46 protein-coding genes, 1 other RNA gene, 5 pseudogenes and 1 other annotated feature (1 of these 53 running past the window's edge) are annotated in these 50,809 nt (G+C 40.5%); of the genes and pseudogenes, 16 read left to right on the top strand and 36 right to left on the bottom strand.

The annotated features are described in order from the left end of the window. Nucleotides 1-183, top strand: a pseudogene (locus HX743_RS02675) (IS5/IS1182 family transposase); the annotation flags it as partial. A 36-nt stretch (nucleotides 184-219) separates the two neighbouring features. On the opposite strand, the gene HX743_RS02670 reads toward HX743_RS02675, so the two are convergent. After that, nucleotides 220-465, bottom strand: coding sequence for a hypothetical protein (locus HX743_RS02670; protein WP_004976684.1), 246 nt, complete (start codon nucleotides 463-465; stop codon nucleotides 220-222). A 285-nt stretch (nucleotides 466-750) separates the two neighbouring features. On the opposite strand from HX743_RS02670, the gene HX743_RS02665 reads away from it, so the two are divergent. The 4 genes from HX743_RS02665 (at nucleotide 751) to HX743_RS02650 (ending at nucleotide 3,820) form a co-directional block, all read left to right on the top strand. Beyond that, nucleotides 751-1,425, top strand: coding sequence for an HAD-IA family hydrolase (locus tag HX743_RS02665; RefSeq protein ID WP_178318431.1), 675 nt, complete (start codon nucleotides 751-753; stop codon nucleotides 1,423-1,425). Beyond that, the gene (locus HX743_RS02660) at nucleotides 1,418-1,858 is read left to right on the top strand and encodes an RNA-binding S4 domain-containing protein (protein ID WP_004976690.1); all 441 of its coding nucleotides are present in this window, start codon (nucleotides 1,418-1,420) and stop codon (nucleotides 1,856-1,858) included. The genes HX743_RS02665 and HX743_RS02660 overlap by 8 nt, the downstream gene beginning before the upstream one ends. 144 nt (nucleotides 1,859-2,002) lie before the next feature. Beyond that, complete coding sequence (gene recA / locus HX743_RS02655) at nucleotides 2,003-3,049, top strand: recombinase RecA (RefSeq protein WP_004976691.1); 1,047 nt, start codon at nucleotides 2,003-2,005, stop codon at nucleotides 3,047-3,049. An 81-nt stretch (nucleotides 3,050-3,130) separates the two neighbouring features. Next, complete coding sequence (locus tag HX743_RS02650) at nucleotides 3,131-3,820, top strand: regulatory protein RecX (RefSeq protein WP_004976693.1); 690 nt, start codon at nucleotides 3,131-3,133, stop codon at nucleotides 3,818-3,820. Between the two features lie 66 nt (nucleotides 3,821-3,886). Here the strand turns inward: HX743_RS02650 and ffs are convergent. Further along, nucleotides 3,887-3,983: signal recognition particle sRNA small type (gene ffs, locus HX743_RS02645), an RNA gene on the bottom strand. Nucleotides 3,984-4,324: 341 nt separating this feature from the next. On the opposite strand from ffs, the pseudogene HX743_RS02640 reads away from it, so the two are divergent. Continuing rightward, nucleotides 4,325-5,171: pseudogene (locus HX743_RS02640) on the top strand (YbgF trimerization domain-containing protein). Nucleotides 5,172-5,242: 71 nt separating this feature from the next. Here HX743_RS02640 and lpxA read toward each other — a convergent pair. The 12 genes from lpxA to rimO all read right to left on the bottom strand — a co-directional run bounded on the left by lpxA (nucleotide 5,243) and on the right by rimO (nucleotide 17,579). Further along, on the bottom strand, nucleotides 5,243-6,031 hold the full coding sequence (lpxA, locus tag HX743_RS02635; protein WP_019836491.1) for an acyl-ACP--UDP-N-acetylglucosamine O-acyltransferase: 789 nt from the start codon (nucleotides 6,029-6,031) through the stop codon (nucleotides 5,243-5,245). Then, entirely contained in the window at nucleotides 6,028-6,516 is a 489-nt protein-coding gene (fabZ, locus tag HX743_RS02630) for a 3-hydroxyacyl-ACP dehydratase FabZ (RefSeq protein ID WP_004976697.1), read from the bottom strand. Before fabZ ends, lpxA begins: the two co-directional genes overlap by 4 nt. 2 nt (nucleotides 6,517-6,518) lie before the next feature. Next, a complete protein-coding gene (lpxD, locus tag HX743_RS02625; RefSeq protein ID WP_178318430.1) occupies nucleotides 6,519-7,589 on the bottom strand; it encodes a UDP-3-O-(3-hydroxymyristoyl)glucosamine N-acyltransferase in 1,071 nt (356 codons plus the stop codon). A gap of 3 nt (nucleotides 7,590-7,592) precedes the next feature. After that, nucleotides 7,593-8,093 (bottom strand): OmpH family outer membrane protein, encoded by a 501-nt coding sequence (locus tag HX743_RS02620; RefSeq protein WP_178318429.1) that lies wholly within the window; start codon nucleotides 8,091-8,093, stop codon nucleotides 7,593-7,595. A 41-nt stretch (nucleotides 8,094-8,134) separates the two neighbouring features. Then, nucleotides 8,135-10,597 carry an outer membrane protein assembly factor BamA gene (gene bamA / locus HX743_RS02615; RefSeq protein ID WP_178318428.1) on the bottom strand — a complete coding sequence of 821 codons (2,463 nt, stop codon included), beginning with the start codon at nucleotides 10,595-10,597 and terminating at the stop codon, nucleotides 8,135-8,137. A gap of 42 nt (nucleotides 10,598-10,639) precedes the next feature. Next, nucleotides 10,640-11,995, bottom strand: coding sequence for an RIP metalloprotease RseP (rseP, locus tag HX743_RS02610; protein WP_178318427.1), 1,356 nt, complete (start codon nucleotides 11,993-11,995; stop codon nucleotides 10,640-10,642). A gap of 3 nt (nucleotides 11,996-11,998) precedes the next feature. Next, nucleotides 11,999-13,195 carry a 1-deoxy-D-xylulose-5-phosphate reductoisomerase gene (gene ispC / locus HX743_RS02605; protein ID WP_178318426.1) on the bottom strand — a complete coding sequence of 399 codons (1,197 nt, stop codon included), beginning with the start codon at nucleotides 13,193-13,195 and terminating at the stop codon, nucleotides 11,999-12,001. After that, nucleotides 13,196-14,020 (bottom strand): CDP-archaeol synthase, encoded by an 825-nt coding sequence (locus HX743_RS02600; protein ID WP_136143951.1) that lies wholly within the window; start codon nucleotides 14,018-14,020, stop codon nucleotides 13,196-13,198. Between the two features lie 3 nt (nucleotides 14,021-14,023). Then, nucleotides 14,024-14,776, bottom strand: a complete 753-nt coding sequence (gene uppS / locus HX743_RS02595; protein ID WP_178318425.1) for a polyprenyl diphosphate synthase — start codon at nucleotides 14,774-14,776, stop codon at nucleotides 14,024-14,026. A gap of 3 nt (nucleotides 14,777-14,779) precedes the next feature. After that, nucleotides 14,780-15,334 (bottom strand): ribosome recycling factor, encoded by a 555-nt coding sequence (gene frr, locus HX743_RS02590; RefSeq protein ID WP_004976711.1) that lies wholly within the window; start codon nucleotides 15,332-15,334, stop codon nucleotides 14,780-14,782. A gap of 88 nt (nucleotides 15,335-15,422) precedes the next feature. Further along, a complete protein-coding gene (gene pyrH, locus HX743_RS02585) occupies nucleotides 15,423-16,151 on the bottom strand; it encodes a UMP kinase (protein WP_004976712.1) in 729 nt (242 codons plus the stop codon). Between the two features lie 84 nt (nucleotides 16,152-16,235). Next, on the bottom strand, nucleotides 16,236-17,579 hold the full coding sequence (gene rimO, locus HX743_RS02580; protein ID WP_096901422.1) for a 30S ribosomal protein S12 methylthiotransferase RimO: 1,344 nt from the start codon (nucleotides 17,577-17,579) through the stop codon (nucleotides 16,236-16,238). Nucleotides 17,580-17,929: 350 nt separating this feature from the next. Here rimO and glnL point away from each other — a divergent pair, with 350 nt between their 5' ends. Together glnL and glnG are read left to right on the top strand one after the other, a co-directional pair. Then, complete coding sequence (gene glnL, locus HX743_RS02575; RefSeq protein ID WP_004976718.1) at nucleotides 17,930-19,039, top strand: nitrogen regulation protein NR(II); 1,110 nt, start codon at nucleotides 17,930-17,932, stop codon at nucleotides 19,037-19,039. Then, the gene (glnG, locus tag HX743_RS02570; RefSeq protein ID WP_096901419.1) at nucleotides 19,026-20,504 is read left to right on the top strand and encodes a nitrogen regulation protein NR(I); all 1,479 of its coding nucleotides are present in this window, start codon (nucleotides 19,026-19,028) and stop codon (nucleotides 20,502-20,504) included. The genes glnL and glnG overlap by 14 nt, the downstream gene beginning before the upstream one ends. Nucleotides 20,505-20,598: 94 nt before the next feature. Here the strand turns inward: glnG and HX743_RS02565 are convergent, their stop codons facing one another. Next, nucleotides 20,599-20,928, bottom strand: coding sequence for a hypothetical protein (locus HX743_RS02565; RefSeq protein WP_004976724.1), 330 nt, complete (start codon nucleotides 20,926-20,928; stop codon nucleotides 20,599-20,601). A gap of 120 nt (nucleotides 20,929-21,048) precedes the next feature. Between HX743_RS02565 and HX743_RS02560 the strand changes: the two genes are divergently transcribed. Both HX743_RS02560 and HX743_RS02555 read left to right on the top strand, forming a co-directional pair. Further along, complete coding sequence (locus HX743_RS02560; RefSeq protein WP_004976725.1) at nucleotides 21,049-21,477, top strand: HD domain-containing protein; 429 nt, start codon at nucleotides 21,049-21,051, stop codon at nucleotides 21,475-21,477. 74 nt (nucleotides 21,478-21,551) lie between these two features. Continuing rightward, nucleotides 21,552-22,451 (top strand): LysR substrate-binding domain-containing protein, encoded by a 900-nt coding sequence (locus HX743_RS02555; RefSeq protein WP_004976726.1) that lies wholly within the window; start codon nucleotides 21,552-21,554, stop codon nucleotides 22,449-22,451. Between the two features lie 223 nt (nucleotides 22,452-22,674). Here the strand turns inward: HX743_RS02555 and map are convergent, their stop codons facing one another. The 3 genes from map to HX743_RS02540 all read right to left on the bottom strand — a co-directional run bounded on the left by map (nucleotide 22,675) and on the right by HX743_RS02540 (nucleotide 25,416). Further along, the gene (gene map, locus HX743_RS02550) at nucleotides 22,675-23,469 is read right to left on the bottom strand and encodes a type I methionyl aminopeptidase (RefSeq protein WP_178318424.1); all 795 of its coding nucleotides are present in this window, start codon (nucleotides 23,467-23,469) and stop codon (nucleotides 22,675-22,677) included. Nucleotides 23,470-23,647: 178 nt separating this feature from the next. Continuing rightward, complete coding sequence (locus HX743_RS02545; protein ID WP_178318423.1) at nucleotides 23,648-24,805, bottom strand: RNA-guided endonuclease TnpB family protein; 1,158 nt, start codon at nucleotides 24,803-24,805, stop codon at nucleotides 23,648-23,650. Beyond that, on the bottom strand, nucleotides 24,802-25,416 hold the full coding sequence (locus HX743_RS02540) for an IS607 family transposase (protein ID WP_004976741.1): 615 nt from the start codon (nucleotides 25,414-25,416) through the stop codon (nucleotides 24,802-24,804). The genes HX743_RS02545 and HX743_RS02540 overlap by 4 nt, the downstream gene beginning before the upstream one ends. Nucleotides 25,417-25,782: 366 nt before the next feature. On the opposite strand from HX743_RS02540, the gene brnQ reads away from it, so the two are divergent. After that, nucleotides 25,783-27,075, top strand: a complete 1,293-nt coding sequence (gene brnQ, locus HX743_RS02535; protein WP_178318422.1) for a branched-chain amino acid transport system II carrier protein — start codon at nucleotides 25,783-25,785, stop codon at nucleotides 27,073-27,075. Nucleotides 27,076-27,643: 568 nt separating this feature from the next. Continuing rightward, entirely contained in the window at nucleotides 27,644-27,880 is a 237-nt protein-coding gene (locus HX743_RS02530) for a hypothetical protein (RefSeq protein WP_070154559.1), read from the top strand. Between the two features lie 168 nt (nucleotides 27,881-28,048). Here the strand turns inward: HX743_RS02530 and HX743_RS02525 are convergent, their stop codons facing one another. Continuing rightward, nucleotides 28,049-28,501, bottom strand: a complete 453-nt coding sequence (locus tag HX743_RS02525) for a hypothetical protein (protein WP_019836508.1) — start codon at nucleotides 28,499-28,501, stop codon at nucleotides 28,049-28,051. A 142-nt stretch (nucleotides 28,502-28,643) separates the two neighbouring features. Between HX743_RS02525 and HX743_RS02520 the strand changes: the two genes are divergently transcribed. Next, the gene (locus HX743_RS02520) at nucleotides 28,644-29,504 is read left to right on the top strand and encodes an alpha/beta fold hydrolase (protein WP_178318421.1); all 861 of its coding nucleotides are present in this window, start codon (nucleotides 28,644-28,646) and stop codon (nucleotides 29,502-29,504) included. A 274-nt stretch (nucleotides 29,505-29,778) separates the two neighbouring features. On the opposite strand, the gene HX743_RS02515 is transcribed toward HX743_RS02520, so the two are convergent. Beyond that, nucleotides 29,779-31,302, bottom strand: a complete 1,524-nt coding sequence (locus HX743_RS02515; protein WP_178318420.1) for a TerC family protein — start codon at nucleotides 31,300-31,302, stop codon at nucleotides 29,779-29,781. Between the two features lie 778 nt (nucleotides 31,303-32,080). On the opposite strand from HX743_RS02515, the gene HX743_RS02510 reads away from it, so the two are divergent. After that, the gene (locus HX743_RS02510; protein ID WP_004976754.1) at nucleotides 32,081-32,545 is read left to right on the top strand and encodes a MarR family winged helix-turn-helix transcriptional regulator; all 465 of its coding nucleotides are present in this window, start codon (nucleotides 32,081-32,083) and stop codon (nucleotides 32,543-32,545) included. Nucleotides 32,546-32,599: 54 nt separating this feature from the next. On the opposite strand, the gene HX743_RS02505 is transcribed toward HX743_RS02510, so the two are convergent. The 7 genes and pseudogenes from HX743_RS02505 to HX743_RS02475 all read right to left on the bottom strand — a co-directional run bounded on the left by HX743_RS02505 (nucleotide 32,600) and on the right by HX743_RS02475 (nucleotide 41,136). Continuing rightward, nucleotides 32,600-33,277 carry an SOS response-associated peptidase family protein gene (locus tag HX743_RS02505; protein ID WP_096901413.1) on the bottom strand — a complete coding sequence of 226 codons (678 nt, stop codon included), beginning with the start codon at nucleotides 33,275-33,277 and terminating at the stop codon, nucleotides 32,600-32,602. Nucleotides 33,278-33,392: 115 nt separating this feature from the next. Further along, a pseudogene (locus tag HX743_RS02500) lies at nucleotides 33,393-34,385 on the bottom strand (aldehyde dehydrogenase family protein); the annotation flags it as partial. A 38-nt stretch (nucleotides 34,386-34,423) separates the two neighbouring features. Then, nucleotides 34,424-35,657, bottom strand: a pseudogene (locus HX743_RS02495) (IS3 family transposase). Beyond that, nucleotides 35,266-35,382: a sequence feature (AL1L pseudoknot), on the bottom strand. It overlaps the preceding pseudogene by 117 nt. A gap of 51 nt (nucleotides 35,658-35,708) precedes the next feature. Continuing rightward, a pseudogene (locus HX743_RS02490) lies at nucleotides 35,709-36,161 on the bottom strand (aldehyde dehydrogenase family protein); the annotation flags it as partial. A gap of 199 nt (nucleotides 36,162-36,360) precedes the next feature. Further along, nucleotides 36,361-38,526, bottom strand: coding sequence for a malate synthase G (locus HX743_RS02485; protein ID WP_096901411.1), 2,166 nt, complete (start codon nucleotides 38,524-38,526; stop codon nucleotides 36,361-36,363). Between the two features lie 358 nt (nucleotides 38,527-38,884). Next, nucleotides 38,885-40,039, bottom strand: a complete 1,155-nt coding sequence (gene zapE / locus HX743_RS02480) for a cell division protein ZapE (protein WP_004976758.1) — start codon at nucleotides 40,037-40,039, stop codon at nucleotides 38,885-38,887. 89 nt (nucleotides 40,040-40,128) lie between these two features. Further along, complete coding sequence (locus HX743_RS02475; protein WP_178318419.1) at nucleotides 40,129-41,136, bottom strand: AraC family transcriptional regulator; 1,008 nt, start codon at nucleotides 41,134-41,136, stop codon at nucleotides 40,129-40,131. Between the two features lie 169 nt (nucleotides 41,137-41,305). On the opposite strand from HX743_RS02475, the gene HX743_RS02470 reads away from it, so the two are divergent. Both HX743_RS02470 and HX743_RS02465 read left to right on the top strand, forming a co-directional pair. After that, on the top strand, nucleotides 41,306-42,784 hold the full coding sequence (locus tag HX743_RS02470) for an NAD(P)/FAD-dependent oxidoreductase (RefSeq protein ID WP_178318418.1): 1,479 nt from the start codon (nucleotides 41,306-41,308) through the stop codon (nucleotides 42,782-42,784). A gap of 67 nt (nucleotides 42,785-42,851) precedes the next feature. Beyond that, nucleotides 42,852-43,757 carry a lysine exporter LysO family protein gene (locus HX743_RS02465; RefSeq protein WP_096901408.1) on the top strand — a complete coding sequence of 302 codons (906 nt, stop codon included), beginning with the start codon at nucleotides 42,852-42,854 and terminating at the stop codon, nucleotides 43,755-43,757. A 121-nt stretch (nucleotides 43,758-43,878) separates the two neighbouring features. On the opposite strand, the gene pyrF is transcribed toward HX743_RS02465, so the two are convergent. The 9 genes from pyrF to ung all read right to left on the bottom strand — a co-directional run. Beyond that, nucleotides 43,879-44,559: an orotidine-5'-phosphate decarboxylase gene (gene pyrF / locus HX743_RS02460; RefSeq protein ID WP_178318417.1), complete on the bottom strand. Its 681-nt coding sequence runs from the start codon at nucleotides 44,557-44,559 to the stop codon at nucleotides 43,879-43,881. A gap of 182 nt (nucleotides 44,560-44,741) precedes the next feature. After that, nucleotides 44,742-45,107: a lipopolysaccharide assembly protein LapA domain-containing protein gene (locus HX743_RS02455; protein ID WP_004976771.1), complete on the bottom strand. Its 366-nt coding sequence runs from the start codon at nucleotides 45,105-45,107 to the stop codon at nucleotides 44,742-44,744. 17 nt (nucleotides 45,108-45,124) lie between these two features. Further along, nucleotides 45,125-45,430: an integration host factor subunit beta gene (locus HX743_RS02450; RefSeq protein WP_004976773.1), complete on the bottom strand. Its 306-nt coding sequence runs from the start codon at nucleotides 45,428-45,430 to the stop codon at nucleotides 45,125-45,127. A gap of 159 nt (nucleotides 45,431-45,589) precedes the next feature. Beyond that, nucleotides 45,590-47,266, bottom strand: a complete 1,677-nt coding sequence (gene rpsA, locus HX743_RS02445; protein WP_004976774.1) for a 30S ribosomal protein S1 — start codon at nucleotides 47,264-47,266, stop codon at nucleotides 45,590-45,592. A gap of 119 nt (nucleotides 47,267-47,385) precedes the next feature. Beyond that, nucleotides 47,386-48,078, bottom strand: coding sequence for a (d)CMP kinase (gene cmk, locus HX743_RS02440; RefSeq protein ID WP_154320795.1), 693 nt, complete (start codon nucleotides 48,076-48,078; stop codon nucleotides 47,386-47,388). Nucleotides 48,079-48,094: 16 nt separating this feature from the next. Next, nucleotides 48,095-48,526, bottom strand: coding sequence for an SRPBCC family protein (locus tag HX743_RS02435; RefSeq protein WP_019836521.1), 432 nt, complete (start codon nucleotides 48,524-48,526; stop codon nucleotides 48,095-48,097). A 101-nt stretch (nucleotides 48,527-48,627) separates the two neighbouring features. Next, nucleotides 48,628-49,119: a tRNA adenosine(34) deaminase TadA gene (tadA, locus tag HX743_RS02430; protein ID WP_178318416.1), complete on the bottom strand. Its 492-nt coding sequence runs from the start codon at nucleotides 49,117-49,119 to the stop codon at nucleotides 48,628-48,630. A gap of 27 nt (nucleotides 49,120-49,146) precedes the next feature. Then, nucleotides 49,147-50,268, bottom strand: a complete 1,122-nt coding sequence (locus tag HX743_RS02425) for an enoyl-CoA hydratase/isomerase family protein (RefSeq protein ID WP_004976784.1) — start codon at nucleotides 50,266-50,268, stop codon at nucleotides 49,147-49,149. Continuing rightward, nucleotides 50,265-50,809 carry the 3' portion of a uracil-DNA glycosylase gene (ung, locus tag HX743_RS02420; protein WP_004976786.1) on the bottom strand. Its footprint extends 169 nt past the window's final position, so only the last 545 of its 714 coding nucleotides appear in the window; its start codon lies beyond the right edge, outside the window; it ends in the stop codon at nucleotides 50,265-50,267. The genes HX743_RS02425 and ung overlap by 4 nt, the downstream gene beginning before the upstream one ends.

The following is a 50,809-nucleotide window of genomic DNA, read 5'->3' as shown; positions in this document are numbered from 1 at the left end:
ACAAATAGCCAATCGAACAATGACCATATGGACTGGTATTTATATAAAATCAGGCATTTAGTTGAAAATATGTTTTGTAGATTAAAGCAATTTAGAGGAATAGCTACTCGATATGACAAGCTCAAAATAAATTATCAAAGTTCTGTTGCCTTAGCCTGTATATTTTTATGGCTACCGTTATAGGGTTAATTATGAACAGTAAGTGTCAACAGACCCTAATCAATCCTTTTCTAGAAAAGTTAACTCTCCCTCATCTGAGGTGATTTTAATTTTGACTTTACGATAACTACGTTTATCTGGGTTTAATGCCGACTCTGAAACATGATGGGCGAATTTTTCATCGCCCATTAAATGCGCAAATAATTTATAGCCGATACGCATTTTCTTAATTTTTTTCTTCTTTTTCTCAAACTCATCGAGTTGTTTATCTAAGTGTTTTAAATCTAAATACTGTTGTTCAGCCATTACTAGCTCCCTAATTTAAAAAATTTACCACTCAATTTCTATGCTTATACAGACAAACAAATACAGAAATATGTCAAAAAAATTGTTTTTTGTGAACACTACAGTTACTTTTTACAACTGCCCCATCTCACCTATTTATATGCAACACCTGCACAGTCCTTATCTGTTTAGCCTAACACAATTTGGCGAATAATCAGACAGCATTTTGAGTTATGCCTCAAGCATGTTTAAATGAGCCAGTTTTATTTGCCTTTTGGCAATTGCTTTATGGTTTAGGATATCTAAATGCACAAAAATATCATCATGTTTGACATGGACGGAACGCTGTTAGATCTCGCTTATGATGATTTTATTTGGAATGAACAACTGCCTATTCGCTATGCAGAATTACACGCTTGCTCTTTAGAACGCAGCAAAGAAATTTTATACGATTTTTATCAAGCGCATAGCCATACCTTAGAGTGGTATTCCTCTCGTTTTTGGACGGCCAAAGTGGGTGTAGATATGCTTACTCTGCAACTTGAATATAAAGACCAAGTCATGCTGCGTCCACAAGCTATCGAGTTACTGGAATATTTAAAAAATAATGGCTATCACATTTGGCTCACCACCAATGCCGATTGTGCAGGTTTAGACTTTAAATTAGCACATACAGGTTTAGCAAAGTATTTTGAAGTGATTGTTAGTTCTGAAAGTATTGGTTATGCCAAAGAGCGCGTTGAATTTTGGCAAACATTGCAACAACAACATGCATTTAATCCTGAAGATTGCTATTTTATAGATGACACCGAAAAGGTGCTTAATGGTGCTAAAGCCTTTGGGATTGGACACTTATATAGTATTGCCCAGCCATCCTCAGCAAAACCTACGCGTCAGACTTGTAATTACCCTATGTTGCACCAATTAACAGATTTAATTCCTGTCTTAGAACAATTTGAGGACACTCAAAAATATGCCTAAAACTTCGTCCCACGAAGCCATTGAAACGATCCGAATTGATAAATGGCTATGGGCTGCACGTTTTTTCAAGACCCGCTCTATTGCAAAAGCTGCCATTGAAGGCGGCAAAGTACATCACAATGGCGAGCGCGTTAAAGTTTCCAAAGAAATTCGTGTGGGAACTGAGCTGACCATTCAACAAGGTTTTGATAAGAAAACCGTATTGGTCAAGGCATTATCCGGCGTACGCGGCCCTGCCCCTGTCGCTCAGCAACTTTATGAAGAAACTGAAGTGAGTATTGCACGCAGGGAATTGATTGCGACCCAAAGAAAGTTGCATAATCTAGCACGACCTGATCATCGACCAAGTAAAAAAGACCGTCGTGACATCAGCAAATTTAAACAAGAGAATGATCAGCAATTTGACCAATTTTGGTCATATAATGATGATTAAATAGAGCGTCACAGGCTGTCGCACAGCCCGTGATATAAATAGAACTACAGGACAAATTCTGTCACTATATTGCATGTGGAAAAGATTTAAGTAAATGCATCCACTTGAGTATATTGTTTCGTGACATCGTATTGAGGTTGTAAGATGGATGAGAATAAAAGCAAGGCGTTAAACGCTGCGTTAAGCCAGATTGAAAAACAATTTGGTAAGAACACAGTCATGCGTCTTGGTGACAACACTGTGCAAGCGGTAGAAGCCGTATCTACAGGCTCATTGACCCTAGATATTGCATTGGGTATTGGTGGCTTACCTAAAGGTCGTATCATTGAAATTTACGGCCCTGAATCATCAGGTAAAACGACTATGACCTTGCAAGCCATTGCAGAATGTCAAAAAGCTGGTGGAACTTGTGCCTTTATTGATGCCGAACACGCGCTTGATCCTCAATATGCACGTAAACTTGGTGTAGATATTGACAATCTTTTAGTATCGCAACCAGACAACGGTGAACAAGCCCTTGAAATTGCCGATATGTTGGTACGTTCTGGTGCAATTGACATGATTGTAGTCGACTCCGTGGCTGCCTTAACCCCTCGCGCCGAGATTGAGGGTGAAATGGGTGATTCACACATGGGCTTACAAGCGCGCTTAATGAGCCAAGCCTTGCGTAAAATCACAGGTAATGCCAAACGTTCGAACTGTATGGTGATCTTCATTAACCAAATTCGTATGAAAATTGGTGTAATGTTTGGTAGCCCAGAAACCACAACTGGCGGTAACGCATTGAAGTTCTATGCTTCTGTTCGTTTAGATATTCGCCGTGTAGGTCAAGTGAAAGAAGGTGACGAGATTATTGGTTCTGAAACCAAAGTCAAAGTTGTGAAAAACAAAATGGCACCTCCATTTAAAGAAGCATTGTTCCAAATTCTTTACGGTAAAGGTGTTAACCATTTGGGCGAGCTGGTCGATTTAGCTGTTCAACAAAATATCGTGCAAAAAGCTGGTGCTTGGTATTCTTATCAAGGCGATAAAATTGGTCAAGGTAAAAACAACACCATTCGCCATCTTGAAGAACATCCAGAGCTTGCTAAAGGCATCGAAGCGATTATTCGTGAACAACTACTCACGACAGGTCAAGCTGCACCTGTAGAAGATAAAGACGAAGAAGAATTCGACTTACTTGATGTTTAAAGCATGCGCTAATATGAACACAACAAACTGAATTAAATAGAACGCTCTACGGAGCGTTTTATTGTATATGGAAGCATTACCATGCCTGAAGACAAATTCCCCAAACTGATTGATTACGCTGCGCTAAAACAACAATTTGGCGAAGATGAGCAATCATGTAGCCGAACTGAGCAGATATATTCCGAAACAACGTCTGCCCTGCATTTTGCCTCAAATTCTGCGCCTAACATTAATAAACAATACCCTGCTCATACGGAAGCCATTGATGATCAAGAACACAATCACAATGAAGACCAAGACGAACAGCAAAACAAACGCCCAGGACTAACAGGTTCTCGTCTACGCAGCTACGCCTTTGCTGTCTTAACGCGTAAAGAATATTCTAAAAATGACTTAATTGAAAAACTGGCTTTATATGCAGAAAACCGTGATGAAGTGATTGAGTTAGTCAATGAATTGGCACGTGAAAATTATCAGAGTGATCAACGCCTAGCAGAAATGTTACTGGCTAGCCAAAAGCGGCAAGGTAAAGGGCCAAATCGTATTAAAATGGCTCTTAAAAACAAAAAAGTGGATAGCAGTTTAATTTCAGAAGAACTTAAAGAAACTGATTGGGCAGAACAAGCCTATCAACTGAAAGTGAAAAAATTCGGCACAGAAGTCGCAAACGAGCCAAAACTTAAAGCCAAACAAATTCGTTTTTTACAGTATCGGGGCTTTGATATGGATGCGATTATGAAAGCAATTCGTAGGAAAGAGCAGGATTTTTAAAATAGTGGATATAAGATCAAAATAAGTAGAAGATAAATAGAATTAATATTTCAAAACTGGTGGCAACCCTACCAGCAAGCCTTCGGCACATCATAGTTCCACTACCGCTGCTACCTTCCGGTCCTGACGGGGTTCGTAGAGTACAATTGCGAAGTAACCAGCAGGGCTACCATTGCAAAAACAGAGTATAGAGATTTTTAACAAACTTGCAAGCGTTGTTCTGTATTTCCTTTTATAATGCTATCCAATTGATTATTTTAAAAACAATTGAAGACATTTATAGAATAACGTCATTTAAAATTTAGTCTAACTAACCCATCATAAAATTATTTCGAGATTTAAATCCTAGATTTACCCATATTGCGCTGAGATTGATGATAAGTTTGTAAAAGCTTATTGCAATTCCACGCGTGGACGTTTTAAATGTGGAAAATGACCAAATCAACAGGTTGAGTCCAATATGCTTACAAGGACTCACCTACACAAGATTAAGATGGATGTTCAATTATGCTAAAAAAGCATGCACTTTGTGCTCTTGCCCTACTGTGCTCAACGCCTATATTTGCCAATATTCCAATTGAAAGCCACAATCTCAGCCAAAGCAGTGCTAGGTATGCCAATAGCCCTGCGATTGCAACGAGTAATATGGCAACTGCCAATGTACCCACCAATATCAATTGGCAGTTGATGCAAAAAAACCAGCAACTTGAAAATGACATCCGCCAGTTACGTGGCAAAATTGAAGAACAAGACAATGAAATTGCGCAGCTCAAACATGAATTGCAAAATCGCTATACCGATTTAGATCAACGTCTAGAACTGCTCCAACAAAAAATAGACCCTGAATCTACTCCTACCGCTGAGGAGGATAACCAAAAGGATACTGCACCCAGTCACCAGCAACAACCAGTTAAATAGCAATGCCCCGCAATCTGCGCAAAATACAACGCATGTGAGTCCAACAGCTCAAGGTTTAAATACCAATATTGAGCTAGAAAAAGCAGCCTATACTGTTGCATTGGATGCCTATAAACAAGGTGGTGCTAAAAAAGCCATTGCACCCATGCAAAACTTTATTAAAAACCACCCAAACAGTGTGTATATCAGCAATGCGTATTTTTGGTTAGCTGAATTTAATTTAGCAATTGAGCCAACCAATTACACCGAAGCCAAAAAGAATTTTGAAATTGTAGCAACAAAGTATCCCCAATCTGCAAAAGCATCAAGTGCCTTATATCGCTTATATAGCATAGCGCAAGATGTAGATCACAAACCTACTTTAGCAGCGCAATACAAAAGTAAAATTCTGAGCCAATATCCAAAGTCTGAAGAAGCAAGATTTTTAAAATAATCCAATAAAAAAAGACATCCGAGGATGTCTTTTAATATTCTGAAGCTTGCCGTATTCGGTAAACTCAAACCTTAACGCACAATACCACGTTCAGATTGTTCTAAAGAATCAATTAAACGCTGCGCTTCTGCCACATTTGGCAAAATATCACTGCGAATTTGCTGAATGGCTTGCTCAGTGGTTAATCCAGATTTGTAAATGAGTTTAAAGGCTTCACGAAGACCTTGAATCACATCCTTCGACCAGCCTTTACGACGCATTCCTTCCACATTCATTGCAAATGCATGTGCAGGATTACCAGAAACCATGACATACGCAGGCACATCTTTAAGAATAAGCGATGCACCACCAATCATGCTATAAGAGTCAATTTTACAGAATTGGTGAATACCAGAGTTTCCACCGACAACCACATAATCCCCAACATGCACATGACCTGCCACACCCACGTTATTGGCAAAAATATTGTGATCACCCACCATACAGTCATGTGCGATATGCGTATTGACCATAAGTAAGTTGTGACTACCAATTTTGGTCAGGCTATTGTCTTGCACCGTACCACGATGCAAACTGCAGTGTTCACGAATTTTGTTGTGATCACCAATTTCTAGCCAAGTTTCCTCACCTGCATATTTTAAGTCCTGACAGACCTCACCTACGCTGGCGAACTGGAAAATTTCATTGTGCTGACCAATACGGGTGTAACCACCAATCACCACATGCGAATGAAGTTTTGTACCCTCACCAATCGTTACATTTGGGCCAATAATACAGTATGGACCAATCGTGACATCTGAAGCGATTACTGCAGATGAGTCAATAATAGCGGTTGGGTGAATGAGTGGGTTATTGCTCATGCTTGCTCTGTTTTCTGATGCGAAACCATAATTTCCGCGGTTGCTGCGACGACGCCATCAACGGTGGCGATACAATTATATTTGTAAATGCCTCGTTTTTGCATAACTAATTCAGATTTTAATACAAGTTGATCGCCTGCAACGACTTGTTTTTTAAATCGAACTTTTTCTGCGCCTGCAAAAAGGAACAAAGAACCTGCGCTCGGTTTCTCATTATTCATGATAAAACCTAAAATACCCGACACTTGTGCCATCGCTTCAACGATTAAAACACCCGGCATGATCGGATAATTCGGGAAGTGTCCTTGCAAGAATTCTTCATTGATAGATACATTTTTATAACCCACGATACCGTTATCAGTGACTTCTACAATGCGGTCTACCAATAAAAACGGATAGCGATGGGGTAAATATTCACGAATGGTTTGAATGTGCATTGGCAATTCAGGTTTAGTGAAGGTGCTAGAATTCGACTCAGTCATCATAATTATTTACGCAATTTAAAAGTTGATTCAAGGGACTCAATTTGAGATTGCATATCATCAAGTCTTTTCACCAATTGGGTCAATGGCACATCTGCTAATTGTCTGAGGCGCACAACAGTACGTTTCCACTTTTGATTTTCAAACAAGCCTATACCTGACGAATATTTTCCTGATTCAGAAATATTATTTGTGACCATTGACATTCCTGTCAAAGTCACATTATCAGCAATATTTAAGTGCCCTGAAATTGCACTTCCACCACCAATGATACAGTTTTTGCCAATTGTCACACTTCCAGCCACGGCAGTTTTTGCTGCAATGGCCGTATGAGCACCTAATTTGACGTTATGTGCGATTTGCACAAGGTTATCAATAATGACACCATCTTCCAAAATTGTATCATTTAGTGCACCGCGATCTACGCTGCAATTCGAGCCAATACGAACGTCATTGCCAATAATCACCGAACCCAACTGTGCAATACGATGCCATTTGCCTTGATAAGGTGCAAAGCCAAAGCCTTCACTGCCAATTACAGTATTGGCGTGTATGCGCACACGATGTCCAAGCTTGGCTGCGCCTGTCAAAGTCACGTGTGAATCAATAAAACACTGTTGACCAATTTCGACAAAGTCATCAATTTTACAGTGCGATTGCACAATCGTATTGTCACCCACCACACAATTTTCACCAATTACGACGTAATGACCAATATAGGCACTATCGGCGATGATGGCTGATGGATGGATTTGGGCTGTGCTTTCTATACCACGTTGCGTATGCTTGCGCTCAAATACATGAGTCAAAATTGCAAAAGCCAAATATGGATTATCGACCACAATAAAGTTGTGATGATTGTCTAACTCGGCTTGTAGTGAAGCGGTCACAATTAAAGCCCCCGCTTGGGAGCTACGTGCTTGCGCTAAATATTTATCGCCATTCACGAATGCAAGTTGATGCGCCTGAGCAAACTCAAGGCTTGCCAAACCTTGCAAACGTAAATCGGCTTGTCCAATATATTGACCTTGAACTAAACCAGCAATTTCTTCTAAGCGATAATATTGGGATCTCATTGATTATTTAAGTGCGTTGACCTTTTGGATCATTTTATCAGTTAAATCATACTTCGGGTCATAAGCAAGTGCTGAGTTTTTATTCAAAACCACATCTAAACCATTTTCTTTACGCAATTGTTCAGCAACTTGCTTTAAACGAGTTTCAAAACCATCGTTAATTTTGTGCAATTCTGACTGAACACGGGTTTGTACCACTTGTTGCAAACCATTAAATTCTTTCAATTTCGCTTGAAACTGTGTATTCATTTTTTGCTTTTCAGTATCTGACAAATTCGTAGCCTGCTGCGCTCGCTGCTGCATGGCTTCCAACTCTTTTGTCAGCTGTTCAAGCTTAGTGGTTTGTGGTTTGACCGACTGCTGCAAAGCTAAATTTTGCTGTTTGAGATAACTGCTGCTTTCAACAACACGCTCCAAGCTCACCACACCATAACCTGCAGCATGCGCCACAGCAGCCATGCTAGACAAACCAAACAATGCCAAACTCAATATTGTTTTTTTCATATGCTACATCCTGTGTTTAAACAATCCAACACGAGTCGTACTTAGAAAGTACGACCAATTTCGAATTGAATATTTTTAGTATCATCGCCTTGTTTATCATTCAACGGATACGCATAGCTGAGTGACAATGGACCAATCATGGTAATCCAAGTAAAGCCTACACCCACGCTATAACGCATTTCACCGAAGTCGAAGCCGTAATTGTCTTTACAATATTGACGTCCTTCTGAAGTAGCCTGAACATCACACTGGGTATCAAAAACTTGTGCGCCTTCCGCAAAAATTACAGGGCGTACTTGACGTGTCCAATCACCTTTAAATGGTACAGGTAAAGCCAATTCTGTACCAAATTGTACCAAGGCATTACCGCCTACTTCTTCTGGGGATGGGTCTTTTTGTCCGCGATCATTAAAATATACACCATCGTACTTTGGACCAAGCGTGCTGTTGTCATAACCACGTACCGAACCATAACCACCTGCGTAGAAGTTTTTATAGAACGGCAAATCATTACCAAAACCTAACTTACCGTAGCCACGTAAGACAAAATCCTTGCCTAATGGCAAATAAGTCTGCGCGTCATAGGTCACTTTTTGGAATTCAACATCGCTACCTGGTAAGGCAATTTCAGCATTCACACGATGCGACATACCATTGGTTGGGAAAATCGGACGGTTCAAGGTGTTATACGACCAACCTAAGTTCAAGTTATAGGTTAAAAAATCACCTTTAAACTCAATACCTTTAGGATCAGACCAATTTGAACAAGTCCCACCTACTGGTAAATTAGCATCTAAACAATACGGCTCACTTTTGGTTGTTTTACCGCCATTCGCCAATAAATAATCTCGAACATAAGTCGAAACATAAGGACCCGTGGTCACCTCTGTCTGATCAATGTTTAAACCTGCGCTAATGCTTTGGTTTTCATCAATTGGGTAACCGAAGTTAATGCCGCCACCTAAACTGTCTGTCACATAGTTGTTTACGTTATAGTCATCGTCCAGTTTGGTTTTACGATAGTACATGTTGTAACCACGACGCACACCATCAATCGTGAAGTACGGGTCGGTCACACTCAGGTTATAGTAATCCTGAGTTTCAGAACGTGATAAATCAATCGAAACTGCGTTACCTGTACCCAAGAAGTTGGTTTGGCTTAAACCAGCTTGGAACGTCACACCACCGCTTTGCGAGAAACCTACCGCTAAAGTACTTGTACCTGAGTGCTGTTCTTCTACATTTACATTTAAGTCAATTTGGTCTGGCACATTTGGAATACGCACAGGCTTGACATCAACGGTTTTAAAGAAACCTGTACGCTCTAAACGGACTTTAGACAAATCAATTTTTTCATTGCTTGCCAATGCGCCTTCCATTTGACGCATTTCACGACGCAGTACTTCATCGGCGGTTTTACTGTTACCAGCGAAGTTAATACGACGCACTGTAACTTGCTGACCTGGGTTGATGTAGTAGTTTAAATCTACCAGTTTAGTTTCTTTGTCAATTTGCGGAACAATATTGACTTCGGCATAGTAATAGCCTGCATTACCATATTTACGCAGCAACAATTGTTTCACCGCATTCACTTTTTCTTGTGAATAGGTTTCACCATCTTTATAAATTTTCAGTGCCGTAAGTTCTTCTGGTTTGTATAAAGCATCGCCCAAGAACTTGCTTTCGCCAAACTTGAATTGCTCACCTTCATCCACCGAAACTTCAACAAAAATATGCTTTTTGTCTTCGCTCAAATTCAAGCTAGAGTTAGTGATATTGAAGTTGATATAACCTTTATTAAGATATAACGCACGTAATGCTTCCAAGCTTGCTGCCATTTTTTCGCGTGCATAGCGGTCATTACGGGTAACAATCGAACTCCAGCTACTTTCTTTAACTGCAAACGCCTGCTTAATGTCGCTTTCTTTAAATACCGTATTACCAATGATGTTGATATCTACCACTTTGGCAGCTTTGCCTTCAACAAACTCTACAGTTAAATCTACACGGTTATTTGGACGTGCTGTGGTAATGACACGTACATCCGCATCATAACGACCTTGCTGCATATACTGCTGTTCAAGTTCAGATTCTAAAGTTTGTAGTGCTGACTTTTTCAGTACTTCACCTTCAGCCACACCCATTTTCTTTAAGCCATCTTCCAATGCTTCTTTTGGAATCAGTTTATTGCCTTTAAATTCAACCTTAGAAATGATTGGGCGCTCAACCACTTTAAACACTAAAGTGTCGGCTTCACGACTGGCCTGAATGTCATCAAACAAACCTGTGGCATAGAGTGAACGAATCGCATTGGCCAACACTGCTTCATTGACACGATCACCACTATTCACTGGAATCATTCCATAGACATTGGCTGGCGTTAAACGAACAAGACCATCTATTTTTATATCTCGCGCAATAAATTCATCTGCTGCATATACTTGTTGTGTTGCCGCCATTGCACTAACCAGTGCCAAGGGCATAAATAAATGTGTGTGCTGCATGCCAGTCTTTTCCAGTGTTAAATTTATTTCGTATCTACGTTGTTATAAACGCATAATGTCATTAAATAATGCAAGGAGCATCATACTTCCAAGCAGTACCATACCAATTTTTAAACCAACTAATTGTATTTGTTCAGAAACAGGTTTTCCACGAATCAGCTCGATAAAATAATAAACTAAATGCCCGCCATCCAACATTGGAATTGGCAATAAATTTAGAATTCCTAAGCTTACGCTCATAAGTGCCATAAAGGAAATAAAAGTTTGCCACCCCATTTCCGCACTTTGTCCTGCAACTTTAGCAATGGTAATTGGGCCAGATAAGTTATCGAAACCAATTAAACCACGTACCATTTTGACAATAGAATTCAGAATCATGCTAGACAGCTGACCTGTTTTATCTACCGCCATAAATAAAGCTTCACTCGGGCTGTATTGAATGGTTTGCTTAAAATCTTCTGGAATGACAATTTTTCCAGGATCACTTTGCACACCCAATACACCCGAAACATTGCCCATATTGTCACGTTTGCCTTGCGGCATCACTTCCAGTTGCTGTACTTGATTGTTACGCAGCACATCTACTTTCAGTAATTTTTCTGGCGATGCTTGAACAACTTGTACCACATCGTACCAGTCATTCATTTTGACGCCATCAATCGCAATAATTTGATCGCCGACTTGCATACCTTGACGAATGGCCGCACCATCTTCACTTAATTTGCTGACAATTGCAGGAATTTGTGGGCGATACGGTGTAAAACCCAAGATATCTAAAGGTGATTGGGATTGATCATTTAAGAAATTTTGAATGGGTAAGCTAAATGTTTTGATTTCACCTGCGCGTTCCGCCTGTACCTGGATCTTGCCTGTTTCACCTACACGATCTACCAAGGCAAAGTTCAGCTTTTCCCATGTCGTCACAGGCGTACCATCAATGGCGGTAATCTTATCACCTACTTGCATTTGCGCTGCCGCCGCAGGTGTATCTGCCAGTACCTTACCCACACGGGTATTCAACTGTTCTTGAGAGGGTAAAAATAATAGCCAGAACAATAATATGGCAAAAATCAGGTTGATTAACGGACCTGCTGCCACAATCGCAATACGTTTCCACGGATGCTGACGATTAAAGGCATAAGGTAGGTCTGCTTCTGCAACGTTTTCTTCGCGTTCATCAAGCATTTTGACATAGCCACCCAAAGGCAGTGCCGAAAGCTGATATTGAATCCCCGATTTTTTAGACGTCCATTTTAAAATGGTTGGCCCAAAGCCTATGGAATACACCAAAACTTTGACACCTAATTTACGTGCAACAAAGTAGTGCCCAAACTCATGAATTGCAATTAAAGGTCCTAGCAAAAGAATCGCTGCAACCACAATAAATAAGGCACTCATGCTTTAGCTTCCTTTATTCAACACAAAATACTGTGCAATAGCACGAGCATTTTGGTCTGCCTGCAAAATCAGTTCAATGCTTTCTGCGGCTGAATTTTGTATTTGGTTCAAGGTATGCTCAACCACTGTCGCAATTTCAGTAAAACGAATTTTTTGCTGCAAGAATGCTGCAACTGCAATTTCATTTGCTGCATTTAAAATAGCAGGCGCCAGACCACCTTCTTGCATGGCTTGACGTGCCAGACTTAACGCAGGAAAACGTGTGGTATCGGGTGCTTGAAAATCAAGCTGATGATTGACAAACAAATCTAAAGGCGGAACATGCGTTTGGATACGCTGCGGCCATGCCAAAGCATGCGCAATTGGCGTACACATATCAGGATTACCCATTTGTGCCAAAGTTGAACCATCCACATATTGAACCATGGAATGAATAATACTCTGTGGATGCACCACCACTGTAACAAAGTGTTCTGAAATTGCAAAAAGATGACACGCTTCGATTAATTCCAAACCTTTGTTCATTAAGGTTGCAGAATCTACCGAAATTTTTTGTCCCATAGACCAATTTGGATGTTTGCAGGCTTGTGCAGGGGTAACGTGTTGCAGTTCTTCTAGGCTATGATTTAAAAATGGGCCGCCCGAAGCAGTCAGTAAAATTTGTGATACACCTAGCTGAGGTTGTCCATTTCTTTCGGTTTGTAAATAATGTTCAGGCAAACATTGAAAAATCGCGTTATGTTCAGAATCTACAGGCAATAACAAAGCACCATGTTCACGTGCCGCCTGCATCATGATGTCGCCCGACATCACCAAGGCTTCTTTATTGGCCAATAACACGCGCTTACCCGCTTTAACCGCAGCCAGTGTAGGTAATAAACCTGCCGCACCGACAATGGCTGCCATCACCACATCCACTTCAGGATGTTCGGCAACTGCGATTAAACCCGCCTCATCGCTTAAAATTTCAATCCCTGAAATGTGTTGCTGTGCAAGTAACTGCTGCAATTCATCAACTTTTGACGCAGGTACAACCACAATTTTAGGATGGTACTGTTTGCATATTTGAACCAGTTCTTGAATTCGGCTGTGTGCCGTCACGGCAAAAACTGAATACTGCTCTGGATGTTGTTGCAGTACTTTTAGGGTGCTTTGTCCAATTGAACCTGTCACACCCAAGATACAAACAGCTTGTGACATTTATAAATCTACGCCAATAAGTTTTAAAACATACATACCCGCAGCAAAAATTGGAGCTGCTGCAAGCAAAGAATCAATCCGATCTAGCACACCACCATGACCTGGCAAGACGCGCCCAGAGTCTTTAATACCTGCACGGCGTTTGATCATGGATTCAAATAAATCGCCCAATACCGAGCTAAATACCGTAATCACCGAAAGAATCAGGAATAAAATATGTTGTGCCAAAGTCAGGTCTAAATACACCACTTCAACAACAATCACGATTAGCATGGCAGTAAAAACACCGCCATATAAGCCTTCTACTGATTTGTTTGGACTGACATTCGGTGCAAGTTTTTTCTTGCCCAGTTTACGCCCAACAAAATAAGCACCTGAGTCTGCACCCCAAACCAACAAGAACAAGTACATTAACCACCACGGCGAACTATTCCATACGGAAAAAATTGCAGTGACCGCAGCAGAAATTAGAATAAAACCAATAAAACTTAAGCTTGGGTTATACCATGCATCGTATTCTGGATAAGACTTGACCCAATAAATACTGAGTAACCATGTCAAAATAGAAGCTGCCCAAAGTAACAAGGCAATATCACTAAAATAAAGTGCCATTGCTGCCAAAGCGGCAGTCAATACACCAAAGCCCCAAGCCACAGGTTTGAGGACATATTTAGTTTTTCTTGGCATGAGTTTGAACCACTCATAGCCCGCAACCCCTGCTGCAACAATCATCAGCATAAACATTGGATAGTGCGACTGAGTTGCAAACATACAACTCAACACCACAGCAACCAATACCAATGCGGTAATAATCCGCTCTAACATGTATTAATTCTCAATTTTCTCTTGTTGAATTTGCTCAGAAGTTTTACCAAAACGACGTTCGCGACCACCAAATACTGCCAGTGCATCGTCAAATTCTTCTATGCTAAATTCAGGCCACAAGGTTTGGGTAAAATACAATTCAGCATACGCAGCTTGCCAAAGTAAAAAGTTGGACAATCTAAAATCGCCACCTGTACGAATCAACAGATCGACAGGTGGTAGGTCTGCCAGACTGACATATTGACCAAAAAGTTGTGTATCTATTTGTTCAATATCAATTTTATGCGCCACAACATCTGCAGCAATTTGTTTTGCAGCTTGTGCCATATCCCACATACCACCATAACTAATGGCAATTGTGAGTGTCATGCTGTTGAAATTAGCAGTCCTTTGTTCGGCATGCAACATTAACTCACGCAAATGCGGCGACAAACGTGAACGGTCACCAATAAAACGTAAGGCAATATTGAATTTTTCCATGCGTGGTAATTGCTCATGAATTGTGGTTTCCAGCAATTGCATGAGTAAATCCACTTCAAACTGGGGACGATTCCAGTTTTCACTCGAAAAAGCAAAAACGGTTAAAGCTTGAATGTATTTTTTTCTACAATGTTCAACAATCGGGTCAAGTACATCTTTACCAGAGCGATGTCCTTCCCCTTTTTGCATTTGATTTTTTTTTGCAAAACGATTGTTGCCATCCATAATGATGGCAACATGTTTTGGCAAAGACGCGCTGTCTTCCGATGTGGTCATTGATTAGACCTTCATCAACTCAGCTTCTTTTGCAGCAAGACGTTTGTCTACTTCTGCAACGTATTTGTCTGTGATTTTTTGGATGTCATCTGCTGCACGGCGCTCATCATCTTCAGAAATTTCTTTTTCTTTCAATAATGCTTTGATGTCGCCCAATACATCACGGCGGATGTTACGAATAGCAACTTTGGCATTTTCTGCTTCAGAACGCGCAACTTTTTGCATGTCACGACGAGTTTCTTCAGTCAATGCTGCAAGCGGTACACGAATTGCATCGGCTGTGATTGGGTTTAGACCCAAATCTGACTCACGAATTGCTTTATCAATTGCAGACACCATTGAACGCTCAAATGGCTGAACCAATAAGGTACGTGAATCTTCTACACCAATGTTGGCTACTTGGTTAAGTGGCACATCGGAACCGTAGTAAGAAACCATCACACCATTTAAAATTGATGGATGTGCACGACCTGTACGTACTTTGGCAAAACCATGTTCTAAAGACTCTAAAGTCTTGCTCATACGTTCTTCGCTGTCTTTTTTAAGATCGTTAATCATAAGATCTTCCTTACTGTATTCTAAAATTTGAGTCAAAATATAGGGTTAAATTAAACCGTAGTATAAAGAGCTTTGTGGCTCACGTACATTAGTTCGTAACGTGAGTTCCTTCTTTTTCGCCCATCACTACAGAAAGCAATGCACCTGCTTTATTCATATCAAAAACTTGCAACGGCACATTGTGATCGCGGCATAAGCAGATTGCAGTTAAATCCATAACACCTAATTTTTCATCCAACACCTGGTCAAATGTAAGTGTGTCATATTTCACCGCATCTTCGTATTTGCTTGGATCTTTGTTATATACGCCATCTACTTTGGTCGCTTTTAAGATCAAGTTAGCTTCGATTTCGATACCACGTAAACATGCTGCTGTATCTGTGGTAAAGAATGGATTGCCTGTACCCGCAACGAACACACACACTTCACCTTGAGTCAGGTGACGAATCGCATCACGGCTTGAGTAAGACTCAACCACTGTACCAATAGGCAATGCAGACATTAAACGGGTTTTGATGTTACGGCGCACCAAGGCATCACGCATGGCTAAACCGTTCATCACCGTTGCCAACATACCCATTTGGTCGCCTGTTACACGGCCGACTAAACCATCTTTTTGTAATTGGCTGCCACGGTATAAGTTACCACCACCGACAACAATACCCACTTGCACACCTAAACCGACCAAGTGTGCAATTGCCAAAGACATTTGATCGAGCACTTGCGCATCAATCCCCATGTCTTTATTACCCGCAAGTGCCTCACCCGATAGTTTCAACAAGATACGTGCATAACGTGGCTTTTTTGAATCTAACATTGTCATTACTCCAATTCTAAATTCTAAACTTTAATTTTTTACAATTTGTATGGCTTACAGCTAGCAATCCAAATCTGCAAAGCATTATGCAGATTTGACCTGAATCAGCTTGGCAAATAAGTCGTATTCATCGGCATCGGTAATTTCAACTTCAAGTAAATCACCTGCTTTAATCACGCTCTTGTCAATATCTTCTACAAAGACGTTGCCATCAATTTCTGGCGCATCTGCATAAGAACGTGCCACTGCGACTGGAAATTCTTCTTCCAAATCATCTACCAACACGGTCATGGTTTGACCAATACGTTTTTGCAGTTTAGCTGCTGAAATTTCTTGCTGAACCTGCATAAAACGCTCATAGCGTTCTTGCTTGATTTCTTCTGGCACATGATCTGGCAAGTCGTTTGCAGCCGCACCTTCAACAGGTGAATAAGTAAAGCAACCAACACGGTCTAATTGCGCTTCTTTTAGCCAGTCGAGCAAAATTTGGAAATCTTCTTCTGTTTCGCCTGGAAAACCCACCACAAAGGTTGAACGAATCACCAGCTCAGGGCATTTTTCACGCCAAAGTTTTAAACGCTCCAACGTGTTTTCGCTGTGCGCAGGTCGCTTCATCAACTTTAATACTTTCGGGCTGGCATGTTGGAATGGAATATCCAAATAAGGCAAAATTTTGCCTTGTGCCATTAAATCAATTACAGCATCCACATGCGGATATGGATAGACATAGTGCAAACGCACCCAAATACCCAATTGCCCTAAGGCTTCACACATATCATAGAATTTGGTTTTAACAGGCTGACCGTTCCAAAAGTCCAATTTGTATTTGGTATCTACGCCGTAGGCAGAAGTATCTTGAGAAATTACCAATACTTCTTTTACGCCTGCACGTTTCAGTGCCGCAGCTTCTTCTAATACCGAACCCACAGGACGCGAAACTAAATCGCCACGCATACTTGGAATGATGCAGAAAGTACAGCGATGGTTACAGCCTTCTGAAATTTTAAGATAGGCATAATGTTTAGGCGTCAAACGAATGCCTTGTTCAGGTACCAAATCAATAAATGGATTATGTTTTGGTGGCTCAGGAACATATTGATGCACCGCTTCCATCACGTCCTGATAAGCAGCCGCGCCAGTCACTTTTAATACGTTGGGATGCATTTGACGAATTTTATCTTCATCTTTACCCAAGCAACCTGTCACAATGACACGGCCATTGGCATTCATGGCTTCGCCAATCGCGTCTAAGGACTCTTGTACTGCAGATTCAATAAAACCACATGTATTGACAACAACTAAGTCAGCACCTTCATAATCAGATGCGACATCATAACCTTCAGTTTTTAACTGAGTTAAAATTCGTTCGGAATCTACCAATGCCTTAGGACAACCTAAAGAAACAAAACCGACTTTGGGGGATTTCATAGAATCTGCACTCCACTAGAATGCGCGTATTGTATGACTTTTCTTTGCATAAAAATAGAGAAATAGCCGACTCTTTGCATAATGCACCAAAATACAACCATTCAGGCTGAATGATTTAAATATTGCACCATTTTAATGCATTTTTTATTTACAGTGTTTCTGTTATCCGTTATATCTTGAAAATTCAGTCCAGTTCCTGCGCATTTTTCCGATTCTTCAGTGATAAATGCACTAAAAACGAAAAGTTGGCGTGCATTTTGCTTAATTCGCCTCAATTCGATCCAAATTTGGAACATGGCTGACACATGACAATGCCCTTGCACAATATTTCATACAGGAAGCATTCACGAATGGATCAGACCCAGAGCATTGACTATCGTCTTTTGGTGGATAACCTCAGCACCGCAATTTTACTGGTTGATCGTGACCTGAATATTTTTTATTTAAACTCGTCTTGTGAAGCATTGTTTGATATCAGTTTAATTCGCGCTTCGGGGCAACCCGTTTTAAATTTGCTGCACATGCCTGATGATGAGTTCAATACGCAAGAGGCTTTCCTGAATACCATCAAAACTGGTCAACCCTACACCCGCCGTGAAGCGACCATTAATGTCAATTTTAAAGATATTCATGTCGATTACACTGCATCACAGTTAAATGCAGGCAAGCCTTATCATCCTCTTTTGCTGATTGAATTGAATCCGATTGATCGGATGCTCAAAATTTCCAAAGAAGAAAACTTTATTCAACAGCATCAAGTCGCACGTCAGCTGATTCGTGGTGTGGCACATGAAATTAAAAACCCGCTTGCAGGAATTCGTGGTGCGACACAACTGTTAGCACGAAGTTTAAATGACCCGAAATATGATGAATTTACCGACATTATTATTAGCGAGGTAGATCGTTTAAGAAACTTGGCCGATACCATGCTCGGCTCACGCCAACTACCAAGCTATGAACTGGTCAATATTCACGAACCTTTAGAACGGGTGCGCAGCCTGATCGTCAATCAAACTAAAAACAAAATAAATATTATCCGTGATTATGACCTTTCTTTACCTGAAGTCATGGCAGACCGCGATCAATTGATTCAAGTCATGCTGAATATTTGCGCCAATGCAGTACAAGCCATGACCGAACATCCCGATTTCTTTACCGAGCATCGACCTGAATTGATTTTAAGAACTCGTATTCAACGCTTGGTTACCATTAATGGTGTGCTGAATCGTTCTACCGTACGTGTTGATATTGAAGATAACGGCCCAGGCGTACCTGAAGACATTTTAGAATCCGTGTTTTATCCATTGGTGACTGGACGCGCAAACGGTACAGGACTTGGTTTGAGCATCGCACAAAATATTATGCATCAACATAACGGAATGATTGAATGCCAATCCATTCCAGGAAAAACAATATTTAGCTTATATTTACCTTGGGAGGCGAGTCATGTCGCGAAATAAAATTTGGGTGATTGATGATGACCGTGCAATGCGCTGGGTACTGGAAAAAACTTTTAGAGAAGAAGGTTTTGAAGTCACCAGTTTTGAAGAAGCACAGTCTGCACTAGATGAGTTAAACCAAGATGCACCCGATGTAATTTTGACCGACATTCGCATGCCTGGAATTGATGGTTTAACTTTTCTTGGCAAAGTCAAAGTCAGTTATCCCGACTTGCCTGTGATTATTATGACTGCGCACTCCGATTTAGAATCGGCAGTATCCAGCTATCAAACAGGTGCATTTGAATACCTACCCAAGCCTTTTGATATTGATGAAGCACTTGCTTTAGTCAATCGTGCAATTTTGCATATCACCAAACTACAACAGCAAGAATCTGCAAAATCGACAGTGCAGCCAATTCAATCGACAGAAATTATTGGTGAATCGCCTGCCATGCAGGAAGTGTTTCGTGCGATTGGTCGTTTATCGCAATCACACATTACTGTGCTCATTAATGGTGAATCAGGTACAGGCAAAGAGTTGGTGGCGCATGCACTGCATCGCCACTCACCGCGTAGCAGCAAACCATTTATTGCGCTGAATATGGCAGCCATTCCGAAAGATTTGATTGAAACCGAACTTTTTGGACATGAAAAAGGTGCATTTACAGGTGCCAATACACAACGTCAGGGACGCTTTGAACAAGCCAACGGCGGCACCTTGTTTTTAGATGAAATTGGTGATATGCCTTTTGAAACCCAAACCCGCTTATTGCGCGTCTTGGCAGATGGTGAATTTTATCGGGTTGGTGGACATATTCCTGTCAAAGTGGATGTACGGATTGTCGCAGCAACACATCAGGATTTGGAAAAACTGGTACAAGATGGACGCTTCCGTGAAGACTTATATCATCGCCTGAACGTCATTCGGATTCATATTCCTAAACTGGCGCATCGCAGTGAAGATATTCCAATGTTGGCACAGCACTTTTTGGCACGTGCAGGCAAAGAATTAGGCGTGAGTCCAAAAATATTGCGTCCTGAAACAGTCGAATATATGCAGCAATTGCCGTGGCAAGGTAACGTGCGCCAATTGGAAAACACTTGTCGCTGGCTTACCGTGATGATTACAGGACGTGAGGTCTATCCTGAAGATTTACCAACCGAACTCAAGCAAATTCCAATTGAAAAATTAGCCGAACATTCTGCGCTTCATGTGGCAGATCGGGTATCTATGCAGCATTGGGATGAATTACTTGGGCAATGGGCAGTACAAAAGTTAAAAAATGGCGAGATGAAACTTCTGGATATCGCCATTCCAATGTTTGAACGCACCTTAATTAATGCTGCACTGCAACAAACCCGTGGACGTAAACGTCATGCCGCTGAATTATTGGGTTGGGGACGTAATACTTTGACGCGAAAACTCAAAGAATTAGGAATGGACAGTGCCGATGATGAAATAGAAGAAGATATGGAGAGCTAAACGCAGAAAAAATATCTAATCCATCAAAATATAGGGAAATTCAGCTTTTGAATTTCCCTATTTTTATATCTTAGACTCTCTAAGTTAAGTGCAATTAAGCCGCGGTAAATCCAACATAGCGAGATAAACCTTGCACGCCTAAATCCGTTTTATAAATCAAATATTGCGGATAACGACTTGAAGTCAGTTCTTGCCACATATCCAACTGATCATCATGTGCATGAATTTCATCGACACTGCGTGGCATGCTTTGTTCAAATACATCTGAGGCATATTCAAAACCCAAATCCATTGCGACAAACAAAGTATGCTCGCAAGGCTGAATATATTGTTCTTCTGCCCAATCAATAACAGCATGTTGGCAATGTGGGCAAAGCAAATTTTCAGTCGCAGGCGTATTCAGTTCAATGAGTTGATATGGCATAGAGCAGCATCACCAATAGTAAAATAGATAAACATAAAATCTGTTTGCATCATAACAAGCAATTTCTATATTTTGCGCTAAGCACGGCTTATAATTATAGAAATTTTTTTAATTATACTTATGGCAACTCTAGAAAATGCAATTACACTTGCAGTACAACAACATACAGGGCAGCTAGATAAAGGCGGTCAGCCTTATATTTTGCATCCCTTACGTGTAATGTTGCAATTACAACAGCCCGATCAGCAAATTGTCGCTGTACTGCACGACATTCTTGAAGATACCCACACCACAGCACAAGACCTGCAAAATTTAGGATTTCAAACGCATATTATTCAAGCAATTCAGGCGCTCACCAAACTGCCGCATGAAACTCGTGTTCAAGCGGCTATGCGTACTGCACAAAACCCGCTTGCCTGTGCTGTAAAAATTGCAGATGTGCAAGACAACATGAATTTAACGCGGATTCCCAATCCTACAGCACGTGATTTAGCCCGTTTAGAAGAATACCGACAAGTTTTAGAGATTCTGCAAAAAGCACAGCAATAAAGCACAATTAAAGATTGACAACATGCAACGATGCCACTTTAATTTAAGTATTGTTGCATAAATGGAATTTAGTCATGCTTACAGATTTGGATGATTTTTATTGTTTTGCCCAAGTGGTCGAACATGGTGGATTTAGTGCAGCAGAACGCGCCACCGATATTCCAAAATCCAAACTTAGCCGACGCGTACACAACCTAGAAGAACGCTTAGGTGTGCGTTTAATTCAGCGCAGCTCACGTCATTTTGCGGTCACAGAAATTGGTATGAATGTGTATCGGCATGCGCAAGTAATGATGAATGCTGCCCAAGCCGCGCACGACTTGGTCGATCACCTAAGTATTCAACCGCGTGGTGTAATTAAAGTCAGCTTACCTGTTTCAATTGCACAAAATGAAATTGCCAAAATCTTGCCTGAGTTTTTGAAAGCCTACCCTGAAATTAAAGTACAGCTAATTGTCAGCAACCGTCGTGTCGATATCGTCAACGAAGGGATCGACATTGCCCTGCGTGTCCGCTCAAATTTAGATGATGATCCAAGTTTGGTGATTCGCAAATTCAGCAACATCGAACAACATCTATTTGCCAGTCAGGCTTATTTGAATGAATTTGGCGATTTGAAAAAACCTGAAGATTTAAGTCATCATAAAATTTTAAGCATGTCGGATGAGCATTTAGATCAATACATGGTTGTGCATGATCAACAACAGCAACCGAAAAAAATTAAGGTCAACCCTACAGTCATGGGTTCAGATTTAATGATGCTAGCGCAATTGGCACGACAAAATTGTGGCATTGTGTTGTTGCCTGACACGATTGTTGAAGATTATGTTGCATCGGGTGAATTGGTTCGTGTTTTACCCGACTGGCACGCACCGCATGGTATTTTCCATGCCGTCTATCCATCACGCCGTGGTTTATTACCTGCTGTACGTGTATTTATCGACTATTTGGTCGAAAAGCTAACCATTCGTTAGCACATAGGATCTTTTGATTTCAGATACGAAACAGCAAAAAAAAAGCTTATCTAAGACAGATAAGCTTTGAAAACTACAATCTAAAATAAGAAAGCTAAAACAAAGAAACTACAGCAAGTATCTTTGACTTCAATTATAGCGATTGTTCATTTTTTAACAAATAGTTTAAAACTAAAGTCTAAGATGTTTTATCTATCAGTCTTAACCTGAAAGCATTCGTGCATTAAATTTCAGGATAACTCCCCGTACCTTCTGGCCACGGCGATAACACTTCAAAGCCTGTATCAGTCACAGCAACCATGTGTTCCCATTGTGCAGAAAGTGATTTATCTGTCGTCACCACCGTCCAACCATCTTTCAGTTCTTTCACACGCGCTTTGCCCGCATTCACCATTGGCTCAATGGTAAATACCATGCCTTTTTTAAGCACCAAGCCTTGTCCAGGCTGACCATAATGCAGCACACTTGGTTGTTCGTGATACACCTGCCCAATACCATGTCCGCAATATTCACGCACAATGCTAAACCCTTCACGATGCGCCACACTTTGAATGGCATAGCCAATATCGCCCAAAGTCGCGCCCGGTTTCACCGCATGAATCCCTGCGCGCATCGCCTCATAAGTGGTATCGACCAGTTTTTTCGCTTCTGGTTTCACCTGACCCACATAGTACATACGACTGGTATCACCATAAAAACCATCTTTAATCACTGCCACATCAATATTAATAATGTCGCCATCTTTTAAAATGGTTTTGGATGATGGAATACCATGACAGACCACTTCATTGGGTGAAATACAGGTGGTTTTGGTATAACCGTGATAGCCCACATTGGCAGGAATGACTTTTAAGGTATTTACAATATAATCGTGACACAAATCATCTAAGTATTCTGTCGTGACTCTGGGTTTGACATGCTCGCCAATCATCTGCAACACCTGAGCAGCCAAACGCCCCGAAATGCGTAATTTCTCAATATCTTGCTCTGATTTAATGCTGACTTTAAGGGCGCGCATGATGAACTCCTGACCTGAAGCCTGAGATTATAGCCGTTATTTAAAACCCACTCAAACCTACTCAATGTGGGTTTGATGTTTAATTCCTACTTCACCATCAAGAACCTAAAACATTTGCTTTAGGGATTACCTCAATTCCATAGGCTGTCACGGTGTAACTCACCGCCTTAATCACCACTTATGCAGTGATTAAATCTTTATCCGCATATCGCAGGATATTAATTGATGCATTAACATCACGATTTTGGATGGTTTGGCAAACTGAGCACTTCCACTCTCGCGCAGAAAGTGTGAGAGATTGATTTAATTCACCACAGCACGAACACATTTTACTACTTGGGAAGAATCGACCAACCGAAAGTACCGATTTTCCATGCTGTTTGGCTTTATAAATCAACTGCCTTTTAAACTCATAAAAACCCATATCGGATATAGCTCTTGCGAGTTTACGATTCCTCAACATGCCTTTAACATTCAAATCTTCAATCGCAATCACATCAAAACGTGTTACCAAATCCGTTGTGACTTGATGAAGATTATTCTTGCGTAGACAGGCAATTTTATAGTGCAGGCGAGATAGCTTGGCTTTTGCTTTTTCTCGATTCTGACTACCTTTTTTCTTACGACTAAAAGACTTGTTGAGTCGCCTTAGTTTTGCAAGCTGTCTTTTAAGTGGTGCGTTAGAAGGAATAACCTCACCATTTGAAAGGGTGGCAAGATTAGAGACACCCAAATCAACACCGATACTTAAACCTGTTTTCGGTTTAAGCTTTTCGATCTGGGTGAGTTCGACAGCGATTGATACAAACCACTTACCACCTTGTTTAAATATTTTGGCCGAGAGAATTTTACCCTTATAGCGCAGATTCTCAGTCATTTTCACCCAACCCAAATTAGGGATTTTAATAGACCGACCCTTTACGCTAAATTGATCATTTGATAATGAAAAACGGTCATCCTTGCCTTTTTTTCTTGGCTTGGGGTATCCTGATTTGCCGTTAAAAAATCTATCAAAAGCACTACCCAACTGCTTAATCGCCAACTGTGGTGCGCACTTAGTCACTTTCTTCATGAAAGGATATTTTTCAAATTTAAAAGTGTTTAGGTGCTTTCTTAATTTACTCTCTTTAGGTCTATTAAGAAGCATTTCATTCACCGCAACATCATAATACTCACACTGATCTCGATATTCCTTATCAGCCTTGTATTGTCGCTGCCACTCTCTTAAAGCCCAATTATACGACAAACGAGCAACACCACTTGCCTGAGCAAAATGGCTTGCTTGTTTATTATTGGGCATCAATTCAATGATATGCCCTCGTATAAATCGACTCATAGTGCTTCCTTGACCACCTGTATTAGCTTTTGGTTCTTTTTACTTCGGCTTCCATATAATCGTGCTGAAAATACAGTGATAATTTCCAGGACATCTTGAGACAGTTCCTCCTCAAAACTCAAATTTTCACCCTGATTAATAATTACAATTTCAACATTCCGAGCTTCACATAAAGCAAAAACCAATTCAGCACCAAAACGTAATAATCGATCTTTGTGGGTTAAAACCAATCGACCAATTTCATTATTAATAATTCCATCCAAAAGAGCCTTAAGCCCTTTTTTGTGATAATTCATCCCTGAGCCTAAATCACTAATAATCTCAAATGTCCATCCCTGCTTGGCACAGTACATTTCCAAAACTTGTTTTTGTCGCTCAAGATCAGCCTTTTGATCGTGACTAGATACTCTTGCATAAGCAATAGTTTTTCGGCTGTTCTGAATTGATAGATCATGGATAAGTTCAGGTGTGATCTTGCTTAGATCGTAACGTCTGTGATTTTTTGGGGTTCTATCTGCGACTAAAGTGCCTTCCTCATCCCATCTTCTTAGGGTTTGGATGGAAACACCCAGTGTTTTAGCTGCAACGCCAATACTAACATATCTACTCATTTGTATATAATAAAATAGAAATAGGTAGATTTCAACTAGCAGTTATTAACCCTTTCGGCTTGTAAAATCAGCTCAAGCTGCCAAACAAGTATCCATCGTCATGCGACCAACAGTTTTGTTTAAGAACTGCGCATTTAAAATAGCAACCAAAACTTATACTAGATAAGCCATCTATACTATGTGGGATCAGCATTTTTCAAAAATACATCAGATAAACAGTAAGTTATTTAATTTTTATAGTGAAGATTAAAATAGCCTACAAACACATATCATAAAAAATATTCATATGACCTATAAAATAAATTAGAAAATCATAGCTCGATCTACTAAAATCGCTTTCTTTTGTTTACATCTTATTTCTCTCCCATGACGAATTTACGCACACGGGATATTATTGCCTTGGGTTTTATGACCTTTGCGCTGTTTATTGGTGCAGGTAATATTATTTTCCCACCTATCGTGGCACAGCAAGCGGGCGAACACGTCTGGCTTGCTGCGCTCGGTTTTCTCATTACCGCAGTTGGCTTACCCGTGATTACCATTATGGCGTTGTCACGTGTCGAAGGTTCTATACAAATTTTAAGTTCGCCTTTAGGCAAAATCGCGAGCTTAATTTTAACAGTCGTCTGTTATTTAGCGGTTGGCCCGCTTTTCGCCACACCACGTACCGCTACCGTATCTTATGAAATTGGTTTCTCTGCCTATTTTGGCGATTCCGCGAGTACCTTATTCATTTATAGCGCCATCTATTTTGCCTTGGTGATGTTAGTTTCACTGTATCCACACAAAATTTTAGATACAGTGGGCTATGTACTTTCCCCGCTTAAAATTCTGTCATTACTAATTTTAGGCATCACTGCATTTATTATTCCGACAGGTACAATTTCACCTGCCATTCACAATTATGTGAACAGTCCTGTATCTGAAGGCTTTATTAACGGTTATCTCACTATGGATACCTTAGGTGCATTGGTATTCGGGATTGTGATTATTAATGCGATTCGTTCACGTGGCGTAACTGATAAAAAACTCATCACCCGCTATGCGGTATGGGCAAGTTTAATTTCAGGGATCGGTTTAACTTTAGTTTATCTAAGCCTATTTAAACTGGGGATGGGCAGTCACGATGTTGCCGCCAATGCCAGTAATGGTGCAGTCATTTTACATGCCTATGTGCAACATGCTTTTGGCGGATTTGGCTCGGTATTTTTAGCTGCAATGATTTTTATTGCCTGCATGGTTACGGCAATTGGACTGACATGCGCATGTGCTGGATATTTTGAGCAAATTACTAAAATTCATTATCGCCGTTGGGTATTTATTTTAGTGGGCTTTGCCTTTGTTATTTCCAATCTTGGACTCACCAAACTCATTGCAGTTTCAGTGCCTATTTTAAGCGCGATTTATCCACCTGCAATTGTGGTCATTCTACTCAGCTTTTTCTGGGGATTGTTCCGTATTCCAACTCGTGTGATTGCACCTACTGCCGCAGTTGCATTGCTCTTTGGCATCATTGATGCAATGAAGGCTGCAGACTTAGCCAGATTTTTGCCGACCTCACTGACCAATTTACCGCTGAGCGAACAAAACCTCGCTTGGTTGTTTCCTGCATTGCTGATTTTTATATTTGCTGCAATTCGTGATCGAATGAAAAAATAACCATTACGCATCTCGAGCTAGGTATGTTTTCAAGTTGCGCTCTATTTTGAAGCTGCATTGTATTAAAGGCGTGTTTTATCCAAATACGAATTTAAGTTAGACAATAATTGTCAGGTTTTACCCAAACCCACACTTATTGTTTTTTTGACCAAAGCTGTTTTCTTTTTACAATTTATCAGCAAGGATCAGAACACATTCCATTAATCTTTAGGAATAATAAAGAATTGAAATTAAAATATTTTCAATAAAAAATAAAACAAAATGAATCATTCACCAATCTTAAACACATCTCAAATTAACGCTAAAGTCGTATAGTCGCCTTCAAAAATAGCTGGCATAAAATATGCTAGTACCATTGTAATGTTATTTATATGACTTAAAAAACGCGCTAATTTTTATTATTTTTTATATAAATGATAGTAAATAGTGATATTTCTTACAGAAATGATGTTTTTTATCAAAATATGATTATAAGGACTTGAAATAGTTTCCAAAATAAGGTAGAACAATATAACCAATCTGACTAAAACGCTCTGATTTTAGTAATTTATAATAAGGAGGGATGGAGATGTTTTCACATTTCACTACGCAAGTCTTCATTAACGCTCTGAAGGCTAACCACAATCTAGTTACTTTTTTAAGCACCACTTTTGCACTAATGCTGACCCTATTGCTACAAGGCTCAATTCAAGGCAATTTGAAACCAACCTATTTTTTATATGCCTTATTGGTATGTATAGCCTTTGCGATTTGGACATCTATTGACCAAAAGTTTCGTAAACATAAAAACGTAGAAATTCATTAATTTTTACCCGAACACCCATTCATTTTAGCTTTTTTTCACTTTCACTTTGCGGCAGATGGATCACTCCTCTGCCGCCAAACTCATCAAATAGATTCTACTCACCACTTAACGGTAAACATCTGAAAATCTTCTCCCTCCCCTAAGAAAAATTAAACTGAGCAATTAGAATTACAACAATCCGTAGATTGCACCGAGCAATAACACACTCGTCCCGCCCAATTCAGCCATAATTAATAACAGCATTACCAAACTCATGCACCAACTTGGTAACGTCCATGCTGCAATTTGATGCGGTTGTTTAAATTGATTGGTGGTGTCTTTGAGCAATCCATGCAAGATATAACTCAGAATAGAAAAACTGAAAAATGCTAAATTTAGAATGACACAAATTAAAATAATAGTCGTATCCCAAATACAAAAATAAGCCAAGACCGCTAAAATTAAACTCGCAGGCGCATATAACAAGCTACTGCGATGTGCAATATCCACATAATAATGCGCACGCGCTTGGGCAGAAGCACGAATTTGCCAATATTTCCACACGCCTGTAAGTATCCCCACCCACAAAAATATGCCACTAAAGATAATCGCAAGGCGCACTGCCAAAGATAAACTTTCCATGCTAAACACTCTTTTTATTTTTCGTGCGGTTATTTAACTACACTCACAGACCACTCTGCTTGACTTTAGAGTCAGAATTAACTCAAGTTTCTTTTTAGAACTCGTGTAAATTAAATTTATTCTTATCATTTTTAAAAACATTATGAGCACTTTTGAAAGCTTAAATATTATTTGTGCAGATGGTTATACCCTAGCTGCCCGTTATTATCCAAATCAATATACGCAAGCACAGCGTCTACCTGTCTTGATTTGCCCCGCGACAGGCATTACCAAAAGTTTTTATCACGCTTTTGCCACATGGTTAAATGAACAAGGCTATGCTGTGCTGTGTTTTGATTTTCGTGGTATTGGTGATTCATTGCATGAACCATTAAAACAATGTGAAGCCAGCATTGTTGATTGGGGGCAGTTGGATATTCCTGCAGCAGTCAATACTTTACTGCAAAAAACACAAGCCGAACAGGTCGTTTTATTGGGACATAGTGCAGGCGGACAATTACTAGGGATTAATCCTGAATATCATAAAGTGGCAAAAGTAGTCGCTGTATCTGGCTCTACAGGCCACACAAAAGGTTTGAAAGGTCGTACGCGCCTTCTAGCTCCAGTGATGTTTAATCTTATTTTCCCCCTTGCTAGAATTACACATGGTTATGGTCCAACCAATGCGATTGGTATGGGGGAAAACTTACCTAAAAATGTGGCTCGACAATGGGCACAATTTTGTAGCAAGACTGGTTATGTGATCAATGCCGTTGGTAAAACAGTTACAGAGCATTATCACGATGATATTCGCTGCCCAATTACTTCTATTTGGAGTTCGGATGATGAAATTGCCACTAAAGCCAATGTACTAGATTTACTGCGTCTCTATCCTCAAGCACCGACCAGTATGATTGAACTCGTACCAGAGCGTTATCAACATAAAACCATTGGACACATGGCAATGTTTAAAAAATCACATCAAAATTTATGGGATGTGATTGCAAATCAATTGGAAGTTTAATTTTCAGTGATGACGTCACCTACAAATTAGACATTTTGTGGTTTTAGTTTCTCGCTTTTTGTTTTTTCACTGTTTAAGCAACCAAATTTGTAATCCTATTTGGTTGCTTCTTTTTATTCCATATTAAACGCTGCTCATGTTCAACTTTTAAAATCCAGATTTTTTGTTGATACAAATTTTCAGAATGGAATATCACCATCTTTTTATTGCGCCATAAAAAAAGCTCCACCATTTCAGCAGAGCTTTTTAAATGATAGATTTTTATGTTTAGCAATTAGCGTAATCGAATCAACACAGTTTTAATACGGTTGTCATCAAGTTCTGTCACTTCAAAGTGCACACCTTGATAATCCAACTGCGTACCTACCTGAACTTCGCCTTGGGTTTTATCTAAAATCAACCCTGCGACACTAATATAACCCGCATCTTCTTCAATTAGATCCATCATACCCAGTTCAAGTTCAAGCTGATATAAATCCAACATACCTGTTGCTTTCCATTCATTGTCATTGATTTTAACCAAATCCAACTGCTCGTCTGCATCAGGGAATTCACCTGCAATCGCTTCAAACACATCCAGTGGCGAGATCAAACCTTGAACATTACCAAACTCATCACTGACTAAAACCAAAGAACCTTTAGAAGTACGCAACGTATTGATCGCATCAATCACTTTCATTTTTTCAAAAATGTAAATTGGACGCTGGCGTTTAATTAAAGCTTTGAGCTCTTCTTCTTCATCTAAGACATCCAACAGCTCTTTGGCACGTACAATGCTAATGACTTTATCCAAACTACCACGACACACTGGAAATAAGCTGTGTGGTACAGATAAAATCTGTTCACGAATTTGTTCAGGTGAATCTTCAATATTGACCCATGAAATTTGGCTACGTGGCGTCATAATTGATGCGACTGAACGCTCTGCCAATGTTAAGACACCACCAATCATGTAGCGCTCTTCATCTGCAAACGCTTCTTGTGCTTCGTTATGCATATCAGGGCTACTGGTTTCAACTCGACCACCCATCAATTTTAAAATTGAATCTGCAGTACGGTGACGTAACGGAATTTTTGCTTCATGCTTTGCAGCATTGCGCTGACCAAATTGGTTAAATGCTTCAATTGCAATCGCAACACCAATACCCGAATAGATATAGCCTTTAGGAATATGAAAACCAAAACCTTCTGCAATTAAGCTGATACCAATTAACAATAAGAAGCTTAAACACAGAATCACCACTGTTGGATGACGGTTTACAAAAGCAGTTAATGGCTTAGATGCAAATAACATCACCAACATTGCAACCACCATCGCAACCATCATCACATAGATGTTGTCGACCATACCAATTGCGGTAATGACTGAGTCTAAAGAAAAAACTGCATCTAAAATAATAATTTGTACAACTACTGCGGTAAAACCTGCATAAACCACATTGGTCGTGACTTTGACTTCGGGTTTACCTTCCATCTTATCATGCAGTTCTCCTACAGCCTTATAGACGAGGAATAAACCACCTCCTAAAAGAATAAGGTCACGCCCTGAGAAGGTTTTTTCAAATATGGTAATTAACGGTTCGGTTAAAGTAACCAACCAAGAGATTGCAAATAACAATCCTAAACGCATAAGCAACGCTAAAGATAAGCCAATGACACGGGCTTTATCACGCTGTTCTGGAGGTAATTTTTCTGCAAGAATTGCAATAAAGACTAGGTTATCAATACCTAATACGATTTCTAGAATAATAAGTGTAATTAAACCAACCCATATTCCCGGATCTAATAAAAACTCCATCAGTTCATATCTCCGAGATAGTTAGCAGAAATCGAGATATAAAGTAGACCTGCGCACGGCGACGGATCCATAAAAGTAACCTTTTTAGCAATAGATAGCTTAATTATGCACAATCTTGAACATTTGTAATTATATTTTTAATTTTTTTAAAAAAAACTAAACCGTATGATCTATAAGATGGTTTTTACTTTATTTTTCATATTCTTAGTTTTTTTTAGAGCTATGACAACCAAACAAATGCTGTGAAAATGGATTGAATATGTCAAATGAATTGTAATGTATTTTTAGACCCATTAGTCATAGATTGAAACCCCAAACCAATCTACACTTTTATACAAGTCTAACATTATGATAAACAATAATTATTTATAATAAATTAGACCAAGTTTTATAAATTTTCCGTAAAATCCAGCGCAGTAGCCCGCACTTTCACCTAAAAGCCAAGTGTACAAATGTATTTTTTTAACTAAAATGCAGCTCAAGCTGATGGTCAAATTGATAATTCAACTTATAAAACAGGATAATTCACCAATAATCCCAACTAAAACAATACTATAGGATTAATTGATATGACACATGAATATGGATTGAACTTAAACAAATGCCTACGCGCTTGGAAAAATAGCCATTTCAAAGCCAGCTTCTAAATCGAGATTCATCATATTTCGTCAGATTTCAACCAAATTTTAGCCACTGAAAGCATCTTGCTAAGCACATGAGTTTTCACATAAAATGTGAAATATCAAAAATACAATTAAAACAATGCAGGGAATATGCAATGTCCAAGAAATATTCAAAATTTCTACCATCCGCCGACCAATATGATATTGAACAATTTCCGTATTATTGGGTCACACAAGTACATGCTCAATATGTACAGAATGTCGATCAGGCACTTAAAAAGTATGGTTTAGATAATTCTCGCCGTCGTATTTTATTGGCATTAAGGTCAAAAGCACATGCGAGTGTGTCTGATTTGTCAGACATGGTGGTGTCAAAAATGTCAACTACAACTAAAATTGTTTATCGTTTAAAAGATGAAGGTTTGGTTGAAACTTATTCTTGTGATGATGATGCGCGTATCACTCGTGTCGTGCTTACTGAAAAAGGTAATGAGATGACCAACAAAATTAATGATCTGACTAGCGTTGTTTTAGAGCAGTCATTTGATGGTTTAACTCCACTACAAATTGAAAAAATGATGGAAAGTTTACGTCATATTTTTAATAATTTAGCACGCTAAACATCACGTTATTGTTCCACATCTGTTCTTATCCTATATAAGCACAAGATGTACTTAAAGATCGAAAAAATTAAGCTGGGGGCTTACTTTTTCGATCTTTGCTTTTGGTACATGTGAACACTCAAACTCGTCTAAAGGAAAGCCCTGCACAAAGCTGTGTATGTTCGGTGTTTTCAAACTTAGCCATTCATCTAAACGTGCATGTGGAATAACAATAACAGAACGTTTGACTGGCCCAGGCTCATGAAATTCCTTCATCATCGCGTGATCAATTGCGTCCATGGTAATCATACTCGCAGAACGGACAATTTCTTCCGTGCCTTGCCCATCCTTTAAACGGCAAATTTCATACAGTGCTGCAATAAAAAAGGCCTGTCCATCTTTACGACGTACCCCCCAACGCTGCGGTTTACTGTCTATATATTTGGATTCATAAAATTCTGACACAACAATCGCGCCAAATTTACACTTATAAGCAGCTTCACTAAAACTTGGTTTTTCTAATAAAGTTTCGTTACGGCAATTATAGGTTTTTTGCGCAATACTTCTGTCTTCCGCCCATTTGGGAATCAAGCCAAAATTCACCGAGCGCCACTCTAAACCTTGTTCAGACTTAAACAATAGTGGCACACTCGAATTTGGATACGCTTCTTCAGCATATTCAAACGGAATTTCAGGCAGACCTAATGCAGATAATTGCGCTATGCTTATTGGTTTAAAATTGGCACACATATACAAATTGGATGATTAGACACACGCACTATATTATGCGTTTTGATCATGAACAGTAAGTGCGCACCCACGCATTCCTTCTTACTCAAACAAAACGCAGGACAAATAATTACCGTTAAGCTGGCAATGTCAGCCAATGCGTGCGGGTAAATTCTTCAAATATCCAGCGCCCATTAAAACGACCTAAGCCTGAGTTTTTCTCACCACCAAACGGTGCATTGGCATGATCGGCAACGGTAATACCATTAATATGTGTCATTCCAACATCAAACTGTGCTGCAAATTCTGCACCGCGTTCTACATTTGTAGTGCATACAGCAGCAGATAAACCATAGCGTGTATCGTTCGCTAACTGTAAGGCATGTGCGGTATCTGCTGCTTTGAGAATCGGTAAAATAGGTCCAAAACTTTCATTTTGTACAATTTCTGAATCGGCAGCGACATTCACAAAAACATGTGGTGCAACTAAGTTCCCCGTAACCCCGCCCGCATAAACCAATTCTGCACCCTGCGCCTGTGCTTTTTGAATAATATGCTGATGCTTTTTCACCTGTTCTGCATTAATAATTGGCCCAATCAAGGTGTCATTTTTATTCGGATCACCTACTACTAATTGCGACACACTTGCTAACAATTTTTCAAGATAGGCTGCATAAATAGACTGATCGACAATGACCCGATTGGTACTCATGCAAATTTGACCTTGATGCAAAAAGCGCCCCATCACAGTTAGTTCTACGGCCAAATCTATATCTGCATCATCCAAAATGACTAAAGGTGCATTGCCACCGAGTTCTAAGGCGACACGTTTTAAATGCTCACCCGCAACGGCCAGTTGCCCTACATGCTGTCCAACTTCTGTAGAGCCTGTAAATGAAATCATTTTAGGAGTTGCATGCTCAACAAAGTAATCACCAATTTCACGACTCGCACCCGCCACCACATTGAGTACGCCTGCAGGCAAGTCTGCTTCTTCGAACAGTTTACCGAGTATAGTTCCACCTGTGACTGGCGTATCACTGGCAGGTTTGAGCACTACACTATTACCACAAGCAATCGCTGTAACCACTGAACGCATAGACAAATGGAAAGGGAAATTCCACGGACTGAACCGTACCGGGTTTGTCGGAGACTTTTTTATTTAAGTTAGGCCACCTGACCTAACGGGTTAATCTTATCATAGTACATTGCTTCAAACTCAAAAGGCGATACATAACCCAGTGCACTGTGTACACGCTTTTTATTGAACCAATCTACCCAGTTTAGTGTCGCAAGTTGTACATCTGCTAAACCTTGCCAATCTGCTTTTAAATATTCAATCACCTCTGTTTTGTATAAGCCATTCACCGTTTCAGCCAAAGCATTATCGTATGAATCACCAGTCGTACCGACTGATGCTCGTAAATTTGCAGCTTCTAAACGATTGGTATAGCGAATAGAAAGATATTGAACACCTCTATCGGAATGATGAATCACATTCTTTGGCATGCCTCGATCGTGCAATGCTTGCTCAAGTGCATCGAGCACCATATCTGTATTCATCCGTGTAGATACTTTCCATCCAACAATTGCTCGTGAGAACACATCAATAATAAAGGCGGTATAGACCCAGCCTGAATGAGTTTGAATATACGTAAAGTCACTCACCTGAGAAGCACTGCTTCGCAAGGGTCAGGATGATCAGCATTAAAATTACGTTTCACTAAATCATCTGCTCTTTTTTGATCATCTCGGCTACGGGTGGTTTGTTTATTCTTACCACGCCAAACACCTTGTATAGCTAGCTTCTGCATCAATCGAGCAACTGTACAACGTGCGATAACATAACCTTCACGTTTCAATTGTTGCCAGACCTTACGCACACCATATCGACCTGAACTTTCTTTCCAAATTCGTTGAATTTGTTCAGCATGATGCTCATCATGTAGATCTCGTTTCGCTCGATGTTCTGGATTGTCAGCGAGATCTAAAGTTCGGTAATAGGTTGAAGCTGCGATCGGTAAAATCCTACAAATCGCATCAACACCATATCGATCTTTATTGTTATGGATAAAATCCACCATTATTTGTGTGGGCGGTCGAGCTCCGCCTGGGCGAAAAAAGCGGCTGCTTTACGTAGAATCTCATTGGCGCGTTGCAGTTCTTTATTTTCGCGTTCGAGTTGTTTGATACGTTCTTGGTCTGAAAGCTGCTGTACTTTAACTGGATTTTGTTTATCTAAATATTTTTGATACCAAACACGTAGTGTTTCAGGAGTACAACCTATCTTGGGAGCAATAGCGGTGATCGCAGCCCAATTCGATGGATAATCTTTTTCAGATTCAATCAATAATTGAACCGCTCTTTCTCTGATTTCAGGGGTATATTTTAATTTTGTCATCGGGATAGTCTCTCAGAATATTGACTCTCCGACAAACCCGGTACGGTTCAGACTGATCACAGCAATAACACCCAAAGGTTTACGCAAAACAACACTACGGACTTTCGGATCTTTGCTTTCCAGTTGCGTCGTGGTCATTTGCTCGGGAAATTGTGCAGCTTCTTGAATAATCCCTAAAGCAGCATCGACTTCGATATTGGCTTTTAAACGGGTACTGCCCGACTCATCAATCAGCCACTGGATAATTTCTTCGCGTCGTTGCTGAATGACTTGCTCTAAGTTATTAATGATGTATTGACGCAGACTTGTGGATTGAATCAATTGTTCATCAAAAGCTTTTTGCGCTGTACTATAGGCACTATCAACATCTACCACGCTGGCGCCCTGCATCTCAAAAATTGTAGTTTGATGATATGGATTCAAGTTTGGAATGGTTTTAGTAGATGTCCCAACCGACCACTTGCCGCCAATAAATTGTTGATTCAAATCTTGATATGCTGGCATGTATTTGTCCTTGCGCTACTTTTTATATATGACTTTCACTCTACTCCGCAGCTTGATGTTTTTCTAGCAGCAAGTACATCCTGTAACTATTCAGCTGCAAAATTTTCAAAAAACCATAAGCAAAATACAGGCAACAAAAAAGCCTCCGAAGAGGCTCATTTGTTTGTATTACACAATCAGTAAATCAAATCCTAAAGGATTAATCACCTGTATAACCTTTTAACTTTAAACGCGCTGCGTGTAAAAGTGGCTCTGTGTAACCAGAAGGTTGCTCGCCACCTTTGAAGATCAAGTCAGATGCAGCTTGGAATGCAATGTTATTAGCAAAGTCGTTAGACATAGGCGTGTATAGTGGATCATCAGCATTTTGTTGATCTACAATTTTCGCCATGCGCTGCATTACTTCCTCAACCTGTTCACGCGTTACAATTCCGTGACGTAACCAGTTGGCAACGTGCTGAGAAGAAATACGTAAAGTTGCACGGTCTTCCATCAGGCCCACATCATTGATGTCTGGAACTTTAGAACAACCTACACCCAGATCAACCCAACGAACGACATAACCCAAGATACCTTGGCAGTTATTTTCCAGTTCTTTTAGTTTCTCTTCTTCAGACCAGTTGGTATCAGTTGCAAGAGGTGGAGTTAACAAATCATCTAAAGGCAATGCTTCAGTTGCAAGCAATTCTTGCTGACGGTTTGCTACATTAATTTGATGGTAGTGAATCGCGTGAATCACTGCACCTGTTGGAGACGGAACCCATGCACAGCTTGCGCCTGCTTCAGGATGTTCAGTCTTGGTTTTGTACATGTCTAACAGCATGTCTGGTTTTGGCCACATGCCTTTACCAATCTGTGCTTTACCACGTAGACCTGTTTGTAGACCTACCATGACGTTACGGTTTTCGTAAGCTGGGAACCATTTTTGGCCTTTGATTTCGCCTTTACGAACAAATGGACCTGCTTCCATGAAGGTATGGATTTCATCACCTGTACGATCCATGAAACCGGTGTTAATAAAGATGGTACGGTCTTTCGCCTGAGCAATACAGTTTTTCAGGTTAACAGAGGTACGACGCTCTTCATCCATGATACCGATTTTCAGGGTTTTAGCAGGTAAGCCAAGCGCTTGTTCAGCACGTTCAAACAGCTCAACCGCAAATGCTACTTCTTCTGGACCGTGCATTTTTGGCTTAACGATATACATAGAACCGGTACGTGAGTTCTTGATCGTGTTCTCACCACGGATATCAGCCACAGAAAGCAATGGAGTGACCAATGCATCCATGATGCCTTCATAAATTTCTTCGCCATCTACAAGGATCGCCGGGTTTGTCATCAAGTGACCCACGTTACGAAGCAGCATCAATGAACGGCCATGAACCTTGGTCTCACCGCCTTCAACATTTTTGAAGGTGCGGTCAGCATTTAGTTTACGGGTAATGGTCTTGCCATTTTTCTCGATAGACTCTTCAAGCGTACCTTTCATCAAGCCTAACCAGTTACGGTAGCCTTCAACTTTTTCTTCAGCATCAACTGCTGCAACAGAGTCTTCCAAGTCTTGAATCGTCGTTACAGCCGCTTCAAGCACAACATCTTTCACGCCAGCTGCATCTGTCTGTCCAATTGGGCTGTTTGCATCAATCTGGATGATTGCGTGCAGGCCGTTATTTTTCAGTACGATTTCAGTTGGTGCAGAAGCTTCGCCATTGTAACCAACGAATTTAGAGCTATCCGCAACAGTTGTTGTAGAACCATCTTTTAGGCGAACAACAAGTTTGTTTGCTTCTACAGCATATTGAGTCGCGTCGGCATGTGAACCTTGCGCCAATGGGAAAGTTTCATTTAAGAAGTTTTTCGCGAATGCAATTACTTTTTCACCACGAACTGGGTTGTAGCCTTTACCTTTTTCTGCGCCATTTTCTTCAGAAATAACGTCAAAACCGTAAAGTGCGTCATATAACGAACCCCAACGTGCGTTTGCTGCGTTCAAGCAATAACGTGCGTTACGTACAGGTACTACGAGCTGTGGACCAGCCAATAATGCGATTTCTTCATCAACATTTTCGGTGGTAATTTGAAAATCTTCTACTTCTGGTAATAAGTAGCCAATTTCAGTCAAGAAAGCTTTGTAAGCTTCTAATTCAAATGTATTATTGCGGTGCCATTCATCAATTTTAGCCTGAAGCTCATCACGCTTTGCGAGTAATGTTTTGTTCTTAGGGCTAAGATCGACAACGACTTGCTCAAAGTTTTTCCAGTATGTATCACTGTCCAAACCAGAACCTGGTAATGCTTCATTTTCGATGAAATCGTAAAGTTCTTTAGCAATCGCTAACTTGCCTTTTTGAATACGTGCAGTCATTGTCTTTCCTGATATTGCTACTTTTTATACAAGAGATTCTAGTATACTGATTTATATTTAGCTGAATAGTATTATCACATTTCAAAATAACGATCATTTATTACAAGATGAATGACAACAATCATCATAAATCCTGATCAGAAACACGACACTATTACTCATCTAAATACACTTTTACAGTGTATAAAGTTTTTGAAATGTCGAAATTAGACTTAAGTTCAGATTTTGTTGTAAAAATCGACGTCAGTCTTATTGCAACCCTTCAAGATTAAGCCATGTTTATGACAAAATGTCGATAAAACCAACAGTCACATCTTTTCTATCATAAAAAAGCGCCTAGTTCTAGGCGCTTAAAAGATCAACTGATTTGATGTTTGGCTTCGGTGGCCTGTATCTGTCGATGTTCTTCATTTAAGTAATCATCAGACTGCATTTCCAATAAACGTGAACGTGTGCGTTCAATTTCAAATGCCAGTTTTTCGCCCTGATAAATTTCAATAATCGAATCTTCAGAAGTCAGTAATAACTTGACACCACGATCATAAAATTCATCGACCAAATAAATAAAACGACGTGTTCCTTCAGACAAGAAGTCTGTTAAATGCGGTACATTGCTCACCAAAACCGTGTTGTAGATGTTGGCAATTTCAATAAAGTCTGCAGGACTACGCGGTTTAAAGCACAGTTCTGAAAATTCACACCACAACACATCTTCAGTATGCGCAATTGTTTCAACAATACGTTGGTTGATAATAATTGGCTCAGAAGAATAATGTTGTGTATTACTCAAAGCACTGAAACGCTGTGCCATCCAGTTTTGATTATCATGCGTTAAAGGCGATTTAAATAATTGCGCCTGTTTCAAAACACGTAAGCGATAATCTACACCAGCATCGACATTTAGCACTTGGCAATGTTTTTTGACCATTTCAATGGTTGGAATAAAACGATCTCGATGGATACCATTTTTATATAAACCGTCTGGGGCGATGTTAGATGTTGCCACCAAAGTAATGCCACGATGGAATAATTTTTGGAACAAGTCACTCAGAATCATCGCATCAGTCACGTTAGATACGAAAAATTCATCGAAACAAATCACCACTGCATCTTTATAAATTTGGTCTGCAACAGAATCGAGCGGGTTACGCTGCCCTGAAAGTTTGTTCAGTTCACGATGCACATGCTGCATAAAGTGGTGAAAGTGCATACGTGTTTTACGTCTAAATGGAATCGAGTCGTAAAACTGATCCATGAGCCATGTTTTACCACGACCTACACCACCCCACATATAAACACCCTGTGGTGCTGTTTGGCGGCGGAAACGGCGGAACGCTTTTTTTGATGCTTTATAGCGTTGAATTAATTCCTGCCACACACGCTCAAGTTCGTGTACAGCCTGCGCCTGCGCATCATCTGGCATAAATTGTCCAGAGGCTAACGCTTGTGCATAACGCTCCGCAGGCGATAATGGAGTAAAGGCTGTGGTTTGTGGCGAATTAAAATCAGACATATTCATCAGTACTTATTTGGGCAAATAGATTATAACGAAGATCGAATCACGAGATATAGCACTTTGGCATAGTTTGCAAAATACTTAGGCTATTTTGTATATTGGCGTGGACTTTGTCCAAACCACCGCTTAAAGGCATGATTAAATGCCGCAGGTTCTGAATAACCAAGTAACTCTGCAATCATTTCAATTGAATATTCCTGATATTCAATTAATCGCAATGCTTTATCTTTGATAAGATCTTCACGAATTTGTTTGTAACTAGTGTTCAATTGTTGCAGTTGATGGCGCAATGTCCGTTCAGGAATTTGCAAAGCATGTGCTGTTTCTGCCATGCTCGGCATACTGCCTTGTTGTAATTCCAAATAATCTTTCACGCGCTGTACCACCGAAGGCGCATCATCTTCGAGTTTAAGTCGCTCTAACTCAATCACGCATTTGGCTTCATAACTACTAAAAGTGACTGCATCGGCAGATGGAATACGTGCTGTGAGAACTGCATCATCAAACCAAAACGCTGCTTGGGGTTGATTAAAAACAATATCTTGACCGTAATAATCATAAAAAGTTTGCAAAACTTCACTTTGCTGCGGCTGTACAAATGGCAATTCTATGCGAATACGTGGCGCACTCATTCCCATCATTTTATATAGGTCTTGAATAAATTTGAATGTGCCTGAAATTTCACACTGCGCACGTAATACACCTAAACTACTATGTAAATCATTGGGTTGATAACACAATGCAATATGTCGCGTGCTATATTGTAAACTTAGTTTCCCGCTTAAATGCGTCAATCCCTGATATTGAATCCCTTTTTCTAATGCAGTGGCAATATCTGGACTGGTCACCAATAACATCAGTAAAGGACCATAACCTGCCAAAGCATAATGCTGTCCAATAAACAGCCCCATTTCAGGCTCTACATCTTCACCAATGACTTTGAGAATATCCCATTCCAAACTCGGATGAATAATTGAACTGGTATCCAGCGCATCTGCACGCAAGCCGATACTTTGCAATTTTGCATCGACATCAACGCCTGCTTTACGCATGCCTTGTATTAAATACATTAAGCCAAGTATGGATCTTTTCATAAAATGAACAGTGCGAAACGGAATATCCTTTTTACCCGATTCATCCACAGATAGAAATTGCCGAAAATATCAATTTTTATGTCAGCACGATCATGTTACCACATGCTGGCTTATTCTATCCTGACTCAAACAAACTCAAGTCAAACAAAATAAATATAAGGATGTCTTCATGCAGGATGCAGCGGCTCATTATCAAGTCGCAATTATTGGCGCAGGCTTTGGTGGATTAGCCATGGCGATTCGTTTGCTACAACGCAACATTCATAACTTTGTGATTTTAGAAAAGTCTAATGAAGTGGGTGGTACTTGGCGTGAAAATCAATACCCTGGCGGGGCTTGTGATGTGCAGTCGCATCTGTATTCATTGTCATTTGCACCCAAAACTGACTGGTCAAAACGCTATGCCGAAGCACCAGAAATTTTTCAGTATATTCAAGATGTGGTGCAACAGTTTAATCTGCGCGAATATTGCCAATTTAACAGCGAAGTGGTGCATACCGAATACCATGAAAAAGACTGTGTATGGCATGTTGCGTTAAAAGATGGCAGACAATTGAGTTGCCAATATTTAGTCTTTGCTTCTGGCCCACTGCATGTGCCACAAATCCCGCACATTAAAGGCATTGAAAAGTTTCAGGGCAAGGTTTTTCACTCGTCTCAATGGGATCATCAATACAACTTAAATAGCAAAGTTGTGGCATCTATTGGCACAGGCGGCAGCGCGATTCAATACATTCCTGAAATTGCACCTCAAGTTAAACAGTTATATGTCATGCAACGTACAGCTACATGGGTCATTCCACGAGATGAACGCAAATATCTGAATATTGAGAAAAAACTGTTTAAACAAGCAGACTGGTTTAGAAAGTTGCATCGTGCGCGTTTGTATTGGTCGAATGAATCACGTGCAATTCCAATCATGCAACCTAGCGTGATGAAATATACCCAAAAACTGGCAGAAGCCTTTATTCGTTTTCAGGTCAAAGACAAACAATTGGCACAAAAACTCACGCCTGACTACATTATGGGATGTAAACGTATTTTAGTGTCCAATAAATACTTCCCAACTTTTAACCGTGACAACGTCGAATTAGTGACTGATGCAATACAGGAATTGACTGCAGACAGCATCATCACCAAAGATGGTAAAATGCGAAAAATTGATTGTCTGATTTATGGCACAGGCTTTATTACCGATCCGCGTATCTATCTACAGCCATTTAGCTGCATTGGTGAACATGGCGTTGAATTAAAACAGGCATGGAAAGATGGCGCAGAAAGCTATTACGGCATTAGCCACAAAGGTTTTCCGAACCTGTTTCAGTTGCTTGGGCCAAATACAGTTTTGGCGCATAACTCGGTTATTTTTATGATCGAATCGCAAGTCGATTACATTCTGCAAATGATGGATTTGGTGGCACAATCACAGAGCAATGCAATTGTAGTAAAAGATCAAGTACAAGATCAATTTAACCACGATGTGCAAGACATGCTAAATAACACGGTTTGGCAATCTGGCTGTGTAAGTTGGTATCAACAAGATGGTGGAAAAAACTTTGCACTTTGGCCAACCTATACTTGGAAATATTGGCTAAAAACCAAGTCGCTGCATCCGAGTGATTTCAGATTAATCAGTAAAGCGGCATAAATTTCCGCTTTTAAAAGCAAACTGGCATAATCAACAGGTTTTTATCTATCTCCCACCTGTTGATCTCATGCAATCTCTTTGGCTGATTTTCCAATTACTCTGCTGTTTATGTCTAGGCTTTGTACTGGCAAAACGCCTTCCTCGAATAATCGAAAAAATTGCGTTTCAACTGCTGCCGTATTTTAGCTATATCCTGCTAATTGCAATTGCAATGGAATTTTCACAAACGTTCGGTTCATTACAGCAGCCATCGCATATTCTATCTACAGCTTTACAGATTGCATTTGCTACATCAATTGGTGCTTTTCTGTGTTGTTATTTGCTTTACAAAGGTTTGGGGCTGCAAGCAACGCAAGGCAAAGTTTCATTACAGTTGTTGATTCAATCCTGCATCAACATCAGTTATGCCTTTTTTGCACTATTGGCAGGCTACGTGCTGCATCTACTTTTTAGTGCTATGGATTTCCAAGTTCAGATCAACACTTGGTATTTACTGTTGCTGTTTATGTGGATGATTGGACTCGATCTCGCTTATTCGCCTTTAGATCGTTCTTGGCTGAATTGGAAAATTTTAATGGTGCCCGTAGGCTGTATTTTCGGTTCAGTTGCAGGGGTACTACTTTGCGCACTTTGGCTCCCCATCGCTCTACAAGATTTGCTTATGCTCTCACAAGGTTATGGATTTTATTCCATGAGCGGGATTGTGGTGTCGGAACTTCGCAATGCCGAATTGGGTAGTATTGCGTTAATGAATGATTTATTCAGAGAGATTTTTGCGATATTGCTGATGTATATTTTGGGATGGCGTTATCCACGTGCTGCAATTTCTGCCGCAGGCGCAACTGCCATGGACGTCACTTTGCCCATGGTAAAACAAGCCTGTGGCAACGATTTTATTCCACATGCCATGGTCAGTGGATTTGTATTGTCAATCCTTGCACCCATTGCTGTAAGTGTATTGGCTGCTATTTAAAAAGAATCAACAATTGTCATCTCTCCCTCTGGGAGAGAGTTGGAGAGAGGGTTTGCGCTCTATTTAGGCGAGAGTTAGAGAGAGGGCTTATCTTCCTTTTAGAGAGTCAGCGATAGTAAAATTAAAGCGTCGCTAAAATATCTTTCAAAGTCTGACGCGGATTTTCAGATTTTGTAATTGGACGACCAATCACCAAATGCGTAGAGCCATCTAGCATAGCTTGTTTTGGAGTCACAATACGTTTTTGATCATCGGCATTTGAACCTTCAGGACGAATCCCTGGAGTTACTAAAGCAAAATCTTGCCCTAAGGTTTCACGCAGCATTTTGGCTTCTTGCGCAGAACACACCACACCATCTAAACCACTTTCTTTAGTGAGTTTAGCTAAACGCTGAACTTGCTCAAAAGGCTCAATATCTAAACCTAAATCTTTTAAATCTTCACGCCCCATAGAAGTCAGTACAGTCACTGCAATCAGTTGCGTCTGATAATTCCCTGCTTTTAAACGCTCCACACAGGTTTCCATCATTTTGCGACCACCTGAAGCATGCACGTTGACCATCCATACGCCTAAATCTGCTGCAGCACATACAGCCTGAGCCGTTGTATTTGGAATATCGTGAAATTTCAAATCTAGAAAAACCTCAAAACCTTTGTCATGCAAGGCTTTCACGACTGCAGGACCTTCATGGGTAAATAACTCTTTACCAACTTTTACTCGACATAATGCAGGGTCTAATTGTTCTGCAATGGTTAAGGCGTCATATTGGCTTTTAGCATCGAGGGCAACAATGATACTCAAGAGAATTACCTATGGATTTGACAAAGAGTCGCTATTATAAAGTGATTCGTGCCAAGCAGATAGTCAAAAAGACAGCTTATCCCCCATCGCAGCGATAATCAGCCATTCGTCAAAGGCACACATAAAAAAACACCCCAAGATAACCTTGAGGTGTTGATGATCAATTCGCTCAACAGAGCAAATTAAAGTGCATTAGAAGAACGATCTTCAGTATGCACATCTAATACCGTTTTTTCATGACGAGTATGCGCAGCAGCTTCAGCAGCAGCCAGTTGAGCTGCATGAATTTGCTCTTTGCGTAGGTATTCAATATCTTTACGTAGTCGCTTAATTTCCCAACTATTTTGGAATACACGGAAAACCTGCACGCCCAACAATAACCCTAGCACCAAACCAAGTGCCAATGTAATCAGTAGCAATAGACCCAAACGCATTGCAGGCACTTGAGTAAATAACAGGTCAACTGAAAGTTCAGTGCCGTTTTGCAAAACCAATGCCAGAGAATATCCAAATAGAATAACTAAAATAGCGACTAGAACGTAACGCATAAACACCCCTAGGAATTTTATTTATTTACAGACTCGTTTACTGCATCACGTAGTGCTTTACCCGGTTTAAAGTGCGGTACAGCTTTAGCCGCAACTTCTACAGACTTACCTGTTTTTGGGTTACGACCTACACGTGGTTCACGGTGATGCAATGCAAAACTACCGAATCCACGAATTTCAATTCGGTTATCTGCCGATAGTGATGCAATCATTTGATCAATCATGATCTTCACAGCTTCTTCCACCAATGGCTCAGCCAAATGTGGATTTTTCAAAGCAATTCGTTCTATCAAATCAGACTTATTAAGTGCTTCAGTAGTCATCTGCGACCTCTTTAATTATCAAGCTACTTTTACCTAAACTGATAATAACCTGTTTAAATACAAAACGGTAGCGTAATAATTGAATACTACGCTACCGTTTACAGTATTTGTGTAAAAAGTATGTGCTAATTTACATTAACCATACAGTTTACCCGCAACTTAGTTGCCCATTTGAGCTTTGATCAAGTCACCAATTGTCTTAGGACCATTGTCTTGACCGCTAGTTGCAGTTTTCAAGTTAGCAACAGCTTCTTTCTCTTCAGCTTCGTCTTTCGCTTTGATAGACAAGTTGATAGAGCGAGATTTACGGTCTACGTTGATGATTTTCGCTTCAACTTCTTGACCAACTTCCAAGAACTTAGTTGCATCTTCAACGCGATCACGGTTGATTTCAGATGCTTTAAGTGTTGCTTCAACTTCGTCAGCTAACTTAACAGTTGCGCCACGAGCATCAACAGCAGTTACAGTACCTTTAACCAAAGCACCACGTTCGTTAGCAGCTAAGAAATCGTTGAATGGATCGCTGTTCAATTGCTTGATACCAAGGCTGATACGGTTGCCTTCAGCGTCTACAGAAAGGATAACCGCTTCAACAGTGTCACCTTTCTTGTAACGACGAATAGCTTCTTCGCCTTGCTCGTTCCAAGAAATGTCAGACAAGTGAACTAGGCCATCGATACCGCCTGGTAAACCGATGAAGATACCGAAGTCAGTGATTGACTTGATTGTACCTGAAACTTTTTCACCTTTGTCGTGGTTCTTAGCAAACTCTTCCCATGGGTTAGCACGAGTTTGTTTAATACCAAGAGAAATACGACGACGCTCTTCGTCCACTTCAAGAACCATAACGTCAACTTCGTCACCAATCTGAACAACTTTAGATGGGTGGATGTTTTTGTTAGTGTGGTCCATTTCTGAAACGTGTACTAAACCTTCAACGCCTTCAGCGATTTCTGCGAAACAGCCGTAGTCAGTTAAGTTTGTTACGCGAGCTTTAACGATAGAACCTTTAGGATAACGGCTCATGATCGCTAACCATGGATCTTCGCCTAATTGCTTAAGACCTAGAGATACGCGGTTACGCTCTTTGTCAAATTTAAGTACTTTAACAGTAACTTCTTGACCCACTTCAACCACTTCTGATGGATGCTTGATACGTTTCCAAGCCATGTCAGTGATGTGAAGAAGACCGTCGATACCGCCAAGGTCAACGAATGCACCGTAGTCAGTAAGGTTCTTAATCGTACCAGTAACAGTTTGACCTTCTTCAAGCTGAGCAAGAAGCGCTTCACGGTCAGCTGAAGATTCAGCTTCCATAACTGCACGACGAGATACAACAACGTTGTTACGTTTAGCATCAAGTTTGATAACTTTGAACTCTAACTCTTTACCTTCAAGGTGAGTTGTGTCACGGATAGGACGAGTGTCTACCAAAGAACCTGGTAAGAACGCACGAACTGGACCGATGTCTACAGTGAAACCGCCTTTAACTTTACCAGAGATAACACCAGTAACGATTTCGCCGTCTTCAAAGATTTTTTCAAGTTTAGTCCAAGTTTCAGCACGTTTCGCTTTTTCACGTGATAAAACAGTTTGGCCCATACCGTTGTCAAGTGCTTCAACAACAACATCAACGGTGTCACCAACTTGAACTTCAAGTTCGCGTTGTTCGTTTAAGAATTCAGCGCGGTCAACAACGCCTTCTGATTTAAGGCCAGTATCAACTGTTACCCAGTCAGAGTCGATGCTTACTACAACGCCTTGGATGACAGCACCCTTTTCAACGTTGAGGTTTAATTCGCTTTCTTCAAAGAGGGCTGCAAAAGATTCGGTCATGATATACCTGATAAAGTCAGCGGTCTTGGATCAGACAAGGCCGGTTTAGTTAAGCGTCTACATAGTCCGTATAGAACTGATCAAGCTATGCGTTCGCTGAATAGGTTTATTTCACGCGGTTAAGCGCGGCAAATAGCAAGCTTCTGATCGACATAAGCTGTCATTAATGCAAATACTTCATCAATGTTCAACTCAGAACTATCAATGATGTAAGCATCTTCTGCAGGCTTGAGCGGAGCAACTGTGCGCTCCATGTCTCGTTTGTCGCGAGCCTGTATATTCGCTAAAATGTCGCTTATTTTAGCATCCAGCCCCATACCCTGCAACTGTTTTACACGTCTTTGTGCACGTGACTCTGCCGAAGCAGTTAAATAAATTTTAGCCTGCGCATTTGGGAAAATACTGGTCGCCATATCGCGTCCATCTGCAACCAAGCCCGGTGCTTGGGCAAAGGCATGCTGACGTGCAAGTAATGCTGTGCGCAATTCAGGTACTGCCGCAACTTTTGAGGCATATTCCCCCACACGTTCGGTACGTATGGTTTGCGTGACATCTTCACCATCAAGCAACACTTGTGTGCCATCTGGCTGGGTCACAAATTGAATATTGAGCTGTGTTGCAATGGCAACGCATTGACTCAGTTCAGTATCAAGTTGATCTAGCAAATTCTGCTTATGTAACGCCAAACCCAACAAACGATACAACGCACCAGAGTCGAGCAAATGAAACTGATAATATGCTGCCAATTTTGCCGCGAGTGTGCCTTTACCTGAACCGCTAGGGCCATCAATGGTAATAATTTGAACCGTCATGCTGTTTCCGAAATGATTAGAGAGATTTTGCGAGTTTGGATAAACCAATTTTAATTGCAGTTTTCAACTGCGCAAGAATAGCTTTGCTCACAAACGGAACTCGCGCTTGTAGCTCAATGCTATACGTGACCAAGGTTTTGTGATCTGCCACTTGCTGAAATTCAATTGTACCCAAATGATGTTTGATCAATGGATTTTTAATGATTTTATATTCAATCCGCTGATTCGGTTCAAGCACGGTAATTTGCTCTTGCAAAGGTTTAATTGGCCCAATCCCCATACGACGCACCGAACCTACACCATCTGGACGTTCAGGGTCAGCAGAGTCTTTAATGCGCACCACTTGCATTGGTGCAAATGCAATATTATAAGTTGCATGTTTAGAAAGTAATTCAAATACTTGCGCAACTGGCGCATTAAATTCTTTTTTAATTTGAATAGCGTGCATGGTTTGCCCTGATGATGAATGCTATGTTGTGTTTGATTTAGTTTAACGCAAATCAAGCCTAAAACTCAGAACTGGTTTTGATCATGGAGGTCATTTATCAACTATTGCTGCTTTTGTTGTTTCTTTTGCGCACGGCGCATCTTAAAAAAATCACTCAACTGGGCTGAACATTGCTGTTCTAAACAACCTGATTGATACTCAAAAATATGATTGTAATAACCCGACTCTAAAAGCTTTCTGGCACTGATCAATGAGCCAGCTTTGGGTTCAGTTGCTCCAAACACTACTCGTTTAATTCGCGCGTGAATGAGCGCACCCACACACATGGTACAAGGCTCCAGTGTGACATAAAGCGTGGCATCTTCAGGTAAACGATAATTTTGAATATGATCACATGCTGCACGGATTGCCACAATTTCGGCATGTGCGGTTGCGTCGTGTAAGGAAATAGGCGCGTTATAACCCACGCCAATCACTTGATTTTGACTAACGATGACAGCCCCCACAGGAATTTCCCCCTGTGCTGCAGCCAAAGCAGCCTGCGCATAGGCAAGCTGCATCCAGTCTTCATCACTATAGTTCTGTTCTGACATTTAAATATGAGTAAAAATCAATACGAATTAAATAATCTCGTATTGTTTCAATAACTCATTCCAGCTTTCAATGCTCGTCACAGGTGGATTGTCTGCAAAAATGGTTTTGAGCTGCACTGGCCCATTTTGCTGCCAAGCTGGTGCAAGGTCTTTATCGACCAAACGTGCGCGCACACCTTCGACAAAATCTGCGTGGCGAATTTTCCAGTCTGAAATTTGCGTTTCCAGTTCAAACACTTCATTCCAAGCGTGAACCTTCTTACCCCATTGCCATAGTAACCACGTTAAAGCTGCTGTGGTTGGTGAACCTTTTTGCAAGTTTTCACTGGCTTGACGTAACCAATCGCTACGTGCATCGCTTAGACCAATGATGGATTCATAATCACTTTCAAAACTCACACCACGGCACACGCTTTGAATCACATCCAAAGAATTCTGTAGCGGCCCAGGCCCTACAGGACGGTGCATGCTGTTCAAGGTATCATCAATGGCACGGAAGTCACCTGCAGGGTAATGATTCCAGTCAATATTAATGACTTTTTCTAATACAGAGGCGCGTTGTGCATCACAAATATGGGTTGCCCAACCAATACCATACGCACCTGCAGCAGTCATAATTGAACCCGTTAAACCTGTGAACAAGCCAATCGCACCACGGTCAGCCAAGAAACGAGTTGCCCCTACATCTGGGTATAAACCAATGTTAATTTCTGGCATAGCTAAACGTGAATACGGTGTCACCAAACGGAATGGTGCAGCCATAAATAGACCTAAGCCACCACCCATGACATAACCTTCACCCCACACTAAAACAGGCTTGGCATAGTTATGTAGCAACAAGTCCAACGCATATTCTTGCTCAAAGAATTTATTGGCAGTTGCAACCTCATCATTAATGACAAGCTGACGTAATTTACGCACATCACCGCCTGCACAAAATGCTTTTGGTGTGGTCGAATCTAGCCAAATTGCTTTTACGCTATCATCGGTATGAAAGTCTTCAAATACTGCCAATAATGCAGAAACAATAGATTCATCTAAAGCATGCAAAGATTTTGGGCGATTCAAACGTACAATGCGCCAACCGTTATTTGCTTCTTCGACAATTAAATCCGGATGATATTCTTTAGAAATGGGAGAATGTGTCATGCGTCCAGCTGCCAGTCTATAGGCTCAATGCCATTTTGTTTAAGATAATTATTTGATTTTGAAAATACTTTACATCCAAAAAAACCACCGCGGTTTGCTGCCAATGGGGATGGATGCGCTGCCTTCAAAATCAGATGTTTATTTGGATCTATACGTTGTCCTTTACGTTGTGCATACGCGCCCCACAAAATAAACACAATATGCTCACGTTGTTGATTTAACACATCAATCACATGATCTGTAAAATCTTCCCAACCCTGCTTTTGGTGCGAGGTTGGTTGTCCTGCTTCTACCGTTAACACGCTGTTGAGCAGCAATACCCCTTGCTCTGCCCAATGCGTTAAATCACCGTGTCTTGGAATAGGCACACCTAAATCTGTATGTAACTCATGGAAAATATTACGCAAAGATGGTGGCAATGCAACCCCTCTTTGTACAGAAAAACTAAGTCCATGTGCCTGATTAGGTCCATGATAAGGGTCTTGCCCAATAATCACGACTTTCACCTGATTTAAAGGCGTGGTATTTAGAGCATTAAATA

It is taken from the genome of Acinetobacter sp. Swhac1 (genome assembly GCF_013390985.1).
Classification (GTDB): domain Bacteria; phylum Pseudomonadota; class Gammaproteobacteria; order Pseudomonadales; family Moraxellaceae; genus Acinetobacter; species Acinetobacter towneri.
This window is presented reverse-complemented; position numbering and strand designations above follow the sequence as displayed.

What these genes read in the sequence shown, in the direction of transcription:
- HX743_RS02670 (WP_004976684.1), bottom strand. Translation starts at nt 465, where the DNA reads ATGGCTGAACAACAGTATTTAGATTTAAAACACTTAGATAAACAACTC.
- HX743_RS02665 (WP_178318431.1), top strand. Translation starts at nt 751, where the DNA reads ATGCACAAAAATATCATCATGTTTGACATGGACGGAACGCTGTTAGAT.
- HX743_RS02660 (WP_004976690.1), top strand. Translation starts at nt 1,418, where the DNA reads ATGCCTAAAACTTCGTCCCACGAAGCCATTGAAACGATCCGAATTGAT.
- recA (WP_004976691.1), top strand. Translation starts at nt 2,003, where the DNA reads ATGGATGAGAATAAAAGCAAGGCGTTAAACGCTGCGTTAAGCCAGATT.
- HX743_RS02650 (WP_004976693.1), top strand. Translation starts at nt 3,131, where the DNA reads ATGCCTGAAGACAAATTCCCCAAACTGATTGATTACGCTGCGCTAAAA.
- lpxA (WP_019836491.1), bottom strand. Translation starts at nt 6,031, where the DNA reads ATGAGCAATAACCCACTCATTCACCCAACCGCTATTATTGACTCATCT.
- fabZ (WP_004976697.1), bottom strand. Translation starts at nt 6,516, where the DNA reads ATGATGACTGAGTCGAATTCTAGCACCTTCACTAAACCTGAATTGCCA.
- lpxD (WP_178318430.1), bottom strand. Translation starts at nt 7,589, where the DNA reads ATGAGATCCCAATATTATCGCTTAGAAGAAATTGCTGGTTTAGTTCAA.
- HX743_RS02620 (WP_178318429.1), bottom strand. Translation starts at nt 8,093, where the DNA reads ATGAAAAAAACAATATTGAGTTTGGCATTGTTTGGTTTGTCTAGCATG.
- bamA (WP_178318428.1), bottom strand. Translation starts at nt 10,597, where the DNA reads ATGCAGCACACACATTTATTTATGCCCTTGGCACTGGTTAGTGCAATG.
- rseP (WP_178318427.1), bottom strand. Translation starts at nt 11,995, where the DNA reads ATGAGTGCCTTATTTATTGTGGTTGCAGCGATTCTTTTGCTAGGACCT.
- ispC (WP_178318426.1), bottom strand. Translation starts at nt 13,195, where the DNA reads ATGTCACAAGCTGTTTGTATCTTGGGTGTGACAGGTTCAATTGGACAA.
- HX743_RS02600 (WP_136143951.1), bottom strand. Translation starts at nt 14,020, where the DNA reads ATGTTAGAGCGGATTATTACCGCATTGGTATTGGTTGCTGTGGTGTTG.
- uppS (WP_178318425.1), bottom strand. Translation starts at nt 14,776, where the DNA reads ATGACCACATCGGAAGACAGCGCGTCTTTGCCAAAACATGTTGCCATC.
- frr (WP_004976711.1), bottom strand. Translation starts at nt 15,334, where the DNA reads ATGATTAACGATCTTAAAAAAGACAGCGAAGAACGTATGAGCAAGACT.
- pyrH (WP_004976712.1), bottom strand. Translation starts at nt 16,151, where the DNA reads ATGTTAGATTCAAAAAAGCCACGTTATGCACGTATCTTGTTGAAACTA.
- rimO (WP_096901422.1), bottom strand. Translation starts at nt 17,579, where the DNA reads ATGAAATCCCCCAAAGTCGGTTTTGTTTCTTTAGGTTGTCCTAAGGCA.
- glnL (WP_004976718.1), top strand. Translation starts at nt 17,930, where the DNA reads ATGGATCAGACCCAGAGCATTGACTATCGTCTTTTGGTGGATAACCTC.
- glnG (WP_096901419.1), top strand. Translation starts at nt 19,026, where the DNA reads ATGTCGCGAAATAAAATTTGGGTGATTGATGATGACCGTGCAATGCGC.
- HX743_RS02565 (WP_004976724.1), bottom strand. Translation starts at nt 20,928, where the DNA reads ATGCCATATCAACTCATTGAACTGAATACGCCTGCGACTGAAAATTTG.
- HX743_RS02560 (WP_004976725.1), top strand. Translation starts at nt 21,049, where the DNA reads ATGGCAACTCTAGAAAATGCAATTACACTTGCAGTACAACAACATACA.
- HX743_RS02555 (WP_004976726.1), top strand. Translation starts at nt 21,552, where the DNA reads ATGCTTACAGATTTGGATGATTTTTATTGTTTTGCCCAAGTGGTCGAA.
- map (WP_178318424.1), bottom strand. Translation starts at nt 23,469, where the DNA reads ATGCGCGCCCTTAAAGTCAGCATTAAATCAGAGCAAGATATTGAGAAA.
- HX743_RS02545 (WP_178318423.1), bottom strand. Translation starts at nt 24,805, where the DNA reads ATGAGTCGATTTATACGAGGGCATATCATTGAATTGATGCCCAATAAT.
- HX743_RS02540 (WP_004976741.1), bottom strand. Translation starts at nt 25,416, where the DNA reads ATGAGTAGATATGTTAGTATTGGCGTTGCAGCTAAAACACTGGGTGTT.
- brnQ (WP_178318422.1), top strand. Translation starts at nt 25,783, where the DNA reads ATGACGAATTTACGCACACGGGATATTATTGCCTTGGGTTTTATGACC.
- HX743_RS02530 (WP_070154559.1), top strand. Translation starts at nt 27,644, where the DNA reads ATGTTTTCACATTTCACTACGCAAGTCTTCATTAACGCTCTGAAGGCT.
- HX743_RS02525 (WP_019836508.1), bottom strand. Translation starts at nt 28,501, where the DNA reads ATGGAAAGTTTATCTTTGGCAGTGCGCCTTGCGATTATCTTTAGTGGC.
- HX743_RS02520 (WP_178318421.1), top strand. Translation starts at nt 28,644, where the DNA reads ATGAGCACTTTTGAAAGCTTAAATATTATTTGTGCAGATGGTTATACC.
- HX743_RS02515 (WP_178318420.1), bottom strand. Translation starts at nt 31,302, where the DNA reads ATGGAGTTTTTATTAGATCCGGGAATATGGGTTGGTTTAATTACACTT.
- HX743_RS02510 (WP_004976754.1), top strand. Translation starts at nt 32,081, where the DNA reads ATGTCCAAGAAATATTCAAAATTTCTACCATCCGCCGACCAATATGAT.
- HX743_RS02505 (WP_096901413.1), bottom strand. Translation starts at nt 33,277, where the DNA reads ATGTGTGCCAATTTTAAACCAATAAGCATAGCGCAATTATCTGCATTA.
- HX743_RS02485 (WP_096901411.1), bottom strand. Translation starts at nt 38,526, where the DNA reads ATGACTGCACGTATTCAAAAAGGCAAGTTAGCGATTGCTAAAGAACTT.
- zapE (WP_004976758.1), bottom strand. Translation starts at nt 40,039, where the DNA reads ATGTCTGATTTTAATTCGCCACAAACCACAGCCTTTACTCCATTATCG.
- HX743_RS02475 (WP_178318419.1), bottom strand. Translation starts at nt 41,136, where the DNA reads ATGAAAAGATCCATACTTGGCTTAATGTATTTAATACAAGGCATGCGT.
- HX743_RS02470 (WP_178318418.1), top strand. Translation starts at nt 41,306, where the DNA reads ATGCAGGATGCAGCGGCTCATTATCAAGTCGCAATTATTGGCGCAGGC.
- HX743_RS02465 (WP_096901408.1), top strand. Translation starts at nt 42,852, where the DNA reads ATGCAATCTCTTTGGCTGATTTTCCAATTACTCTGCTGTTTATGTCTA.
- HX743_RS02455 (WP_004976771.1), bottom strand. Translation starts at nt 45,107, where the DNA reads ATGCGTTACGTTCTAGTCGCTATTTTAGTTATTCTATTTGGATATTCT.
- HX743_RS02450 (WP_004976773.1), bottom strand. Translation starts at nt 45,430, where the DNA reads ATGACTACTGAAGCACTTAATAAGTCTGATTTGATAGAACGAATTGCT.
- rpsA (WP_004976774.1), bottom strand. Translation starts at nt 47,266, where the DNA reads ATGACCGAATCTTTTGCAGCCCTCTTTGAAGAAAGCGAATTAAACCTC.
- cmk (WP_154320795.1), bottom strand. Translation starts at nt 48,078, where the DNA reads ATGACGGTTCAAATTATTACCATTGATGGCCCTAGCGGTTCAGGTAAA.
- HX743_RS02435 (WP_019836521.1), bottom strand. Translation starts at nt 48,526, where the DNA reads ATGCACGCTATTCAAATTAAAAAAGAATTTAATGCGCCAGTTGCGCAA.
- tadA (WP_178318416.1), bottom strand. Translation starts at nt 49,119, where the DNA reads ATGTCAGAACAGAACTATAGTGATGAAGACTGGATGCAGCTTGCCTAT.
- HX743_RS02425 (WP_004976784.1), bottom strand. Translation starts at nt 50,268, where the DNA reads ATGACACATTCTCCCATTTCTAAAGAATATCATCCGGATTTAATTGTC.